Source organism: Pseudomonas sp. NFX1, assembly GCF_051123555.1.
In the GTDB taxonomy this organism is placed as follows: Bacteria; Pseudomonadota; Gammaproteobacteria; order Pseudomonadales; family Pseudomonadaceae; genus Aquipseudomonas; species Aquipseudomonas capeferrum.
In genome coordinates, this window is record NZ_CP169366.1 from 4612047 (window position 1) to 4668250 (window position 56204).

Consider the following 56204-nt stretch of genomic DNA (forward strand, 5'->3'; position numbering starts at 1 on the left):
CTGCAGTTATCGACCACACCCGCCCCCTTCAGCTTGCCCCACATGCACAGGACAGTGGCGCAAGGGTCATCGGCATGGGCGGGCAGGGCAACGGCGAAACTGGCGGCCAGCACGGCGGCTGGAAGCGTTTTTGCAAAGTTCATGAGCACTCCTTGTTCAAGTCCTGTCCTGTTTGCTCTCGCTGAAGTTCTTCACTTCGGCATCCGGTTCGAAGTCACGGCTGGACGACCGGGTGTCCAAGTTTGAACGGCGGGTGGAACCGGGTTCGAAAACTTCCATGGCAACCCGCCCGGCGAGGGAATTGTCGATGCGTGACTGCACCGCCCGCCCCATCCCCGACATGAGGTTGGCGCCCATTTGCAGGGCTATGCGACCTGCGGTGCCTGCCCTGCTGGAGGTTGAGTTGCCAGCCCCTTCGGCATTACCACCTTTGGCACCCGTGCCACCCTGCGAACCCGAACTGCCGCTGGTTGAGCCACCGCCACTGGCTGAGGTCTCGGCAGACCCCGTCTCACCACCACCTCCTGCAGAGGCACCTGAGGCACCCGAGGCACCCGCTGCACCGGATGACCCGCTGGATGAGTCAGATTGAGCGCCGCTGGGCGCTGCACCCGCAGACTCACCGCCAGAAGATGACTCAGACGAACCGCCACCCGAAGAGATCGTTAAGCGCATCGATGATGAGGGGGCCGGCATCACGCTCCAGTTTCTTTTTGGCGCGCTCTTTCAGGCTGGCAGTTTCTGCAATGTCCACACTTGATCGTCATGAAATATTAATTTGATATTTAATTGCCACTATGCTTGCCAGTATGAAATGGCGCGCAAAATTAGACATAGTTCACACTCGCACGCGACGTATTCTTACCTAAACTCCAGCAGCTAGAAGTTGGATACCCCCGTATTTCGCCCTGCCTGCGCCGACACATCACTGCACGCACTGAAGTATCACTGAGTGATGGCAATTAGATGTCATATTGATATATACCGTGCCACCTCTGCATCTTCAAAACACATTTCAGAACAATGCCAACTGGCCACCAGGCGGGCAGAACCTGGAGCAATCGAGCGCCTGTGCTTCACGCCCCTCAAAAGCCAGTTTGCGCGCGGCCTTGGCGAAGCGCTGAGCCAGCAGCTCGGCAAAAATGCCCTCGCCACGCATCCGTTTACCAAAGCGGCTGTCATACAGCTCACCGCCGCGGCTCTGGCGAATCAGGCTCAACACATGGGCCGCACGCTGGGGGTAATGGTCCTGCAACCATTGCTCGAACAGCGGCGCCACTTCCAGCGGCAGGCGCAACATCATGTAGGCTGCGCTCTGGGCACCCGCTTCCTTGGCGGCCTCGAGCAAGCGCTCCAGTTCGCTGTCGTTGATCATCGGAATCATCGGCGAACACAAGACCCCCACCGGCACCCCCGCCTCGCGCAGCACCCGGATCGCCCGCAACCGCGCCTTGGGCGAAGCCGCCCGCGGTTCCAGCACCCGCTTCAAGTCGTCATCCAGTGTCGTCAGGCTGATCATCACCCGCGCCAGGCGCTGGCTGGCCATCTCGGCCAACAAGTCCAGATCACGCAGTACCAGCGAACCCTTGGTGACGATGGTCACCGGGTGCCGGAAGCGCAGGAGTACCTCCAGCAAGCGACGGGTCAGCAGGTGATCACGCTCGATGGGCTGGTAGGGGTCGGTATTGGAGCCCAGGTTGATGGGCGCGCAGACGTAACCCGGCTTGCTCAGCTGTTGTTCGAGCACTTCGGCCGCGTTGGTCTTGGCGATCAGCTTGGTTTCGAAATCCAGCCCTGGGGAAAGGTCCCAATACGCGTGTGAGGGGCGGGCGTAGCAGTAGATGCAGCCATGCTCGCAACCTCGGTAGGGGTTGATGGAGCGGTCGAATGGCAGATCGGGCGAGGTGTTGCGGCTGATGACCGTCTTTGCCGTCTCGATTCGCACCTCGGTGCCTTGGCTGATCGGCACCTCCTGGTACCAGCCGTCATCCTCCACCACCGAGCGGTTGGGGGCGAAGCGGTTGTGCGGATTGTGCGCCGTACCACGGCCTTTTTGCGGTGCTGGAGGTAACATGGCGCGCCCCTGTACTGTGTTTATACACAGTACAAAGAAGCGGGCATCCATGCCAGCACCTCTGGTCAGTACAGGCTCAAATCAGGCCATGCCAGCGCAGGAAAGGTTCGTGACTCACCGCGCGGCCCAAAAATGCGTGCATACCTTCAAGCAATGGTCGGGAAGCGCCAGGCTCAAGCAACGCCATTTGCAAATCACGCCCCGTTGCCCGGTCTAGCAGGCCGCTGGCTTGAAAACGCGAGAACAGATCGAATGCGAGCACATCAGACCACAGGTAGGCGTAGTAGCCAGCGTCGTAGTAATCCAGCAGGTAATCGAATGCATGGGCCGGATGCTCGTATGCTTCCAGCGGCCAGTACCCACACTGCGCCCGGGCATCCTCCAGGCGCTGCCGCACGCGCCTGCCGTCATTCGGCGTGGCATGCAAATCCAGATCGAACAGCGCCATCGCCAGGGTCTCGGCAGTGTCCGTGACAGCCCCTTGGCGAAGGCCATCCAGGCAGGCGGCCAACTGCTGCGCGTCCAGCTGTCCAGCCTCTGCGTTCGCAGAAATGCCAGCCAGGTAGCCAGCATCCCACGCCCAGCGCTCGAACAGCTTGCCGAACACCTCGACACCATCGGCGCCAAGCGCGCTGACATTGGAAAGCACCTGATTGTTGGTGCGCACCAGCAGATGGTGCAAGGCATGCCCGAACTCATGGAACAGCTTGCGCAGCGCCATGTGGTCCAGCAAGGGCGGGGTACCATCAATGGTCGAGGGAATATCGCTGAAGACCGCCACGGTGGCCGGGTGGAAACGCCCTTCGGCATCGACCCGACGGTTACGGATGTAACGGGTTTCGACCTGGCCCGGCTGCTTGCCTGGGTATTGCACGACATCCAAGTAAAGGAAGCCAGTCAGTGCATTGTCCAGCCAGACTTCGTACGCCTGGACGCTGGCATGCCATGTCGCCAGTGACTTGCGGACCAAGACCAGGCCAAACAGCCGTTGCGCAAGCGTCAGCAACGCCTCGATCACGTTGTCCAGGGCAAAGTACGCTCGCAAGCTGTCCATGGAGAGCGCCTGCCCAGCCGGGTTTTCGAGCCGATGCAGGTAGCGCCTGTCCCATGGCTGCGCCGTGTCCAGGCCGTGCTTGTCAGCAAGCGCTTGCACGTGCACACGGTGCTTTTCCATGACCGGTTTGACGCGCGCTGCCAGGCCGTGCAGAAAGCGCAGAACCTGGGCAAGGCCGCCGGCACTTTTCGAGTGCAGGCTTAGTGACGGGTAGTCGGCATAGCCCAGCAGATGTGCCTTCTGTTCACGCGCCTGGGCCAACTGCAGCAAGAGCTGACCATTGTCATGCTGCACCTCGGCGCTGACCCCACGGCTGTGCTGGTGGCGGTAGATCTGCTCCCGAAGGCTACGGTTCGCGGCATGTTCAAGGACCGTGTTGGTCACGTATTGGTCTGCGGGTATCAACCAGCCGGCTTGCCCAACCTGCAGCGCTTGGGCTTGCAGCTCGCCCAACAACCGTGGAGCAAGGCCTTGCAATTGCCCGGCGTCGAGGATGAGCGTGCCCGGGCGCGCCATGTTCTGGGCAAACCGCCCGGCAAGCTCGCGTACCTGGGCATTGATGGCCGCAAGTTGCATGCGGCCTGGGGCATCGAGCAAGGCACCGTGCAAGGCGAAGTTGTGACGGTACCAGCGCAGGGTCGCTTGCTTGTGCGCGTCCAAATGCTTGCCAATGGCGCTGTTGGCCAGGCGCTCATACAACGCTTGCAAGGTAGGGTCGGCCATCTTCTGCTCGAAGCGCTCAAGCATGGCGCCGTACAACTCTTCAACCAGTTCGACCCATGGCGCACCCTTGTACATCAGCGGTGAAGCCGCATACAGCACCGCCAGCAGTTGTGCATCCAGGTCATCGATCGCCATGACCAGGTCATCCCAGGTCGGCATGGACTGCTGAGCCAGGAGGGCTTGGGCGATACCTTGTTGATGAGCCGATAGCGCGTAGTCGAACGCTGCACGCAGGTTATCCAGCGTCACCGCGTCGTAATCGACAGGTACGTTGCTGGGTTGCAGAAGGGGGTTGCGGGTGTCCATCGCTGTTTACCTTGCTCTGATTGGAGCAAGCGAGCATGCGCCACCAGCGGGCAGGCGCTGGCCTGACTATCTAACACCCAGGGTCGAGCTGGAACCTGCCACCCAGGCCAAGGCCCGGGTGGCAAGACGGCTTCACTCAGACGGTTTCTTCAATTTGGGGTTGGGGAAGAACTGCACCGTCTGCACCTTGGCCGGCGCCGCCTTGGGCGCCAGGTGGTTGACCCGGGTACCGAGCTCCGACGGTACCGACAGGCCTTGTTCATTCAAGGTATCGGTGAAACCACAGGCCACGCACTCACGGTGCGGTACACCGTCCTCGTTCCACATCATCAACTTGTCCGGCTCGCTGCACGCCGGGCACACGGCCCCGGCGATGAAGCGTTTCTTGGTCTTGTTCACAGCTACCTCACTCATGCCGCTGCGTCCTCGCTCAGCCCGCAATGGCGCAGCAATGCATCGATGGAAGGTTCACGGCCACGGAAGTCGACGAACAGCACCATCGGCTCACGCGACCCGCCGCGGGCCAGGATCGCCTCGCGGAAGGCACGGCCAGTGTCGGCATTGAGCACGCCTTCTTCTTCGAAGCGGGAGAAGGCGTCAGCCGACAATACCTCGGCCCATTTGTAGCTGTAGTAGCCCGCCGCGTAACCGCCCGCGAAGATGTGCGCGAAGCTGTTGGGGAAGCGGTTGTACGCCGGTGGGCGCATGACCGTCACCTCGTCGCGCACGCCTTCGAGTACCTGCAGCACGCTGCGGCCATCGCCATGGGTGGCGTGCAGCTCGAAGTCGAACAGCGAGAACTCCAGCTGGCGCACCATCATCATGCCGGACTGGAAGTTCTTGGCGGCCAGCATCTTGTCCAGCAGGTCCTGGGGCAGGGCAGCGCCGCTTTCGTAATGGCCGGAGATCAGCGCCAGGCCTTCCGGCTCCCAGCACCAGTTTTCCATGAACTGGCTCGGCAGCTCGACCGCATCCCAGGCTACGCCATTGATGCCAGACACACCCGCGTGTTCGATGCGGGTCAGCAGGTGGTGCAGGCCGTGGCCGAACTCGTGGAACAGGGTGGTGACTTCATCGTGGGTCAACAGCGCAGGCTTGCCTGGCGCGGCCGGGTTGAAGTTGCACACCAGGTTGGCCACCGGGCTCTGCAGCACGCCATCGACGGTGCGGCGACGGTCGCGGGCGCCGTCCATCCAGGCGCCGCCACGCTTGTTGGCGCGGGCATAGAGGTCGAAGAAGAAACGGCCGACGTGCTGGCCGTTTTCCTTGATTTCGAACAGGCGTACGTCCGGGTGCCAGCTGTCGAAACCTTTCAGTTCGGCGATTTCGATGCCATACAGGCGTTGGACGATGCTGAACAGGCCAGACAACACCTTGTCGATCGGGAAGTAGGCACGCAGGGTTTCCTGCGACACGCTGTAGCGTTGCTCGCGCAGCTTCTCGCCGAAGTAACCGGCATCCCAGCTGGCCAATTGCGGGCAGCCCTGCTCGGCGGCATAGGCCTTGAGCTGCTCCAGGTCCTGGGCAGCGAACGGCTTGGAACGCTTGGCCAGGTCACGCAGGAAGCTCAGCACCTGGTCGCTGGACTCGGCCATCTTGGTGGCCAGGCTCAACTCGGCGTAGTTCGGGTAGCCCAGCAGCGTGGCCAGCTCCTGGCGCAGGTCGAGGATTTCCTGCATTACCGGGCCATTGTCGAACTGGCCGGCATTGGGGCCTTGGTCCGAAGCGCGGGTGCAGTAGGCGGCATACAGCTCTTCGCGCAGGGCGCGATCGGTGGCGTAGGTCATCACCGCGTAGTAGCTGGGGAACTCCAGGGTGATCAGCCAGCCGTCGAGCGCTTTTGCCTGGGCGGCGGCGGCCATCTGCGCCTTGGCCGAGTCGGTCAGGCCGTCCAGGGCGGCTTCGTCGGTGACGTGCTTGGTCCAGGCCTGGGTGGCATCGAGCAGTTGGTTGGAGAAGCGGCTGCCCAGCTCGCTGAGCTTGCTCTGCACTTCGGCGTAGCGCTGCTGCTTATCGGCAGGCAGGTCGATGCCCGAAAGGCGGAAATCACGCAGGGCATGTTCGAGGATGGTCTTTTGCGCCACATCGAAGCCAGCCGCCTCCGGGCTGTTGGCCAGGGCCTGGTAGGCGTCGAACAGCGCACGGTTCTGGCCCAGTTCGGTAGAGTAGGCGCTCAGAGCCGGCAGGCAAGACTCGTAGGCCTCGCGCAGTTCCTTGCTGTTGCACACGGCATTGAGGTGGCTGACCGGGCTCCAGGCAGCGCCCAGGCGGTCATTGAGTTCGTCCATGGCCAGCACCAGGCCTGCCCAGGAAGGGGTCTTGCCTTGCTGTTCGAGAATCTCGGCAATGGCTTTGCGGTTGTCGGCCAGGATCTCTTCGATGGCCGGCAGCACGTGTTCGGCACGGATCGCCGAGAAGGGCGGCAGATCGTAGGGCTGCAGAAGCGGGTTGTTCGCACTCACGGTTTGGATACCTTGGCAGAAGAAACACTGGACCATCTTAATTACAATCGACGCCGACCGCAGCAGGCAGCCTGCCTATCGGCACAGATGAGAGACCCTATCATGGCCATCCGAAGCTTCCAGCAACACACTCCGAAAGTTGGACCACGGGCCTTCATCGACCGCTCGGCGGTGGTGCTGGGCGATGTGGAGATCGGCGAAGACAGCTCGGTCTGGCCTTTGACTGTAGTACGCGGCGACATGCACCGCATCCGCATCGGCGCCCGCACCAGCGTGCAGGACGGTAGCGTGCTGCACATCACCCATGCCGGCCCTTTCAACCCCGACGGCTTCCCGCTGATCATCGGCGATGAAGTGACCATCGGCCACAAGGTGATGCTGCATGGCTGTACCCTGGGCGATCGCATCCTGGTCGGCATGGGCAGCACAATCATGGATGGCGCCATCGTCGAGGACGAGGTGATCATCGGCGCCGGCAGCCTGGTACCGCCCGGCAAGCGCCTGCTCAGCGGCTTCCTGTATGTTGGCAGCCCGGTGAAACAGGCCCGGCCGCTGACCGACAAGGAGCGCGCGTTCTTCCCGTACAGCGCCGGCAACTACGTCAAGCTCAAGGACCAGCACTTGGCCGAAGGCTACGACCAACCCGAATGACTTGAGTGGAACCGCTTACATGCACCAGCAGAACATCCTCTTCGACCTCGACGGCACCCTGACCGACCCACGGCTGGGCATCACCCGCTCCATCCAGTATGCGTTGGCCAAACTGGGTATCGACGAGCCGGACCTGGCCCGCCTCGAACACTTCATCGGCCCGCCCTTGCTGCAGGCGTTCATGCAGTTTTACAGCTTTGACGAAGCCAAGGCGTGGGAAGCGGTGAATTTCTATCGCGAGCGCTTCCGCGTCACCGGCCTTTATGAAAACCAGGTGTTCGAAGGGGTACCGGCGCTGCTCGAAGCCCTCAATGGCCAGGGGCGCACCCTGTATGTGGCAACGTCCAAGCCTTGGGAGTTCGCCCGCGAGATTGCCCGGCATTTCGCCTTCGATCACCACTTCAAGGTGATTTATGGCAGCGAGCTGGATGGCACCCGCACCAACAAGGTCGAGCTGATTCGCCACTTGCTGGACGAGGAAGGGCTGGAACCGGCGCAGACGCTGATGATCGGCGATCGCAAGCATGACCTGATCGGCGCGCGCAGCAATGGGCTGCAGGCGGTGGCGGTGGGGTACGGGTTTGGTAGCGAGGAAGAGTTGAAGGCCGAGACGCCAGCCTTCCATTTCGCCACCCTGGCCGAGATGCATCAGGCCTTCATCAAGGCCTGAAATGGAATGGGGCCGCGCAGCGGCCCGAAAATCTCATTGGCTAACGACAAGCCGCTCCAACGCGGCTTTGCGCGCCTCACCCGGCAACCGCCCCAGCGCCTCCACCCGCTGATAAAACCGCGTCCAATTCCCGTCAACCTCCCGGAACAGCGCCGCAAACGCCGGCACCCACTGGTCATACAGCCCAAACGGCAGCAGCTTGGCATTGTTCATCGGCCCATACATCCAGGCGTCATAACGCGTGTCCCCACCCCACTGGCCATCACGCACTTGCCGGTACTCGCGCCGCAACCGCTCGAACTCGGCCTGCTTCGCCGCCCGCTTGTGCGCATCATCCAAGGGGCCGGCGTAGATCCCCTGAAGCCGTTCGCGGCTGGCCAGCACCAGCCGAATGAACTGGTCACGCTGCCCGGCCTGATCATCCTCGATCGCTGCAAGCCCGCGTGCCGCGCGCCATTGCCGCGCGCCTTGCTGCTCGACGAAGGTGGCAAACGACTCGTTGAACGCCGTGTCGTCCTGCACATAGAAGCGCTGATGGGCCAACTCATGGAAGATCAGCGAGGCCAACCGTTCGTCCCCCCAGCCGACCATAGAAGACAACAGTGGGTCGTCGAACCAACCCAGGGTCGAGTAAGCCTCGACACCGCCCACATACACATCCATGCCTGCCTGGCGCATCAACGCCGCCGCGCCACGCGCCGCACCTTGGCGGTAGTAACCACGGTAGGCCACGCAGCCCGCGATCGGGAAACAATGCGTCACCGGCTGCAACGACAACTCCGGCGTGGCAAACACGTTCCACACCACGTAGGGGCGGCCAAGGTCAGCGTAAACCCGGTAGCTGCGGTTGTCCGGCAGTTTCAGCTGCTGGCTGGCGAACACCCGGGCCTGTTCGGCATGCTGCAAGCGCGCACGCAGTTGCGGGCTGCTGGCCGGGTCTGCCATTACCTGTTCCACCGGCTGGCGCGCGCGCAGCAGCTGCCATTGGCCCTGCGCCAACTGGCCGTAATAGCCAACACTGCTACAACCGTTCAGCAGAACAGCCGCCAGCAGGGGAACAAAGCGGGTGAAAACGCGGTCGAGTGGCCCAGGGCCTGAGCGCTGAAAAAGAAATAGTCGAAGCATCTGGGACTGTCTGACTCGCTCACGGCCAATTCGCTCCAAGACTATCTCGCCAGGGGGGAGTTTCGCCATGCGTCCATTGTTTGCCGCCAGCACACTCATGCTGTTGTCCGCTTGCTCGACCCTGCCGGACCCCGATCCGAACCAGGCGTGGGTCGACCTCACCCCCCTGGACGAAACGTCCCTGCACGCCGTGCAGGTAGACGAACGCGATTGGGCCGACACGCGCTACTTCGAGGTGGCCCCCGGCAGCCACGAACTGACGGTGCGCTACCAGTTTCCGGTCACCCCGAGCAATATCGGCCCGGTAAACGAGCCGCTGTGGCGCGATTGCCAGCTCAACCTGACCTTCAAGGACTTCAGCGCCGGGCAGCGCTACCAGCTGCAGGCCGGCAGCATTGGCTTCCGGCCCTGGGTCAAACTCTACGATCACCAGCAAAAACTGGTTGGCCAAGGCTTGCCCGCAGGCTGTCAACGCACCTGAGCCGCGCAATCGGCGCTATGCTTGTTACGTGTATATCGCAAGTGGGAGTTTTGCCATGCGCCAGCCCATGATGCTGATCGCCCTCAGTGCACTGGGGGCTTGCGCCAGCCCCTTGCCGCCCGTCGACCCCAAGCAGGCCTGGGTCGAGCTTTCCACCATCACCCCCGGCAGAGTCATCATGGCTGATCGCCTTGACGGCAAGCGCCTGGAGGATGGCCGCTATTTCCAGGTGACACCTGGCAAGCATGAGCTCGTAGTGCGTTTCGATTATGAGATCTATGGCGGCGGCATGATGTCCCAGCCAAGGGACCGTACCTGCTACCTGACCGTGCGCTATGACAATTTCAAAGCGGGCGAGCGCTATCGCCTGGAGGCGCGGGCGCCGGTGATGGAGCCGCAGGTGCTGCTGTACGACGCCAGCCGCACGGTGGTGGTTAACGAGCCCAGTAACGTATTTTGTATTCCATGACAGTTGGGGGCGCTTTGCGCCCCCAACCCACCCAAACCCTAGCGATCATTCTTCTGGTAGATGATCTTCTTGGTACCACCCTCGCAGCTGCCTACGACCATGTTCTGGTCCTTGACCTCGCTGTTGGGCACGATCTCCAGGGTATAAGACGTCACGCCCTGTGCCTGGATCTTGGCCTCGATCTCGGTTTTCAATTCTTCGCACGGCTTCACTGCCGCCAGGGCGGACGTGGCGAGCAGCGAGGCCAGCACGGCGATTGCTACGCGGATCATGGAATGGCTCCTGAAAGGGCAGTCGTGCTGCCGTTGCTGTTTAGACTACAGCAAACCGCCCCCGTTGCGCCGCCTAGCCCACCAGTGAGGCATCCAGGCTGATGGTGGCGTTGAGCACCTTCGACACCGGGCACCCGGCCTTGGCCTTGTTGGCAATCTCGAGGAACTGCGCCTCGCTGGCCCCAGGCACCTTGGCCTTCAGAATCAGGTGCACGGCGGTGATGGCGAAACCATCGGGCTGCTTGTCCAGGGTCACCTCGGCAATGGTATCGATGCGCTCTGGGGTCAGGCCCGCCTCGCCGAGCATCATCGACAGCGCCATGGAGAAGCAGCCGGCATGGGCGGCGCCGATCAGTTCTTCCGGGTTGGTCCCAGGTGAGCCTTCGAAACGGGTGTTGAAACCGTAGGGGTTCTGCTTGAGCGCGCCACTTTCAGTGGAAAGCAGGCCCTTGCCATCCTTCAGGCCACCTTGCCAGATCGCCGATGCTGTCTTTTTCATGATGCCTCCTGGTCGCTGCATTTACATATCTTGGGGTGACATGCTTATGGGTTCAGAGGCCGGCCACCCACGGCAAGTTCAGATCAATCTGACCGCAAGCATTGAATCCACCGAATGTGCCCATACAGAGTTTAAAAGGCCTCTGGCCAACCACGTTCAAGGAGGCTCCGATGACGCAGCTGCGTGACCTGAAAATTTCAACCCTCGACCTGGTGCCCGTGCGCGCCGACGGCGGGCCGGCCCAGTCGCTGCATAACTCGCTGGACCTGGCCCAGCACGTGGAACGCTTCGGCTACAACCGCTTCTGGGTCGCCGAGCATCACAACATGGATGGCATCGCCAGTTCCGCGACTTCCGTGCTGATCGGCTACCTGGCGGGTGGCACCTCGAGCATCCGCGTTGGCTCCGGCGGCGTGATGCTGCCCAACCACGCACCGCTGGTGATCGCCGAGCAGTTCGGCACCTTGGCCAGCCTCTACCCCGGCCGTATCGACCTGGGCCTGGGCCGCGCGCCCGGCTCCGACCAGATGACCGCCCGCGCCCTGCGCCGCGAGCGCTCTGGCAGCGCTGACGACTTCCCCGACGATGTCGAGGAGCTGTCACGCTACCTTGGCCCACGCACCGATGATCAAAAAGTGATCGCCGTGCCTGGGCATGACACCGAGGTGCCGATGTGGCTGCTCGGCTCAAGCCTGTTCAGCGCCCAACTGGCCGGCATGCGCGGCATGCCCTACGCGTTCGCCTCGCATTTCGCGCCGCGCTTCATGCACGAAGCAATCCGCGTCTACCGCAACCACTTCAAGCCCTCCACCACGCTCGACAAACCCTATGTGATGCTCGGCATTCCGATGGTGGTGGCTGAAACCGACGAAAAGGCCGAATACCTGGCTACTTCGGTGTACCAGCGCATCCTTGCCCTGATTCGCGGGCAGAGCCTGATGCAGCGCCCGCCCGTTGAGAGCATGGAGGGGCTGTGGCTACCTCACGAACGCGACGCGGTGATGAGCTTCCTGGGCCTGGCGATGATTGGCAGCCCGCAGAAGGTACGGGCCAAGGTGGAGGTGCTGCTGGAGCAGACCGGGGCGGATGAACTGATCTTTACCTGTGACCTGTATGAGCATGCGGACCGGGTCAGGTCCTATGAGCTGCTGGCGCAGGCTTTGAAGGCCGAGTAACCCTCTTCGCGGGCAACCCCGCGAAGAGGCCGTCACTCAACCACGCCGGTAGACAATTTCCTTGGTGCCAGCTTCGCAGCTGCCAACTACCTTGCCCGCCGGCTCGCCTTTCTTGACGATCTCCAGCGTGTAGCCATTTACGCCCTTGGCATCCAGCTTGGCGGCAATCTCTGCCTTGAGCTCTTCACACGGCTTGCCCGCCGCCAGCGCACCACCCGCCAACGCCATAAGGCCTGCCGCCAGAATCAGTTTCTTCATCGTTCGCTTTCCTTGTACAGATGAAAATCAAAGAGGGCGCCGGCTAAGGCGCCCCCTCTGTATTACCCCATCTTGCCAGCGCCAGCTACCCCGGCACTGTTTCAGCTGTTGGCAATACGGAAGCCGACTTTGAGCGTGACCTGAAAATGCTCGACCTTGTTGTCACGCAGGTGGCCCCGGGTATCGATCACTTCGAACCACTCCAGGTGCTTGATGCTCTTGGCCGCTTCGGCCAGGGCATTGTTGATCGCGTCCTCGATGCTGGTGGGCGACGACCCTACCAGTTCGATCTTCTTGTACGTGTGATGATCGGACATGTGCACTCTCCTTGGATGACAGTCTGCTTGAGCCTAGCAGCGCAGGCCTGGTTTACCTGCGAGCCGTCGCCTTGGGCAAAAGTTCGATCGCACTTTCGCAGCCCTGCGCAGTCGCAATCCTTACAGCCCACCCCCGAAGGAGATTCAACATGCATCGCAACTCGCTGCGTAAAACATCCCTGGAAAGCATGGAAGCCGAGATCGAAAGCCTTCTGAAGTCGCTGGAAAACCTCAAGCACGATGCATCGGAGGAGTCCCAGAAGTCTGTCAAGGCCATCCGCAGCAATGCCGAAAGCGCTCTCAAACATTCGCGCAGCCTGCTGAGCGACGCCTACGAGGAAGTGAAGACCCGCACCCGCCAGACCGGCATCGCCACCCGTGACTATGCCCAGGAGCACCCCATCACCACGGCCGGGGTAGCCGTTGGGGCGCTGGGCCTGCTGGCGGCCTGGCTGCTGTACAAGCGCAACTAAGCGATTTGCAGCTGCAGTTCCTGGCGCAGCCATTGCGCCAGTTGCTCGGCGCGCCCATCTGCGGCGCGTCGGGGCACCCACAGCGCCAGCGCGGCGCGCGTGGGTGAAAACCCCCAAGGTGCCGCCAGCCTTCCAGCACGTAGATCGTCCGCCACCAGCTGTTGCGGCGCGATCGCCACACCCAGCCCGGCCACTGCGGCCTCCAGCAGGTAGTACAGGTGTTCGAATGCCTGGCCGAACGGCAACGCTCCCGCGTCGAGCCCGTGCTGCCCCGCCCATGCCGGCCACGCCTGCGGACGGGACGTGGTATGCAGCAACGCCTCGCCCAGCAAGGCGTCGGGCGCTGCCCCGCGCAAGCGCTCGAACCCGGCAAAGTGCGGGCTTAGCACAGGCCCGATGCGCTCTTCGGCCAGCACGTGTACCTGCATGTCCGCCGGCCACGGCGGTTCGGCAAACACCAGCAAGGCATCCAGCCCCGGGCGCCTGGGGTCCAGGTCGCCTTCCCCGGCGGACAGGTGCAGGCGCAGCTCCGGCAAGTCGGCCTTGAGCCGCCCGAGCCGAGGGATAAACCAACGCGCCAGCAGGCTGCCGGAGCACCCGAGCACGAATGGCACCTCGCGGTTATCCCGGCTCAGCTCGGCACACACCCCCCGCAACCTGTCGAACGCCTCGCCACTGGCATCGCGCAGGCGCACGCCGGCATCTGTGAGTTTGATGCCACGCCCGTCCTTGACGAACAGGGCAACGCCCAAGTGTTCTTCAAGTACCTTGATCTGCCGGCTGACAGCCCCGTGCGTCACGTGCAGCGCCTCGGCAGCCTGGCTGACACTGTTCAGCCGGGCAGTGGCCTCAAAGGCCCGAAGGGCATTGAGAGGGGGGAGGTCCTGGGCCATTGTCTTGTGAGTTTTCCTGACATGTTTGCGCAATCTTATCGGTTTTCAGACGGGCGTTGCGTGGTTAGAGTAAAGCCCATCACTCATTCAGTACGCCTTGGAGCGCCCCATGACCCAGACTCAATACCGCCCTGGCCCAGACGCCAACGGCCTGTTCGGCTCGTTCGGCGGCCGCTACGTGGCAGAAACCCTGATGCCGCTGGTGCTGGACCTGGCCCGCGAATACGAAGCGGCCAAGGCCGACCCCGCGTTTCTCGAAGAACTGGCCTACTTCCAGCGTGACTATATCGGCCGCCCGAACCCGCTGTACTTCGCCGAGCGCCTGACCGAGCACTGCGGCGGCGCAAAAATCTTCTTCAAGCGTGAAGAACTCAACCACACCGGCGCCCACAAGGTGAACAACTGCATCGGCCAGGTGCTGCTGGCCAAGCGCATGGGCAAAAAACGCCTGATCGCCGAAACCGGCGCCGGCATGCACGGCGTGGCCACCGCCACCGTTGCCGCCCGCTTCGGCCTGCCTTGCGTGATCTACATGGGTGCCACCGACATCGAGCGCCAGCAGGCCAACGTGTTCCGCATGCGCTTGCTGGGCGCCGAAATCGTCCCGGTCACCGCTGGCACCGGCACCCTGAAAGACGCCATGAACGAGGCCCTGCGCGACTGGGTCACCAACGTCGAAGACACCTTCTACCTGATCGGCACCGTGGCCGGCCCGCACCCGTACCCGGCCATGGTCCGCGACTTCCAGTCGATCATCGGCAAGGAAACCCGCGTCCAGCTGCAAGAGAAGGAAGGGCGCCTGCCCGACAGCCTGGTCGCCTGCGTCGGCGGCGGCTCCAACGCCATGGGCCTGTTCCACGCATTCCTTGAAGAGCCAAGCGTGCAGATCATCGGCGTCGAAGCCGGCGGCCACGGCGTGCATACCGACAAGCACGCTGCCAGCCTGAACGGTGGCGTACCGGGTGTCCTGCACGGCAACCGCACCTACCTGCTGCAAGACGCTGACGGCCAGATCACCGACGCCCACTCGATTTCCGCCGGCCTGGACTACCCAGGTATCGGCCCAGAGCACGCCTACCTGCACGAAGTGAAGCGCGTCGAGTACGTCAGCATCACCGACGACGAAGCCTTGGATGCGTTCCACGCCACCTGCCGCCTGGAAGGCATCATCCCGGCCCTGGAAAGCGCCCACGCACTGGCCGAGGCGATCAAGCGCGCGCCAAACCTGCCCAAGGACCACCTGATGGTCGTGTGCCTGTCCGGGCGCGGCGACAAAGACATGCAAACCGTGATGAACCACATGGCCGCCCAGGAGAAACAGGCATGAGCCGTCTTGAACAACGCTTCGCCGAACTTGCGGCCGAAGGCCGTGCGGCACTGGTCACCTTCGTAACTGCGGGTGACCCCGGCTACGACGCCTCGCTGCAGATTCTCAAGGGCCTGCCAGCGGCTGGCGCCGACGTGATCGAACTGGGCATGCCGTTCACCGACCCGATGGCCGATGGCGTCGCCATCCAGCTGGCCACCCTGCGTGCGCTGGAAGCCGGCCAGACCTTGGCCAAGACCCTGCAGATGGTTCGCGAATTCCGCGTGGGCAACCAGGCTACGCCGATCGTACTGATGGGTTACTACAACCCGATCCACCGCTTTGGCGTGGAAAAGTTCGTGGCCGAGGCCAAGGATGCGGGCGTCGATGGCCTGATCATCGTCGACCTGCCGCCTGAGCACGACGCCGAGCTGGCGACCCCGGCCCAGGCTTCGGGCATCGACTTCATCCGCCTGACCACTCCGACCACCGACGATGCGCGCCTGCCGCGTGTGCTGGAGCGCAGCTCCGGGTTTGTCTATTACGTGTCGGTGGCTGGTGTGACCGGTGCAGGGTCTGCGACTACCGAGCACGTGAGCGAGGCGATTGCCCGCCTGCGTCGGCATACGGCCCTGCCGATCAGCGTAGGGTTTGGCATTCGCACGCCAGAGCAGGCGGCGGCGATTGCGCGCCTGGCCGATGGTGTGGTGGTGGGCTCGGCACTGGTCGACAAGATCGCCCAGGCCAAAGATGCGGATCAGGCTGTTAACGATGTATTGAGCTTGTGCTCGGCGCTGGCTGAAGGTGTGCGTGGCGCGCGACGCTGATTGGCGTTGCATGCTTCGCGGGGCAAGCCCGCTCCCACAGGTTCACTGCAATCTGTCAGAAAGCACTCGACCTGTGGGAGCGGGCTCGCCCCGCGAATGGGCCGCATAGCGGCCCCAATCTAGCCGCCAAAAATCGACAGCTTCAAAGGCCGCACAGCCCCCATCCAGATCGCATGATCGCGGTGATCGGCCAGCTCATCCCCGGTCAGCGGGTGCAGAAACACCACCAACCCCTTGCGATACAACGCCAGCCACGGCAACACCACCCCCACCACCTCCGGCCCGAACGCCAACTGGCAGCTCCAGTCCGGGTGCGGCCCCACCGGTTGCTGGTGCATGCGCCCCATGGTCACGGGGAACAGCCGCGCCGCCTCTTCGCACAATGCCCGCGCCTGCTCGATGGTCGATGCGTCGTAGTACACGTGGGCGTGATAGCCCTTGATCCTCTGCACGATAACTCCTGATTGCGGTCCAACCATCACCACCGCAAAGGAGGTGATGCAGTGAAAAATGCCGAAACCCCTGTGTTCAAGCTGGTGCTGTTCGGGGCCGAGTCTAGCCTTGGCAGTGCGCTGATTGCCGAGCTGCTGGCGCGCCAGCACGAGGTTACCGCCGTGGTCGATGACCTCAACCGCCATGCGCCACGCCCTGGCCTGCATTTCAAGATAGGCGGGCTGGGCGCTACCGACCAGGCAGAGCAGGGCGCTGCGGGGGGCTCGGCGGTGGTTGCGCTGGTGTCAGCGCTGGCACCCGCTGACCTGCCCGCGCAATGGCGGATGAGCGAGGCGCTGATCGCTGGGCTTGCGCGTACGACTATACGCCGGCTGTTGCTGGTGGGCGATTTCGATGTGCTGGACAGGCCAGCCCATTACACCGATGAACAGCGCGAGGGCGTGGACCATGTGGTCGATGCGCTACAGCGCAGTGCGCTGCACTGGACGCTGATCAATGCGCCGCAGCAGTTGGCGGATTTGGAGAACGTTGCGGCAGGGATGGTGGATATGCTCGACCTGGGTTTGCATCGGGGCGAGCATTTGAACTTCGTATCCTGAGGCCTCTTCGCGGGTCAAGCCCGCTCCCACGGAGATTGGTGTGCAGTACCTGTGGGAGCGGGCTTGCCCCGCGAAGAGCCCCTCAAGCATTGCGCTCATCTTCCAGCCAACCCACAAACCGCTCGATCAACGCCCCGCGCCGCTTGCGTGGCGGCAACACCACGTAATACCCCCGCGCCGAACGCAAACTGCCCTCCAGTGGCCGACACAGCAGGCCCTGCTCCACCAGCCCATCGACCAGGTGCCCCCAGCCAATCGCCACCCCTTGGCCGGCAATCGCCGCCTGGATCAACAGGGTGTAGTTATCGAAACGCAGCTGCCCCGGCGGTGGCGGGCTGTCCACGCCAAACCCTCGAAACACCCCCGCCCAGTCGAACCAGCGGCTGGCTTGTTCGCCGCGCAGGTGAAGCAAGGGCAAACGCTGCAAAGCCACGGCTGACAAGGGTTTGCCATGAGTCAGACGGGGGCTGCAGACCGGAAATACCTCTTCATCGAACAACCACCGGCTCTCGCCCTGATGAAAACGCCCATCGCCAAACAGCACGGCCACATCAATGTCCGGCCGCAACATCGCCTGGCTGCGCTCACCCGTCACCAGGCTGACATCCACCTGTGGATAAGCTTCGTGAAAACGTTGCAGTCTGGGCATCAGCCAGAACGCAGCGAAGGCAAAGTCGGTGGCCACTTGAAGCACCTCACGCTGGCCCCGGCCACTGGCCAGGGCAAGGCCGTCGTCCATGGCCTGCAGCCCTTGGTGCACCTGCTCGAACAGCACCTGGCCGGCATCGGTCAGCGCGATACCCCGGTAGATCCGGTCGAACAGCCGGGTACCCAACTGAGCCTCCAGGCGCTTCACCTGCTGGCTCACCGCCGGCTGCGTGGTGCCCAGCTCCAGCGCGGCGGCGGTAAAACCACGCAAGCGTGCCGCAGCCTCGAACACGCGCAGGGTATCGAGCGACAGCTCGGCAAGGCGCTCAAACATAAGCTCAGCTAATCCCAGTCATTGCCCGCCATGGGCTTTACCCATGTTATCCACAGTCGCATCTTGATAGGCAAGCGGTTCGCATAACCTTCAACGATGGAAGCCCACCATGACGCGCCCGAATATCCTGTTCATCATGGCCGACCAGATGGCCGCGCCCCTGCTGCCGATCTACGCCCCTTCGCCCGTCCAGATGCCACACCTCGCCCGCCTCGCCGCGCAGGCGGTGGTGTTCGACGCGGCCTACTGCAACAGCCCGCTGTGCGCACCCTCGCGCTTCACCCTGGTCAGCGGCCAGTTGCCCAGCCGCATCGGCGCCTACGACAACGCCGCCGACTTCCCTGCCGATGTGCCGACCTACGCCCACTACTTGCGCCGTCTGGGCTACCGCACCGCGTTGTCCGGCAAGATGCACTTCTGCGGCCCGGACCAGTTGCATGGCTATGAAGAACGGTTGACCAGCGATATCTACCCGGCCGACTACGGCTGGGCGGTGAACTGGGATGCACCCGACGAGCGCCCGAGCTGGTACCACAACATGTCTTCAGTACTGCAGGCCGGCCCCTGCGTGCGTACCAACCAACTGGATTTCGACGAAGAGGTGGTGTTCAAGGCCCGCCAGTACCTCTACGACCATGTGCGCGAAAACGATGGCCGGCCGTTCTGCCTGACCGTGTCCATGACCCACCCCCACGACCCCTACACCATCCCCAAGCGCTACTGGGACCGCTACGAGGGTGTGGATATCCCCATGCCCCGCGCCGAGTTCGCCCAGCACGAGCAGGACCCGCATTCACAACGCCTGCTCAAGGTCTACGACCTGTGGGACAAGCCGCTGCCTGTGGACAAGATCCGCGATGCCCGGCGTGCCTACTTCGGCGCCTGCAGCTACATCGACGACAACATTGGCCAATTGCTGCAAACCCTTGAGGAATGCGGCCTGGCAGAGGATACGTTGATCGTGTTCTCCGGCGACCACGGCGACATGCTTGGCGAACGCGGCCTCTGGTACAAGATGCACTGGTTCGAAATGTCGGCGCGGGTGCCACTGCTGATTCACGCGCCCAAGCGCTTTGCAGCGGCACGGGTAAGCGCCTCGGTCTCGACCTGCGACCTGCTGCCCACCCTGGTCGAACTGGCCGGCGGCACTGTGGACAACTCGCTGCACATGGACGGACGCTCGCTGCTTGGCCACCTGCAAGGGCAGGGCGGCCACGACGAAGTGATCGGTGAATACATGGCCGAGGGCACGGTCGGCCCGCTGATGATGATCCGCCGCGGCCCGTACAAGTTCGTGTACAGCGAAGACGACCCATGGCTACTCTATGACCTGAGCCGCGACCCGTACGAGCGGGAGAACCTCACCGGCAGCCCGGACCATCAGGTGCTGCTGCAGGCATTTGTCGATGAAGCCCGGCAACGCTGGGATATCCCCACCCTGCGCCAGCAGGTGCTGGCCAGCCAGCGCCGCCGCCGCCTGGTGGCCGAGGCCCTGGCCATCGGCAAGCTGAAGAGCTGGGACCACCAACCGCTGGTGGACGCCAGCCAACAGTACATGCGCAACCACATCGATCTCGACGACCTCGAGCGCAAGGCCCGTTATCCACAGCCCGCACCTATGGATTGAGAAGAGAGTCCGCCATGCAAAAGTTCTCTACCGCCGTGCTCGCCCTGGCCTTGAGCCTGGGCGCTGCCTCGACGCACGCCGAAGACGCGCAATGCAACACCGTGAAGCTGGCCGACCCCGGCTGGAGCGACATCGCCACCACCAACGCCATCACCCGCCTGCTGCTGGAAAGCCTCGGCTACCAGGTGAAGATCGACAGCCTGGCCGTGCCGATCATCTACGGTGGCCTCAAGGATGGGCGAGTCGATGCCTTCCTTGGCAACTGGATGCCGGCGCACCAGGGGTTTCATGACAAGTTCATCGCCACCAATGATGTGCAGCAGCTGGCCCGCAACCTCGAAGGCACCGAGTTCACCCTCGCGGTGCCCGACTATGTATGGAATGCCGGGGTGAAGGATTTCGCCGACCTGCAAACGCATGCCGAACAGTTCGACAAGAAGCTCTACGGAATCGGCTCGGGAGCCCCGGCCAACCTGTCGCTCAAGGAGATCATCGACAAGAATGCGTTCAACCTCGGCCAGTGGAAGCTGGTGGAGTCGAGTGAACAGGCGATGCTCGCGCAGGTGGACCGCGCCGTGAAGAAACAGCAGTTCATCACCTTCCTCGGCTGGACACCGCACCCGATGAACGTGAAGCTGAAGATGCACTACCTCACGGGCGGCGAGCAGTGGTTTGGCAGCAAGGGCGAGGTCTATACCCTGACCCGCAAAGGTTATGCACAGGCGTGCCCGAATACCGCGAAGCTGCTAGGTAACCTGAGATTTACCCTGGACATGGAAAACAGCATCATGGCCGAGGCTGTGGATAAGAAAATCAGCTTCGACGAGGCGGCCAAGGCGTGGGTCAAGGCGCATCCCGATGTACTGGAAGGGTGGCTGGCCGGGGTAACCAGCAAGGCCGGTGGCGATGCGAACGAGGCCGTCAAAGCCAAATTGTAATCAGACAACCACACTCACCCGCTCCGAAAGGGCGGGTACAACCCGGGGATTTGAATAAGTCATGCACCGTCTTCACCGCCTGCTGCCCTTCCTCACCTGGCTGCCCCGCCAATCGGGCCGCAGCCTGCGTCAGGACCTGCTGGTGGGCCTGAGCGGTGCCATCCTTGCCTTGCCACAGTCCATCGCCTACGCCCTGATTGCCGGCCTGCCTGCCGAATACGGCCTGTTCGCCGCCATCGTCCCGGTGCTCATCGCCTGCCTGTGGGGCTCTTCCTGGCACCTGATCTGCGGCCCGACTGCGGCCATCTCCATTGTCTTGTATGCCAGTGTCAGCCCCTTGGCGGTGCCCGGCAGTGCCGACTACGTCACGCTGGTCCTGCTGCTGACCTTCATTGCTGGCATCTTCCAGCTTTTGCTCGGCCTGCTACGGTTCGGCGCGCTGGTCAATTTCGTCTCCCACTCGGTGGTGCTCGGCTTCACCTTGGGCGCCGCCATCGTCATCGCCCTCGGCCAGTTGCCCAACCTGCTGGGCATGGACCTGCCGAGCCAGGCCACGGCCTTGAAAACAGTCCAGGACCTGGCCAGCCACGCCGGTGAGGTTGACCTGCCATCGCTGATGCTGGGCCTGGCCACGGTGCTCATCGGCGTGGGCTTCAAGCTGTGGCGGCCGCGCTGGCCGAGTCTGTTGATCAGTCTGATCCTGGTCAGCCTGCTGGCCTGGTTGCTGCCTGGCTTCTTTGGCCATGTGCCGAGGGTGCCGGCCTTCACCGGCCAGTTACCGCCCTTGAGCCCGCTGCCGTTGCTGGACCTTGAGCTGATGCTGCGGCTGCTGCCGACCGCAGTGGCCGTGGGTATGCTCGGCCTGGTCACCAGCCTGTCGATCGCCAGGTCGCTGTCTTCGCGCTCCGAACAGCTGATCGACGCCGACCAGGAGATCCGCGCCCAAGGCCTGTCGAACATCGTCGGTGCGTGGTTCTCCGGCTACCTTTCGTCAGGCTCTTTCACCCGCTCGGGCCTGAGCTACGACGCAGGTGCCAGGTCGCCTATGGCGGGGGTGTTCTCGGCGCTGTGGGTCGCGGTGTTTGCCGTCGCAGGCGCGGGGTTGATCGCCCATCTGCCGATCCCGGCCATGGCGGGCAGCATTCTGCTGATCTGTTGGGGGTTGGTGGATCACCGGGGTATTCGCGCGCTGTTCCGGGTCAGCCGTTCGGAATTCCTGGTCATGGCCCTGACCGCCGCCGCCACCTTGCTGCTGGAACTGCAGACGGCGATCTACGCCGGGGTGCTGGCTTCGCTGTTCTTCTACCTCAAGCGCACTTCACGGCCACGGGTGCAGCAGAGCCGGGAAGGGCAGGCCGATGTGCTGCGGGTGGGCGGGTCGATCTTCTTCGGCGCGGCGCATTACCTGCAGGTGCGCCTGCAACGCTGCCAGGGGCCGCATGTGGTGATCGATGCACGGCAGGTGAACTTCATCGATTACTCGGGTGTGGATATGTTGCACCGCGAGGCCCGGCGATTGCGGCGCGCGGGGGGCAGTTTGACCTTGCAGCGGGCGCGGCCGCAGGTGGTCGAGGAATTGCAGAAGCTGGAAGGGGTGAAGTTGTGTCCGATCAGGTTTGAAGAGTGAGGTTGGGTTGAGATCTTGGGGCTGCTTTGCAGCCCATCGCAGGCAAGCCAGCTCCTACAGGAATATCACAAAGCCCGAGGTCGGCGCTGTACTTGTAGGCGCTGGCTTGCCTGCGATGGGCCGCGAAGCGGCCCCGACGGCGTTAACCCCGAGCAAGCTGCCGGCGCAGTTCAGCCAACACCGGCGCCGTATCCGGCCTCACGCCACGCCAGATAAAGAACGCTTCCGCCGCCTGTTCAGCCAGCATCCCCAGCCCGTCCAGCACCTTGGCCGCACCCAGGTCGGTGGCCCATTGGCAAAACGGCGTAGGCTCCTTGCCATACATCATGTCGTAGCAAACCGTACGCCCCGCCTCGACCAGGCTCGCGGCAATCGGCGGCATCTCGCCCGCCAGGCTCGCCGAGGTGGCATTGATGATCACGTCCACCGGTTCCTGCAGCCAGGCAAACCCGCTGGCCACCACCGGCCCGAGTTCATCGAACTCGTGGGCCAGCAGCTCGGCCTTTTCCACCGTGCGGTTGGCAATCACCAGCGACTGGGGGCCGTGCGCCAGGATCGGCTCCAGCACGCCACGCACCGCGCCACCTGCGCCAAGGATGAGAATCCGCTTGCCCGCCAGCTGCACCCCCGCATTCACCGTCAGGTCGCGTACCAGGCCAGCACCGTCGGTGTTGTCACCCTGCAGCGTGCCGTCAGCCAGCTTGCTCAGGGTATTCACCGCCCCCGCCCGCTGGGCACGTGGAGTCAGGCTGTCGCACAGGCGGTAGGCTTCTTCCTTGAACGGCACGGTGACGTTGCCGCCTCTGCCTTGTTTGAAGAAGCCGTAGGCACAATCGCTGAACTCGTCCAGCGGCGCCAGCAGGGTGGCGTACTCGAGGTCCTGGCCGGTCTGTTCGGCGAACAGGCGGTGGATCAGCGGCGACTTGCTGTGGCCGATGGGGTTACCGAAAACGACGTACTGGTCCATGGTGGGTTCCTCGGTTATCCACAGGCTTACTGGGCGAGCCAGTCGCGATCTTGCAGGAAGTACTCGGTCAGGCGCGCTTCTTCGCTACCGGGCGCGGCCTTCCAGTCGTAGCCCCAGCGTACCTGCGGTGGCAGCGACATGAGGATCGACTCGGTACGCCCACCCGATTGCAGGCCGAACAAGGTGCCCCGGTCATAGACCAGGTTGAACTCCACGTAGCGGCCGCGACGGTACTCCTGGAACTCACGCTGCTCGGCGGTGTAGGGCGTGTCCTTGCGGCGCTGGACGATCGGCAGGTAGGCCTCGACATAGGCGTCGCCGATGGCGCGGATGAACGCGAAGCAGGTGTCGAAGCCCCACTCGTTCAGGTCATCGAAGAACAGCCCGCCGATGCCACGCGGTTCGCCACGGTGCTTGAGGTGGAAGTAGCGGTCGCACCAGGCTTTGTAGCGCGAGTACACGTCGGCGCCAAACGGCGCACAGGCCTGCTCGGCCACGCGGTGCCAGTGGATGCAGTCTTCTTCATTGCCATAGTACGGGGTCAGGTCGAAGCCGCCGCCGAACCACCACACGGCCTCTTCACCCTCTTTTTCGGCGATGAAGAACCGCACATTGGCGTGAGAGGTGGGCACGTGCGGGTTGTGCGGGTGGATCACCAGCGACACGCCCAGGGCCTCGAAGCCACGGCCAGCCAGTTCCGGGCGGTGGGCACTGGCCGAAGGCGGCAGGCCGCTGCCGAACACGTGGGAGAAGTTGACCCCGCCTTTCTCGATCAACTTGCCGTCACCGATCACCCGCGTACGGCCCCCGCCACCGGCTTCGCGCGTCCAGGCGTCCTCGACGAAGCGGGCGCCGCCGTCCTCGGTTTCGAGGGCGGAGCAGATGCGGTCTTGCAGGTCGAGCAGGTAGGCTTTCACGGCCTCGGTGCGGCTGGTCATCGGGTCACCTGGAGCGGGCAGAGAAGAATTCGCCGCGTAGCATACCACCGGCGGCCGACGCGCCGCAGTTGACGGCGATCAAGCAAAGGCGTCCGATAGAGGGCTGTTACCAATCCCGACAACAGGAGTGCGAGATGGCCAAGCGTATCCAGTTCAGCCAGCATGGCGGCCCGGAAGTTCTGCAGCTTGTAGAGTTCGAACCCGCCCCGCCCGGGCCACAACAGGTCCGCGTGCGTAACCATGCGATCGGCTTGAACTTCATCGATACCTATTTCCGCAACGGGCTGTACGCGCCGCCTGCACTGCCCTCAGGCCTGGGCACCGAGGGTGCAGGCGTGGTCGAGGCGGTGGGCGAGGGCGTTACCCGCCTGAAAGTGGGTGACCGCGTAGCCTATGGCGGCGGGCCGCTGGGTGCCTACAGCGAGGTGCATACGCTGCCGGAGGCCAACCTGGTCAAGCTGCCGGACAACATCAGTTTCGAGCAGGCGGCGGCGGTGATGCTCAAGGGGCTGACCGTGCAATACCTGCTCAAGCAGACCTATGCCGTGCAGCCGGGCGACGTGATCCTGTTCCATGCCGCTGCGGGTGGCGTGGGTTCCCTGGCTTGCCAGTGGGCCAACGCGCTCGGGGCCAAGCTGATCGGTACCGTCAGCTCTGCCGAAAAAGCCGAGCGGGCCAAGGCGCTGGGGGCATGGGCAACCATCGACTACAGCCGTGAAGACGTGGCCAAGCGGGTGCTGGAGCTGACCGACGGCAAGAAATGCCCGGTGGTGTATGACGGTGTGGGTGCCGACACCTGGCTGACCTCGCTCGATTGCCTGCAACCGCGCGGGTTGATGGTGAGCTTTGGCAATGCCTCCGGCGCGGTGAGTGGAGTGAACCTGGGGATTCTGTCGCAGAAGGGTTCGCTGTATGTCACCCGGCCGACCTTGGCCAGTTATGCCAACAATGCCGCGAACACCCAGGCCATGGCCGATGACCTGTTTGCGGTGATCGCGAGTGGCAAGGTGGTTGTGGATATCCAGCAACGGTATCCGTTGGGTGAGGCGGCCAAGGCGCAGGCGGAGTTGTCGGCGCGGCGGACTGTGGGGTCGACTGTTTTGTTGCCATGATTGACAGAAGGCCGCGTTGAGGCGACCAAGTGCCTGCCTTGGTTTTTGTGGTGTTGCGAATATCGAGCGCCGCCCACGCGGCGCATCGCGAGCTGCGCTCGCTCCTACGTTTGTTTCGGGCCAATTATTCCTGTGCCATTTGCGCGCGTACGCCTTGGCGCATGGCGCTACATTGTGTCGTACAAACAAAGCGGTCGCGCCCGCCTGTCACCGGCATGACTGGCCCGAAACAAACGTAGGAGCGAGCGCAGCTCGCGATGCGCCGCGCGGGCGGCGCTCGATCTCACAGGCGAAGAAAGCATCAAAGCGAGCACCTATCAGCCCCCACACGATCGCGCGCCAGCCCTTCGAGACAAAATCAGAAAATCTACCGTGGACCTGGCTCTAACCTGTGGGAGCCCAAGTCACCCGCCAGTCCTGTGGATATGTATCAGCCCGGGCGCACAACCTCGCCAGTCGCCAGATTCCGAATAACACTCGGGTTCTTCCTTCCCCCCAGCGCCCCGCCCAGTACCAGATCCAACTGCCCATGGAAGTACTGCTCCACCCGCAACCGGGTTTTCGCCGCCGGGCGACCGCCGGGGTTGCACGAGGTGGAAATCAACGGCCCAACCAATGCACACAATTCACGCACTTGCGGATGGTCGCTGACCCGCAGCGCCACCGTGTCGTGCTCACCCGTCACCCACTCGGGCAACAGGTCCTGGTGCGGCACCAGCCAGGTATTAGGGCCAGGCCAGGTACTGCCCATGCGGTCGATCCAGTCCTCGGGGAAATCCTCGAACAGGAAGTCGAACTGGCGGATGTTGTCAGCGACCAGGATCAGGCCTTTATCCACAGGCCGCGACTTGAGCGCCAGCAGGCGGTACACCGCGTCCTCGTTCCACGGGTCGCAGCCCAGGCCCCAGACCGCTTCGGTCGGGTAGGCAATCACCGCGCCCGCCCGGATCTCACGTGCGGCTTGTTGCACACGAAAACTGCTCACCATTTCTCTCTCTCCGCCTATGAACCTTGCTTGCGCGCAGTGTACTTAGCCCGCACGGGCAAACCAACGCCCGGCTTCATTGCTGACCTGCCCTTGCAGCTCCAGTTCGGTCAGTTGCGCCAGCACGTCGGCCAGCGGCTGCTCGCTGCACCGGGCCAGGCTTTCGGTAGTCTGTGGCGCAGCATGCAGCAGAGCAAGCAGGGGGTGGTCGTATTCGTCCACTATCGCAGGGGGCAGGTTCTGCCAGCCTCGCAGGCTTTCCAGAATCTGTTCCACGCTCTCCACCAAGAGCGCGCCGTCACGGATCAACTGGTGGCAGCCTTTGGCCCCGGGGTGGTGGATCGAGCCGGGGATGGCGTAAACCTCACGGCCCTGCTCGGCCGCCAGCCGCGCGGTTATCAACGAACCACTGGCCAGGCTCGCCTCCACCACCAGCACGCCCAGCGACAAACCGCTGATGATGCGATTGCGCCGTGGAAAATTCCCCGGCAGCGGCCCAGCATCCAGCGGGTACTCGGAAACCAGTGCGCTACCGCTGTCGATGATCGCCTGGGCAAGCTCGCGATGGCGCTGTGGATAAAGTTTTTGCAAGCCCGTGCCGAGCACACCGATTGTCCCCCCGCCAGCCTGCAGCGCAGCCCGATGAGCGGAACCGTCGATGCCCAACGCCAGCCCACTGGTAATAGTGAAACCGGCCTGCGACAGGTAACGGGAAAACGCCCTGGCAGTGTCGAGCGCGGGGGGTGAAGCACGCCTGCTGCCCACAATTGCCAACTGTGGCCGGTCAAGCAAAGCAGGGTCACCGGCGACGAAAAGCAGCGGCGGTGGATCATCGATTTCACCCAGCAACGCAGGGTAGCCAGGGCTGTCCCACATCAGCAAATGCTGGCCGGGATGCTCTAGCCAGGCCATCGCAGCCAGTGCGCCGTCGCGTACTTCGGCGCTGCGCCGCGCATCGATGGTGGCCTGCGCCATGCCCAGCGCTCGCCAGGCGCCGGCCGGCGCACTCAGCGCTGAAGAGGCGCTGCCAAAGGCTTGCAGCAAGGTGTTAAAACGACGCAGCCCTGTCTCGGGAAGGCGGTGCAGGCGCAATCGCGCTTCCAGTTCGGCAGGCGGGCAAGGCGACGAGTGGGGGGTCGGCATCGGGATCATCCTTGATCGAAACAGGGCCATTTACGTGGCACAACCTGTGGATAAGTTTGTGGGTAACACTTTGAAAAGCTGTCCATTAATCGGAGGCTATCAAGCCCATAGACACCCTAGACGAGCTTGCCAGGTGCCGAAATCGCCGATTACCTTTATTATGTGTGTTCAGTTTTCAACCGAACGCACAGTGACTGCCCGACCTTATGGCCATCTTGAACATTCTCGAATTCCCGGACCCGCGCCTGCGCACCATCGCCAAACCGGTGACGGTGTTCGACGACGCCCTGAGCCAGCTGATCGACGACATGTTTGAAACCATGTACGAGGCGCCTGGCATCGGCCTGGCGGCGACCCAGGTCAACGTCCACAAACAGCTTGTGGTGATGGACCTGAGCGAAGACCGCAGCGAGCCACGGGTTTTCATCAACCCGGTGGTCGAAGAGCTGACCCACGACATGGGCCAATACCAGGAAGGCTGCCTGTCGGTGCCTGGCTTCTACGAGAACGTCGACCGCCCTCTGCGGGTGCGCGTCAAAGCCCTGGACCGCGATGGCAAGCCCTTTGAGCTCGAAGCCGAAGGCCTGCTGGCCGTGTGCGTGCAGCACGAGTTCGATCACCTCAACGGCAAGCTGTTCGTCGACTACCTGTCCACGCTCAAACGCGACCGAATCAAGAAGAAGCTGGAAAAGCAGCACCGCCAGAACGCCTGATCCCCACCTTCCAGAAGGCTTGCTCCGGCAAGCCTTCTTCTTTTTTGCAGCGAGAACTCCATGCGCATCGTCTTCGCAGGCACTCCAGAGTTTGCCGCCGAACACCTCAAGGCACTGCTCGACAGCCCCTATGAGATCGTGGCCGTCTACACCCAGCCAGACCGCCCCGCCGGCCGTGGCCAGAAGCTCATGCCGAGCGCGGTCAAGGCCCTGGCCGTGGCCCACGACATCCCGGTGCTGCAACCGCCGACCCTGCGCAATGCCGATGCCCAGGCAGAACTCGCCGCGCTCAAGCCCGACCTGATGGTGGTGGTCGCCTACGGCCTGATCCTGCCCCAGGCCGTGCTGGATATTCCCCGCCTGGGCTGCATCAACAGCCACGCCTCGCTGCTGCCACGTTGGCGCGGTGCAGCGCCGATCCAGCGCGCCGTGCAAGCCGGTGACGCCGAGAGCGGCGTAACCGTGATGCGCATGGAAGCCGGCCTGGACACCGGGCCGATGCTGCTCAAGGTGGTCACCCCGATCAGCGCCGAAGACACCGGCGGTACCCTGCATGATCGCCTCGCCGAAATGGGCCCACCGGCCGTCCTACAGGCCATCGCTGGCCTCGCCGACGGCACGCTGCAAGGCGAAGCCCAGGACGACACCCTGGCCACCTACGCACACAAGCTGAACAAAGACGAAGCGCGCATCGACTGGAGCCGCCCGGCCGTGGAGCTGGAGCGCCTGATCCGTGCCTTCAACCCGTGGCCGGTGTGCCATAGCACCCTGGACGGCGAAAGCGTGAAGGTGCTGGCGGCCAGGTTGTCCACAGGCAAGGGCGCCCCCGGTGAGATCCTGTCTGCCAGCAAGGATGGCCTGGAGGTCGCTTGTGGTGATCAAGCCTTGAGCCTGACCCGCCTGCAACTGCCCGGCGGCAAGGCGCTGAACTTCAGCGACCTGTTCAACAGCCGCCGCGAGAAGTTCGCCAACGGCAAGGTGCTCGGCCAATGAACCCACGCCTGGCTGCTGCCCGTGCCCTTGCCGCTGTGCTCAGCGGCAAGGCCTCGCTGAACAGTTCGTTGCCGGCGCAACTGGACAAGGTCGATGAACGCGACCGTGGCCTGACCCAGGACCTGGCGTTCGGCACCGCCCGCTGGCAGCCGCGCCTCGACCTGTTGGCCGCGCAGTTGCTGCAAAAGCCGTTCAAGGCTGCCGATGCCGATGTGCAGGCACTGCTGCTGGTCGGCTTGTACCAGCTGTTCTACACGCGCATTCCGGCACACGCCGCCATCGGCGAGACCGTTGGCTGCGCCGACAAGCTGAAAAAACCGTGGGCCAAGGCCCTGCTCAATGCAGTGCTGCGCCGCGCCCAGCGTGAAGGCGAAGCGCTGCTCGCCGGTATGGAGCGCGACCCGGTGGTACGCACTGCACACCCTCGGTGGCTGCAGAAAGCGCTGAAGGCCTTCTGGCCAGAGCAATGGGAAGCCATCTGCGCCGCCAACAACGCCCACCCGCCGATGATCCTGCGGGTCAACCGCCGCCACCACAGCCGCGATGCCTACCTGGCCCTGCTGGCAGAGGCCGGCGTCGGCGCCAGCGCCTGCCAGTTCAGCCGCGACGGTATCGTGCTGAATGAGCCCTGTGATGTGCGCAGCCTGCCGGGCTTCGCCGAAGGCTGGGTGAGCGTGCAGGACGAGGCCGCGCAATTGTCTGCCGACCTGCTCGAACTGGCCCCCGGCCAACGCGTGCTCGACGCCTGCTGCGCCCCGGGCGGCAAGACCTGCCACTTGCTCGAAGCCGAGGCCGGCCTTGCACACCTGGTGGCCATCGACCTGGAGGCCAAGCGCCTGACCCGCGTGCGCGAGAACCTCGAGCGCCTGCAACTGGACGCCGAACTGATCGCCTGTGATGCCCGCGACACCGCCAGCTGGTGGGACGGCAAACCCTTCCAGCGCATCCTGCTCGACGCCCCGTGCTCGGCCACCGGCGTGATCCGCCGCCACCCGGACATCAAGCTGACCCGTCAGGCCGATGACATTCCGGCCCTGGCCACGCTGCAAGGCGAGCTGCTCGATGCCCTGTGGCCAACCCTGGAAGTGGGCGGCATGCTGCTCTACGCCACCTGCTCGAGCCTGCCGACCGAAAACACCGAGGTGATCGAGGCGTTCCTCGCCCGCACCCCAGGCGCCCGTGAGCTGGACCTGGCCACCGAGGCCGGCCTGCGCCAGCCCCACGGCCGCCAGTTGCTGGCCCAGGAAGGCGGCCACGACGGTTTTTATTATGCCAAGCTGATCAAGATCGCCGCTTCTCGCGGATAAGCACAACGGTTCAGGGAGTAGCGGATGAAGATCATCATCCTCGGCGCAGGGCAGGTGGGCGGTACGCTGGCAGAGCACCTGGCCAGCGAGGCCAACGACATCACCGTGGTCGACACCGACGGCGAGCGCCTGCGCGACCTCGGCGACCGCCTGGACATCCGCACGGTGCAGGGCCGCGGCTCGCTGCCGACGGTGCTGCGCCAGGCCGGCGCCGACGACGCCGACATGCTGGTGGCGGTGACCAACAGCGACGAGACCAACATGGTGGCCTGCCAGGTCGCCTATTCGCTGTTCCATACCCCGACCAAGATCGCCCGGGTACGCGAATCGGCCTACCTCACCCGCGAAGAGCTGTTCCACAACGACCACATCCCGGTGGACGTGCTGATCAGCCCCGAGCAGGTGGTGACCAACTACATCAAGCGCCTGATCGAGCACCCGGGCTCCTTGCAGGTGATCGACTTCGCCGAAGGCAAGGCGCAACTGGTGGCGGTCAAGGCGTACTACGGCGGCCCACTGGTGGGCCAGCAGCTGCGCCAGATCCGCGCGCACATGCCCAATGTAGACACCCGCGTGGCGGCAATCTTCCGCCGTGACCGGCCGATCACCCCACGCGGTGACACCGTGATAGAGGCCGATGACGAAGTGTTCTTCATCGCCGCGAAAAAAGACATTCGCGCGGTGATGGGCGAGCTGCGGCGCATCGACGAGACCAACAAGCGTGTGGTCATCGCCGGTGGCGGGCAGATCGGCGAGCGCCTGGCCGAGGCCATCGAAAGCCGCTACCAGGTGAAAATCATCGAGATGAACCCGGCCCGCTGCCGCCACCTCTCCGACACCCTGGAAAGCACCGTGGTGCTGCAGGGCAGTGCGTCAGACAAAGACCTGATGCTCGAAGAGAACATCGCCGACGCCGACATCTTCCTGGCCCTGACCAACGACGACGAGGCCAACATCATGTCGTCGCTGCTGGCCAAGCGCCTGGGTGCGCGCAAGGTGATGACCATCATCAACAACCCGGCCTACGTGGACTTGGTGCAGGGCGGTGAAATCGATATCGCCATCAGCCCGCAGTTGGCCACCATCGGCACCTTGCTGGCGCACGTGCGGCGTGGCGACATCGTCAGCGTGCACTCCCTGCGCCGCGGCGCAGCCGAGGCCATCGAGGCCGTGGCACACGGCGATTCGAAATCGAGCAAGGTGGTGGGCAAGGCCATTGAAGACATCGCCCTGCCACCGGGTACCACGATCGGCGCGATCATCCGCGACGAAGAGGTGATGATTGCCCACGACGACACGATGATCGCATCGGGTGACCACGTGATTTTGTTCGTTGTGGATAAAAAACACATTCGGGATGTGGAGAAGCTGTTCCACGTCGGCTTGAGTTTCTTCTAGGAGAAGTGGGCATGCGCGAGTCGCTGGAGAAAATGCTGGCCAAGGGTGTGGATAACCCACTGCTGAGGTTTGGCCTGGGCAAAGCCTGGCTGGATGAGGGCAACGGGGCTGAGGCGGCGGTGCACCTGGCACGCTGCGTCGAGCAGGACCCTAAGTATTCGGCGGCGTGGAAGCTGCTGGGCAAGGCGTATCAGTTGCAGGGTGATTTGGCGGCGGCGCGCAAGGCCTGGGAGGACGGGATCGTGGCGGCGCAGGCCCATGGGGATAAGCAGGCCGAGAAAGAGATGGCGGTGTTCCTCAAGAAGCTGAATAAAGTCTGAAATTGCCGGGGCGCAAAGCGCCCCCAAAAAATCTCAATACCAGCGCGGCTCACCGGCCGGGCGCTTCTTGAAGCGCTTCATGCTCCACATGTACTGGCTCGGGTACTCGCGCACATACCGCTCGACCACCTTGCTCATGGCCGCCGCCGACTCGGTCACATCCGTGCTGTACATCGCTTCAGGCGCCGCTTCCAGAATCACCCGGAACCCAGAGCCATCCGGCAGCCGCAGTGCATGCAGGAACACCCCTACCGCCTTGCCACCGGCCAGCATGTTCGGCACGAACTTGCTGGTCAGCGCCTGGGTACCGAGAAACGGCACGAACACCCCGGCCGATTCCGCCGGCTCCGGGTCGGCTGGGATCCCCACCTGCCCACCGCGGCGCACTTCCTTGATCACACTGAGGATGCCTTCCTTGGTCGAAGGCGCGACGCGGTTACCCATCTGCACCCGCTGTTCGCGCAGCAGGTCATCCACGGCCTTCAGTTTCGGCGGGCGGTAGAAGATGATCGGTTTGCACTGGTTGCAGTAGAAGTGGTTCAACACTTCCCAGTTACCCAGGTGGCTGGTGATGCCGACCACGCCCTTGCCCGAGGCCAGGGCCTGCTCAAGCACTTCCAGGCCTTGCACTTCCTTGACCAGCTCCAGCGAACGCTGCGGTGGCCAGATCCAGGCGCATGCGCTCTCGACGAAGGACTTGCCGATGTCTCTGAGCGCATGGCCAACCAGCTGCTCACGCGCGACCGGGTCCATCTCGGGGAAACACTTGGCCAGGTTGATACGCACCACGTTGCGCGACCCGTTCGGGACCTTCCACATCAGCCAGCCGATACCGGCGCCGACGCGCTGTACCGCGCCCCAGGGCAACTTGGCGAACAGTCGAAGCACCCCGACCATCAGGGCGCCCTTGAACTTTTCCACAGGCGAATTCCTTATTTCAGCAAGGCGCGCATTGTACCCCTTCAGCGCGCCAAGGCGGCGTAGCGATCACAATCGGTGGTGTGGTCCATGACCATGCCGGTGGCCTGCATGAAGGCGTAGCAGATGGTCGGGCCAACAAAAGTGAAGCCAGCTTTTTGCAAGGCCTTGCTCATCGCCTTGGCTTCGTCGGTGACTGCCGGCACGTCGCTGCGGCCCACGAAATGATTGACCTTGGGCTTGCCGCCGACAAATGACCAGAGCCACTCGGCGGGGTTATCCACAGCCAGCCAGGCCTGGGCGTTGCGCCGGGCGGCCTTGAGCTTGAGGCGGTTGCGGATGATGCCGGCGTCGAGCATCAGCGCTTCGATGCGTTCATCGCTCATCTGCGACAACTTCAACGGGTCGAAGCCGTGCAGCACCTCGCGATAGCGCTCGCGTTTACGCAAAACCGTGATCCATGACAGCCCAGCCTGGAACCCTTCGAGCAAAAGCATCTCGAACAGCAACGCCGGATCACGCTGCGGTGTTCCCCATTCCTGGTCGTGGTAGGCCTGGTACAACGGATCGTCGGTACACCAAAAGCAGCGTGGCATAAGGCTCCAATGAGTAGAGGGCGAGGCGAATCAGGTTATACTCCCGCTCTTTACATCCGCATCCCCAGATACAGGTGAATTTCGTGAGCCAGCCTACGCCAGCCGTGCGTACCTTCCAAGACCTGATCCTCGCCCTGCAGAACTACTGGGCAGCTCAAGGTTGTGTGGTGCTTCAGCCCTACGATATGGAAGTAGGCGCCGGCACTTTCCATACCGCCACGTTCCTGCGCGCCGTTGGCCCAGAGACCTGGAACGCCGCCTACGTGCAGCCTAGCCGTCGCCCTGCCGACGGGCGGTATGGCGAAAACCCAAACCGCCTGCAGCACTACTACCAGTTTCAGGTGGTGCTCAAGCCGAACCCGGCCAACTTCCAGGAGCTGTACCTCGGCTCGCTGAAAGCCATCGGCCTGGATCCGCTGGTCCACGACATCCGTTTCGTCGAAGACAACTGGGAATCGCCGACCCTCGGCGCCTGGGGCCTGGGCTGGGAAATCTGGCTGAACGGCATGGAGGTGACCCAGTTCACCTACTTCCAGCAGGTCGGCGGCATCGAGTGCTACCCGGTCACCGGTGAAATCACCTATGGCCTGGAACGCCTGGCCATGTACATCCAGGGCGTCGACTCGGTCTACGACCTGGTCTGGGCCGATGGCCCGTTCGGCAAGGTCACCTACGGCGACGTGTTCCACCAGAACGAAGTGGAGCAGTCGACCTACAACTTCGAACACGCCAACGTCGAGAAGCTGTTCGAGCTGTTCGACTTCTACGAAAGCGAAGCCAACCGCCTGATCAAGCTGGAGCTGCCGCTGCCGACCTACGAAATGGTCCTGAAGGCCTCGCACACCTTCAACCTGCTCGACGCCCGCCGCGCCATCTCGGTGACCGAGCGCCAGCGTTACATCCTGCGTGTACGTACCCTGGCCCGGGACGTGGCGCAAAGCTATTTGCAAGCCCGCGCACGCATGGGCTTCCCGATGGCGACCCCTGAACTGCGTGACGAAGTGTTGGCTAAGCTGGAGGCTGCACAATGAGTGCTCAAGATTTCCTGGTAGAACTGGGCACCGAAGAGCTGCCACCCAAAGCCCTGGCCACCCTCGGCGACGCCTTCCTGGCCGGTATCGAGAAAGGCCTGCAGGCCGCAGGCCTGAACTACGCCGCCAAGTCGGTATACGCCGCGCCGCGCCGCCTGGCGGTGCTGATCCGCCAGCTCGACGTGCAGCAGCCTGACCGCAGCATCAATATCGACGGCCCGCCCCGCCAGGCGGCCTTCGACGCCGAAGGCAACCCGACTCAGGCAGCCCTGGGCTTCGCCAAGAAGTGCGGCGTCGAGCTGGCCGAGATCGACCAGAGCGGCGCCAAGCTGCGCTTCTCCCAGCACATCCCGGGCAAGGCCACCCTCGGCCTGCTGCCGACCATCGTCGAAGACTCGCTCAACGACCTGCCGATCCCCAAGCGCATGCGCTGGGGCGCCAGCCGCGAAGAGTTCGTGCGCCCGACCCAGTGGCTGGTGATGCTGCTCGGTGACCAGGTCGTCGACTGCACCATCCTTGCCCAGCAAGCCGGCCGTGAGTCCCGCGGGCACCGTTTCCATCACCCGGAAAACGTGGTCATCACCACCCCGGCCAACTACGTTGAAGACCTGCGCAAAGCCTACGTGCTGGCCGACTTCTCCGAGCGCCGCGAGCTGATCGCCAAACGCACTGCGGAACTGGCCATGCAGCAGGAAGGCAGCGCCATCGTGCCGCCCGCGCTGCTGGACGAAGTGACCGCCCTGGTCGAGTGGCCAGTGCCGCTGGTGTGCTCGTTCGAGGAGCGTTTCCTCGACGTGCCGCAAGAAGCCCTGATCACCACCATGCAGGACAACCAGAAGTACTTCTGCCTGCTGGACAGCGAAGGCAAGCTGCTGCCGCGCTTCATTACCGTGGCCAACGTCGAAAGCCGCGACCCGAAGCAGATCGTCGAAGGCAACGAGAAGGTCGTGCGCCCACGCCTGACCGACGCCGAGTTCTTCTTCAAGCAAGACAAGAAGCAGCCGCTGGAAACCTTCAACGAGCGCCTCAAGAACGTGGTGTTCCAGGCTCAGTTGGGCACCGTCTACGACAAGGCCGAACGCGTTTCCAAGCTGGCCGCCTTCATCGCACCACTGATTGGCGGCGATGCCCAGCGCGCCGGCCGCGCCGGCCTGCTGTCCAAGTGCGACCTGGCCACCGAGATGGTCGGCGAATTCCCTGAAATGCAGGGTGTTGCCGGTTACTACTACGCGCTCAACGATGGCGAGCCGCAAGACGTCGCCATGGCCCTGAACGAGCAGTACATGCCGCGTGGCGCTGGCGCTGAACTGCCGCAGACCCTGACCGGTGCTGCCGTGGCCATCGCCGACAAGCTCGACACCCTGGTCGGCATCTTCGGCATCGGCATGCTGCCTACCGGCAGCAAAGACCCTTACGCCCTGCGCCGCGCCGCACTGGGTGTACTGCGCATCCTGATCGAGAAGCAGCTGGACCTGGACCTGACCGGTGCCGCCGAATTCGCGGTCAAGCAGTTCGGCGCCAAGGTCAAGGCCGCCGGCCTGGCCGAGCAAGTGCTGGAGTTCATCTTCGACCGCCTGCGTGCGCGCTACGAAGACGAAGGCATCGACGTTGCCACCTACCTGTCGGTACGTGCCCTGAAGCCGGGCTCTGCCCTGGACTTCGACCAGCGCGTGCAGGCCGTGCAGGCTTTCCGCAAACTGCCGGAAGCCGAAGCCCTGGCGGCGGTGAACAAGCGCGTATCGAACCTGCTGAGCAAGGCCGAGGGCGCCATCGCCGAACAGGTCGAGCCGAAGTACTTCGACAACGCCAACGAGTTCTCCCTGTACTCGGCCATCCAGCAGGCCGACCAGGCCGTGCAACCGATGGCTGCCGCACGCCAGTACAGCGAGTCGCTGGCCCGCCTGGCTGCCCTGCGTGACCCGGTCGACGCCTTCTTCGAGGCGGTGATGGTCAATGCCGAGGACGCCAAGGTCCGCGCCAACCGTTATGCCCTGCTCAGCCGCCTGCGCGGTCTGTTCCTGGGTGTAGCCGACATCTCGCTGCTGGGGTAAGCCTTGAAACTGCTGATTCTCGATCGTGACGGGGTGATCAACTACGACTCCGACGCCTACATCAAGTCGCTGGAAGAGTGGGTCCCCATCCCCGGCTCGGTCGAGGCCATCGCGCAGTTGAGCAAGGCGGGCTGGACGGTGGCCGTGGCCACCAACCAGTCCGGCATTGCCCGTGGCTACTACTCGCTGGATACCCTCGAGGCCATGCACACGCGCCTGCGTGCGTTGGTGGCCGAGCAGGGCGGTGAAGTGGGCCATATCGTGTATTGCCCGCATGGGCCGGACGAGGGCTGCGCTTGCCGCAAGCCCAAGCCGGGCATGCTGCTGGCAATTGCCGAGCATTACCAGGCCGCCCTTGGCGGCGTGTGGTTTGTCGGCGACAGCCAAGGTGACCTTCAGGCTGCCGTGGCCGTCGGTGCACAACCTGTGCTGGTGAAAACCGGCAAGGGTGAGCGGACCCTGGAAAAAGGCGTCTCCGAAACTACACTGATTTTCGACGATCTGGCAGCTATCGCCAGAGAACTAATTTAAACAGTGCGCCTTCGGGCGCATTTTTCTCAGGCGGGCACGCCCGCAATGGTACAAGCCACTATGTCGATCCTGCAGGCGATCAGAATCTTTCTTTTTTACCTGCTGCTGGGCACCAGCTCGTTGCTGTGGTGCACCCTGAGCTTTTTTGTCGCGCCATTCTTGTCATTCCCCAGGCGTTACAAGTTCATCAACGTGTACTGGTGCCGTTGCGCGTTATTTCTGAGCCGCACCATCCTTGGCATCGATTACAAGATCACCGGCGCCGAAAACGTGCCCAGTGAGCCGTGTGTGATCCTGTCCAACCATCAGAGCACCTGGGAAACCTTCTTCCTTTCCCAGTACTTCTCGCCCCTCAGCCAAGTGCTCAAGCGCGAGCTGCTGTACGTGCCGTTCTTCGGCTGGGCCATGGCCATGCTGCGGCCGATCGCAATCAACCGCGACAACCCCAAGGAAGCCCTGCGCCAGGTCGCCAGCCAAGGTGACGAGCTGCTCAAGCAGGGTGTATGGGTGCTGATTTTCCCGGAAGGTACTCGCGTGCCGTTCGGCACCGTCGGCAAGTTCTCCCGCGGCGGTACCGCGCTGGCAGTCAATGCTGGCCTGCCGGTGCTGCCCATTGCGCACAACGCCGGCAAGTTCTGGCCGAAGGCTGGCTGGGGCAAGCGTGCGGGCACCATCGAGGTGGTGATCGGTGAGCCGATGTATGCCAACGGCACCGGCCCGCGTGCCATCGCCGAGCTCAACGACCGCGCCGCCGCCTGGAACGAGGCCACGCAAAGGGCCCTGGGTTCGCTGCCACCGGTGGATGAAAAACCGCACGAGCAGATGGCCTGACGTTCTGTGGATAACTTGTGAGCAGTTTTTTAATGAGCGGTTGCAAGTACGCGTTAAGTGATTGAATTAGCTGTTTATTTCTTCACGTTACAGATTTGCGAAAAACGTGCATAAGTTTTTCGGAGGCATAAAAAAACCGGCGCTTAAGCCGGTTTTTTTATGGGCGTTTTACCCCCTCAGACCTTGTCGATATCCACGTCCTTGGTTTCCTTCAGGCAGAAGATCCCTACCACCAGGCTGATGCCGGTCACCAGCACCGGGTACCACAGCCCGTAGAAGATATCCCCGGTATACACCACCAGCGCGAACGACACCGTCGGCAGGAAGCCACCGAACCAGCCGTTGCCGATGTGATAGGGCAGGGACATCGAGGTATAACGGATACGGGTCGGGAACAGCTCGACCATCACCGCCGCCAGTGGGCCGTAGGTCATGGTCGCGATCAGGATCATCGCCACGATCAGTACTACCACCATCACCTGGTTCACTTGCCCTGGGTCAGCCTTGGCCGGGTACCCCGCCTGCTCGATCGCCGAACGCATGGCGGTTTCGTCGAAACCGTTGATGGTCTTGTCGCCAATGTTGACCACCACCTCGCTGCCGGCCACGCTCACCGAGCTGTACGGCAGCCCCTGCTTGACCAGGAACGTCTTGACCTTGTCGCACGGGCTGTCGAAACGCGCCTTGCCGACCGGGTCGAACTGGAAGGTGCAGCCCTGCGGGTCGGCGGTGACCACAATCGGCGCCTGACGGCTGGCGGCGTCGATCTGTGGGTTGGCGTAATGGCTGAGCGCCTTGAACAGGGGGAAGTACAGCACGGTCGCCAGCAACAGACCCAGCATCAGAATCGGCTTACGCCCGATGCGGTCCGACAGCCACCCGAAGAACACGAAGAACGGCGCCCCGATCACCACACTGATGATCAGCAGCGTGTTGGCCTGGGCGGGGTCCATCTTGAGCATCTGGGTCATGAAGAACAGCACGTAGAATTGCGCCGTGTAGAAGGTCACCGCCTGGCCAGCGTTGATGCTGAACAGGGCAGTGAGTACCACCTTGAGGTTCGGCCAGGAGGTGAACGATTCACGGATGGGCGACTTGCTGATCTTGCCCTGGGCCTTCATTTTCACGAAGGCCGGCGACTCGTGCATGCTCATGCGGATCCAGGTGGAGATCGCCAGCAGGAAGATCGACAGCAGGAACGGCAGGCGCCAGCCCCAGGTTTCGAACTGGTCGCCGCTGATGTAGCGGCTGCCCAAAACCACCAGCAGCGACAGCAGCAAGCCAAGGGTGGCGGTGGACTGGATGAAACCGGTATGGAAGCCGCGCTTGCCTTGCGGCGCATGCTCGGCCACGTAGGTTGCCGCACCACCGTACTCACCGCCCAGCGCCAGCCCCTGCAGCATGCGCAGGATCACCAGGATGATCGGTGCCGCGATGCCGATGCTGGCATAGGTTGGCAGCAGGCCGACGGCAAAGGTCGACAGGCCCATCAGCACGATGGTCACCAGGAAGGTGTACTTGCGCCCGATCATGTCGCCCAGCCGGCCGAACACCAGCGCACCGAAGGGGCGAACCAGGAAGCCGGCGGCGAAGGCCATGAGGGCAAAGATGAAGGCCGTGGTGTCGTTGACCCCAGCAAAGAACTGCTTGCTGATGACCGCTGCCAGCGCGCCATAGAGAAAAAAGTCATACCACTCGAAAACTGTCCCGAGGGATGACGCGAAAATGATCTTTCGTTCTTCGCGACGGCTGGTGCCGCTGGCCGTCGCACCCTGCTCTTGGATGTAATCCGACATCGTTGCTGTCCTCGGCCCACAGGCCACAGTGATTATTCTTTTTGTTCCACTGTCGGCAGCTTCCGACCGCAAGCTGCCGGTGTTGCACGCACCCGGGTCAGGGCGTCGGTATTGCGTCTTCGTTTAGGTAGGTCTGGGTTGCGGCTCCTTTGAGGATAAGTTGCGCCGCCTTCTCGGCGATCATCAGCGTGGGTGAACAGGTATTGCCGGAGGTGATCTGCGGCATGATCGAGGCATCCGCCACGCGCAGGCCGGGTATGCCGTGTACCCGCAACTGGTTATCCACAACATCCAGTGGGCCGCTGCCCATGCGGCAGGTGCCCACAGGGTGGAAGATGGTGGTACCGATCTTGCCGGCAGCCTCGAACAGGTCTTCTTCACTTTGCAGGGCTGAGCCCGGCAGGTATTCCTGTGGCGCGAACGCGGCGAGGGCAGGGGCCTGGACTATGCGCCGGGTGATCCGGATGGCGTCGGCGGCAACCCGCAAATCTTCAGGGTCACTGAGGTAGTTGGGGTCGATCAATGGCGCGCTGTGCATATCTGCAGCACCGATGTCGATGCGCCCGCGGCTGAGCGGCCGCAGGTTGCACACCGAGGCGGTGAATGCCGGGAAGCGGTGCAACGGCTCGCCGAAGCGCTCCAGCGACAAGGGCTGCACGTGGTACTGCAAGTTGGCGGTGGCGTGCTCGGGGCTGGAACGCACGAACGCGCCCAACTGGCTGGGGGCCATGGCCAATGGGCCGCTGCGGTCGTACAGGTAACGCAGGCCCATGCCCATCTTGCCCCACAGGCTGTTGGCCATCTGGTTGAGGGTACGGGTGTTGCGGACTTGGTAGATCAGGCGCAATTGCAGGTGGTCCTGCAGGTTGCCACCGACACCGGGCATGTCATGGCGCACGCCGATCCCCAAGTCTTCCAGCAATTTGCGCGGGCCGATGCCGGAGCGCTGGAGGATGCCCGGCGAGCCCACGGCCCCGGCGCACAGAATGATCTCGCGCCGCGCAGCGAATTCGTGCCAGGCATTCTGCCAGCGGGCTTTTACCGCACGCGCACGGGTGTTGTTGAGCAGCACCTGGTCGACTTCCACGCCGGTCAGCACCGTCAGGTTCGGCCGGCTCATCACTGGCCGCAGAAACGCCTTGGATGCATTCCAGCGCACACCGCTGCGCTGGTTGACCTGAAAGTATCCACAGCCCTGGTTATCACCCGTGTTGAAGTCGTCGACGTTGGCGATGCCGCTTTGCTCGGCCGCATCGCGGAAGGCGTCGAGGATCGGCCAGCTGTAGCGCTGGCGCTCGACCCGCCATTCACCGGCAGCGCCATGGTGCTCGCTGTCACCGGCAAAGTGGTTTTCGCTGGCCTTGAACAGGGGCAGTACGTCCTGCCAGGCCCAGCCTGAGTTGCCTTGCTCGGCCCAGCGGTCATAGTCGGCCGCCTGGCCGCGCATGTAGATCATGCCGTTGATCGAGGAACAACCGCCAAGCACCTTGCCCCGTGGGTAACCCAGGCTGCGGCCGCCCAGGCCGTTCTGCGCCTCGGTCTTGAAGCACCAGTCGGTGCGGGGGTTACCGATGCAGTAGAGGTAGCCGACGGGGATGTGGATCCAGGGATAGTTGTCACGGCCACCCGCTTCAAGCAGCAGCACGCGGCAGGAAGGGTCGGCGGACAAGCGATTGGCCAGCAGGCACCCGGCAGGACCGGCGCCCACGACCACGTAGTCGAAGACAGAATCGGCTGATGGCATGTGCAACCTCGCGCCTGATTATTGTTCTTGTCCCGAACCATCTTATTGATTAATTTCGCTGTGGAAACACGAGATTTCGCGCAGCCGCTGTGCGTTTTAGCACAGCGGCAACCATTGGACGCACACGGTCATTGTGGGAACGACCGCGTAATCGGGATGCAGGGATCAGCATGTTCGACTGGAACGATTTGCGGTTTTTCCTCGAGTTGCAGCGCAGCGGCCGGCTGCTCACCGCTGCCAAACGCCTCAACACCACCCACAGCACAGTAGCCCGGCATATCGAGAGCATCGAGAAAAGCCTGGGCACGCCCCTGTTCGTGCAGCACGCCCAGGGCTACGACCTGACTCCCTCCGGCCAGGCCCTGCTCAAGCACGCCGAAGCCATGGAAAACGTGGCTTTGCTGGCGCAGGAAGAAATCACCCAGGCCATCACCCCGCTGGGCAAGATCCGCCTGGGGGTGACCGAAGGCATCGGCATCATGTTCTTCACCCCGCGCATGAACGCGCTGTTCGAGCGCTACCCAGGCCTTGAGGTGGAGCTGGTGGCCGTACCGCGCTTCGTCAGCATCCTCAACCGCGAGGCGGAAATCAGCATCCACCTGGAGCGGCCCAATGCCGACCTGCTGATCACCCGCAAGCTCACCGACTATCGACTGGCCTTGTATGCGAGCCAGGCCTACCTCGACCGCGCGCCGCCGCTGCGCACCCGCGAAGACCTGGCCCGGCACAGTTGGATCGGCTACGTCGATGACCTGCTGTTCAGCCAGGAGCTGCTGTTTCTCAACAGCTTCTGCCGGTCGCCCAGCGTGGCATTTCGCAGCACCAGCGTGATCGCCCAGCAACAAGCCGCACGCGCAGGCCTTGGCATTGCCGTGTTGCCCAACTTCATGGCGCGCCACGACCCGACGCTGGTCCGTGTGCTGCCCAGCGAAACCATCCAGCGCAGTTACTGGATCTGCACGCGGCGTGAGCTGCACAAGTCAGTGCGCCTGCGGGTCGTGTGGGACTACCTGCTGGCGCTGTGCGCCGCCGAACAAGGCGAGCTGTTAGCTCAATAGAACCTTGCCAGCCAGCAGCAGGGCGGCCAACCAACCGGCCACGGCAAACATCTGTTGCAACCGTGGCCCAGCCAGCCTGGCCGCCAGCGGCCGCGCCAACAGCAAGCCGGTCACCGCGCCGAGCGCAAAGGGGGCACCAACCTGCCAGTGCATTACCCCCGCCAGGCTGGCGCTGACCACGCTACCGGTGGACACCAGCGCAATCACCGCCAGCGAGGTAGAGACGATGCTGGCCATGCGCAGGTTGGTGTAGCGGTTCAAGGCCGGAATAATCACGAAGCCACCGCCCACCCCCAGCAGGCCGGACAACAACCCCGACAGCGCACCAGTCAATGCCAGGGCCCGTGCGCAGGGGAGCGTCCAACGCAAACGCCCCTGCAATGGGTTGAGCACGCAAGGCTCGATGTAGCGGTGCGCATCGTTAGCTTCGCCGCGCAGCTCCCTGGCGGCCTTGCGCCAGATGCGCAGGCAGGCGTAGACCAGCACGCAGGCGAATATCAGCACCAGCGGTGTATTGGGCACGCGGTGCGCCAGCATCAAGCCAAAGGGGGCGACCGCGATGCCGATCAGGGCAATGAACAAAGCCGCCCGGTAGCGCACCAACCCTTGGCGCAAACCCAGCACGGCGCCCACGGCGGCAGCCAGGCCCACAGCCAGCAGGCCGACGGGCGCCGCCTCGACCATCGACAGGCCCAGGCCAAACACCAGCAGTGGCACCGCCAAAATACCGCCCCCGGCGCCGGTCAATGCCAACACCGCACCAATGATCGCGCCCAGGCCCGCGCCCAACAGTTGATGTTCGATCACTTGCCGGCCTCGGCTACCAGTGGCTGCGGGCGCGCCAGCCATTCACGCCCTTTGAGCATGCCTTTCCAGTACAAGGGTGGCAGTACCCGTGCCTTCAGCAACCAGGCCAGGCGCGTCGGCTGGCGGCCATCGAGCAACCAGCGCGGGAAGCTCGGCGCCACCTTGCCGCCATAGGTGAACTCGGCCAGCACGATCTTGCCGCGCTCGACGGTCAATGGGCACGAGCCATAGCCGTCGTACTGGGCGAGGGTAGGCAGCCTGCCCAGCGCCACCAGCACATTGTTGGCCACTACCGGCGCCTGCTTGCGCGCTGCTGCGGCAGTCTTGGCATTGCTGGTGCTGGCCACGTCGCCCAAGGCATGGATGTTGATGAATTTTCGGTGGCGCAAGGTCTGCGGGTCGACATCGACCCAGCCTGCACTATCGGCCAGCGGGCTTTCGCGAATGAACTCGGGCGCCACTTGCGGCGGTACCACGTGCAACATATCGAAGGGCTCGATGCGGGTTTCATGGCTACCGTCAGGCAACGTACGCACGAACGTCGCGCGCTTGCCGGGGCCATCCACTGCCACCAGCCGGTGGGCGTAATTGAGGTCCACGGCGTACTTGTCGATATAGGCCATCAATGCAGGGACATAGTCGGCAACGCCAAACAGCACGGCACCGGCGTTGAAGAAACTGGCTTTTACATCGCCCAAATGGCCCTGACGCAGCCAATGATCGCAAGACAAATACAGCGCCTTCTGCGGCGCGCCGGCGCACTTGATCGGCATTGGCGGCTGGGTGAACAGGGCACGGCCTTGCCTGAGGTTTTGCACCAGCTGCCAGGTGTAAGGCGCCAGGTCATAGCGGTAGTTCGAGGTCACGCCGTTGCGGCCAAGGGTCTCGCTCAGCCCGTCGATGGCCTGCCAGTCGAGTTTCAGGCCAGGGCAAACTACCAACTGCTCGTAGCTGATGGCGCGGCCATCCTCAAGCACGACAAGTTGGCCCAAGGGATCGAAGCCCTGCACCCGCGCCTTGATCCATTGCACACCCCGGGGAATGGTCGAGGCCATGGTGCGCGCCGTGCTCGGCGCCTTGAACACACCGGCGCCGACCATCGTCCAGCCCGGCTGGTAGTAGTGCAAGTCGGCGGGGTCGATCAGTGCGATGTCCAATGACGGATCACGGCTGATCAGGCTGGACGCCGTGGCGATACCGGCAGCACCGGCACCGACGATGAGCACTTTGTGGTGGTCGGTAGTGGAAGCATTGGCAGGGGACAGCAAGGCAGGCATGGCGGTAGTTCCTGGAAATCTCGTTATGGGTAAAAGCGATCAAAGCGTGTTCAGTGGAATCTTCAGGTAGCTCACGCCATTGGCCTCGGGCTCGGGAAAATGGCCGCTGCGCATGTTCACCTGCACCGATGGCAGGATCAGCACGGGCATGTCGAGGGTCTTGTCACGGGCCTCGCGCATGGCCACGAAGCTGTCTTCATCAACGCCGTGATGGATGTGGATATTGCTGCCGCGCTGCTCGGCCACGGTCGTGACGTACTGCATCGCGCGCCCGCCAGGCAGGTAGTCGTGGCACAGGAACAACCGGGTCTGGTCGGGGAAGGCCAGCAGGCGGCGGATCGAGCGGTACAGAGTGCGGGCGTCGGCGCCGGGGAAGTCGCAGCGCGCCGTACCGTAGTCGGGCATGAACAGCGTGTCGCCGACGAACACCGCCGTTTCACCACCATCCACCACCACATAACTCATGCATGCCGGTGTGTGCCCCGGGGTGTGCAAGGCACGGGCGTGCAGGTTGCCGATGCGAAAACCTTCCTCGTCCTCAAGCAGTACATCGAACTGGCTGCCGTCCCGGGCAAAACCCGGCTCGGCATTGAACAGCGCGCCGAAGACTTTTTGCACCTGGGTGATGTGCGCACCGATGGCGGTGTGGCCGCCAAGTTTTTCCTTCAGGTAGGCGGCTGCCGAAAGGTGATCGGCGTGAACATGGGTTTCCAGAATCCACTGCACCTGGCCACTCAGCGCCCCAACTTGGGCGATCAACCGGTCTGCCGAAGCGGTGCAGGTACGCCCGGACTTGGGGTCGTAGTCCAGCACACTGTCGATCAACGCGCACTTGCGCGTCTCGCTGTCCATGAGCAGGTAGCTGATGGTCGAGGTCGCCTCGTCGAAGAAGGCTTCCACGTGAAGGTTGTTACCGATGATCATCACGTTCTCCAAAGTTTCCTGCACCCTTTGTAGAGGCGTAGGCAGTGACCGGAGGTTTATCAAGATGCATGCCAGGGTTTTTCATGGGCATGGGCCAATGAATGCGGCCCTGCCTGGCACGCGCCAGGCAACATGGCAGCCACATTGGCAGTCGACTGTCAGCCAATGGCAGTGTTTGGCAGTCCTTGCTACCCTCCGCCGGGTTATCACATCGGTGCCCCCATGCCTGAAGCCCATCACATCATCCTAGCGCTGGTTTCCTACCTCGAACACGATGCGCTGCCCACCATCGTGCTGGATACCGACTACAACATCCTCGCCGCCAACGCCGCCTATCGCCGCCAGTTCGGCCGAGACGAGCAGGCGCCGTTGGGTGAAAAGTGCCACAAGGTCTCGCACCACTACGCGGTACCTTGCGACCAGGCAGGTGAACATTGCCCGATGCGCAAGGCGTGGCACAGCAAAGTGCCGGAGCGCGTGCTGCACATTCATCACACCCCGCGAGGCCCTGAGCATGTGGATGTCGAACTGCGGCCGATCCTGGACGAGCAGGGCAGGGTGGTCGCCTTTGTCGAGCGGCTCACCACTATCACCCTAGCCTCGGCGCAGCCTCAGCAACAGGGCCTGGTCGGGCGGGCGCCAGCGTTCAAGGCGGCACTGGCCAGCCTGCAGCGCGCCGCCCCCGCGCAAATTCCGGTGTTGCTGCAGGGTGAATCGGGTACCGGTAAAGAGCTGTTCGCCCGCGCCATCCACATGGGCAGCCCGCGCGCCAGTGGGCCGTTGGTGGTGGTCGACTGCACCGGTTTGACCGAGTCGCTGTTCGAGAGCGAATTGTTCGGCTACGAGAAGGGCGCGTTCACCGGCGCCAACCAGCGCAAGATCGGCCTGGCCGAAGCGGCCCATGGCGGCACGTTGTTCCTCGATGAAATTGGCGAGGTGCCGATGGCGATGCAGGTGAAGTTGCTGCGCCTGATCGAGTCCGGCAGCTTCCGCCCGGTGGGCAGCCTGCGGACCGTGCACGCGGATTTCCGCCTGGTGTCGGCAACACACAAACCGCTCAAGAAGATGGTCGCTGAGGGTACTTTCCGTGAGGACCTGTATTACCGCATCAGTGGCTTTCCGATCCGGCTGCCCGCACTGCGTGAACGTGTGGAAGACCTGCCATTACTTGCCGAGAGCCTCCTTCAGCGCATGGCTGGCAAGCCGACGCCGAGCCTGACCGATGGCGCGCTGAAACAGCTAGGCCTGCATCCATTCCCGGGCAACATCCGCGAGCTGCGTAACATCCTGGAAAGGGCACGGCTGTTTGCCGATGACGGGCTGATCCGCCCCGAGCATCTACCCGAAGATATCGGCCCGCAGAGCGCGCCAGGTTTCACCAAGGGCAGGGGGCATGGCGACTTGAGTGAGCTGGCGCAGGCGCTGGATCAGTTTCAGGGGCCACGCAGTGAACTGGCTCGGCATCTTGGCATGAGCGAGCGCACGCTCTATCGGCGGTTGAAGGCGCTGGGCCTGGGCACGATGTGATCGCCTGGTTCACCTTTACCCGACCTTTACCTCTGGCCAGGGAGTAGGCTGGCAGAACCGCTGTCTGAACAGTTAACCGCACCAGGCGCTCAGTGAGTTGCGCCGGGCCTTAACATGCAGAGGATCAGCATCACATGAAGAAAACCCTGACCGTGCTTTGCGCCGCGCTGATGTTCAGCGTACCGCTGGCCAGCTTCGCTCAACCTGGCCCGCCCCAGGGGCATGACAACGGTCCCTCCCATCAGGGCAACCCTCAGCATGGCGGCCCCCAACATGGAAAGCAGCCACAACAAGGGCGCCCGGGAAACGGCCACGCGCCGGCCTACAAAAATCCAAACTACCGCCCTCAAGCGGGGATGCCGGTACCGCATCAGCAATGGCAACGCGGTCATGCCGTTGACCCCCGTTACCGCGGCGACCGCTATTGGGTGACTGACTGGCGCGCACGTCACCTCTATGCACCGCCGCGTGACCACCGCTGGTTGTCCGTGAACGGCGATTACGTGCTGGTGGCCATCGCCAGCGGGGTGATTGTGAATATTCTCAGTGGGTACTGAGGTCGCCAAAATCGAGGTATAAAAAAGCCCGCTTGCGCGGGCTTTCTTATGGCAGTCGATCTGAACCCGATCAGAAGTCCAGGTTCGACACCGACAGCGCATTACTTTCGATGAACTCGCGGCGAGGCTCCACCGCGTCACCCATCAGGGTGTTGAAGATCTGATCGGCAGCGATCGCGTCTTCGATTGTGACCTTGAGCATGCGGCGCACGGTTGGGTCCATGGTGGTTTCCCACAGCTGGTCCGGGTTCATCTCACCCAGCCCTTTGTATCGCTGGATGGTGTGGCGCCTGGTGCTTTCGTTCATCAGCCAGTCCAGGCCTTCCTTGAACTCGACGATCGCCTTGCGACGCTCACCGCGCTGAACATAGGCACCTTCACCCAGCAGGCTGGACAGCTTGGCACCGATGTTGACCACGGTACGGTAGTCATTGCTGCCGAAGAAATCGCGGTTGAACGTGATGTAGCTGGCCAGACCGTGCGAGGTGATTTCCACTTCCGGCAGCCAGACATTGCGCTCTTTATCTTCGCGAAGGCTGGCATTGTAAGCCAGGCCCGACTTCTGGCTGTTGTTCAGACGCTCCTGGAACTTGGCCAGCCAGGCCTGCATCACAGCGTGGTCGCCCAACTGCTCCAGGGTGACTTCCGGCAGGTAGATGAAGTGCTCGGTCAGCTCCTGTGGGTACAGGCGCGACAAACGCTTGAGGGTCTTCATCACGCCACGGAACTCGTTCACCAGGCTTTCCAGTTGAACACCGGAAACCGCTGGCGCCGACTCGTCCAGGTGCAGGCTGGCATCTTCCAGGGCCGATTGGGTCATGTATTCTTCCATGGCCTCGTCGTCCTTGATGTATTGCTCCTGCTTGCCTTTCTTCACCTTGTACAACGGTGGCTGGGCAATATAGATGTAGCCACGCTCGACCAGCTCAGGCAGCTGACGGAAGAAGAAGGTCAGCAACAAGGTACGGATGTGCGAACCGTCAACGTCAGCATCGGTCATGATGATGATGTTGTGATAACGCAGCTTGTCGATGTTGTACTCTTCGCGACCGATACCACAGCCCAGCGCAGTGATCAGCGTGCCGACCTCCTGGGACGAGATCATCTTGTCGAAACGAGCCTTCTCGACGTTGAGGATCTTGCCCTTCAGCGGCAGGATAGCCTGGGTGCGACGGTTGCGACCTTGCTTGGCCGAACCACCTGCGGAGTCACCCTCCACCAGGTACAGTTCGGAAAGGGCAGGGTCCTTTTCCTGGCAGTCAGCCAACTTGCCTGGCAGGCCAGCGATGTCCAGTGCACCTTTGCGGCGAGTCATCTCACGCGCCTTGCGCGCCGCTTCACGCGCTCGGGCAGCGTCGATCATCTTGCCGACAACAGCTTTGGCTTCGTTCGGGTTTTCCAGCAGGAAGTCCGAGAAGTACTTGTTCATCTCCTGTTCCACGGCAGTTTTCACTTCCGAGGAGACCAGCTTGTCCTTGGTCTGGGAGCTGAACTTGGGATCCGGGACTTTGACCGAGATGATTGCGGTCAAGCCTTCACGGGCGTCGTCGCCGGTGGTTGCGACCTTGTTCTTCTTGGCCAGGCCTTCCTGCTCGATGTAGCTGTTCAGGCTACGGGTCAGCGAAGAACGGAAGCCCACAAGGTGAGTACCACCATCACGCTGCGGAATGTTGTTGGTAAAGCACAACAGGTTCTCGTTGAAGCTGTCGTTCCACTGCAGGGCGACTTCAACGCCCACGCCATCTTCACGCTGAACATTGAAGTGGAACACCTGGGTGTTAACCGGCGTCTTGTTGGTGTTCAGGTACTCGACGAAAGCCCGCAGGCCACCTTCGTACTTGAAGAACTCTTCCTTACCGCTGCGCTCATCCTTGAGTAGAATGCCGACGCCCGAGTTGAGGAACGACAGCTCACGGATCCGCTTGGCCAGGATGTCCCAGCTGAAGTGGATGTTCTTGAACGTCTCAGCCGAAGGCTTGAAATGGATGTGGGTACCGGTCGTTTCGCTGTCACCGACAATCGCCATCGGCGCCTGGGGGACACCATGAACGTAGGTCTGCTCCCAGATCTTGCCGCTGCGACGTACTGTCAGTACCAGCTTTTCGGACAGGGCGTTCACTACAGAAACACCCACGCCGTGCAGGCCGCCAGATACTTTGTACGAGTTGTCGTCGAACTTACCGCCGGCGTGCAGCACGGTCATGATGACCTCAGCTGCAGAAACGCCTTCTTCTTTGTGCACGTCGACCGGAATGCCGCGACCGTTGTCGCGCACGCTGATGGATTCATCCGTGTGGATAATGACGGTGATGTCATCGCAATGACCGGCGAGGGCTTCGTCGATCGAGTTGTCGACCACTTCGAAGACCATGTGGTGCAGGCCGCTACCATCATCGGTGTCGCCAATGTACATGCCGGGACGCTTGCGTACGGCATCCAAACCTTTCAGCACCTTGATGCTGGAGGAGTCGTACGTTTGATTTTCGCTCATGCCTTCACTCCCGATGGTCGTGGGTCTGGGTGATACAGCCTTGTTCCACGTGGAACAAAGCAACTGGCGTTTCCGTCTGCCAGCCTTCCCTCAGTAATTCGTGATCTACACAGGTGATGAACACCTGGCAGCGTAATTCTTCAAGCAAGCGGCACAATGCGCGGCGGTGTTGCTCGTCCAGTTCTGACGGCAAATCATCCACGAGATAAATACAGTGACCGCGGCGAGCCTGACTGACGAGGTGCCCTTGGGCAATGCGTAGCGCACACACCACAAGTTTCTGCTGCCCTCGCGACAGAATGTCGGCTGCGTTGTTGGCAGCCAATCGAAGTCGTAGATCAGCACGCTGCGGACCAGCCTGGGTATGGCCCATCTGCTGATCACGAAGGAGAGAGGAGGCGAGGACTTCGTTGAGTTCCCGGTCCTTGTCCCAGCCTCGGTAATAGCTCAGGGTCAACCCGTCAAGCTCGACCAGTTCGCTCAGGGTTCGCTCGAAGACGGGCTTCAAGGCCATGATGTAATTGCGACGGTATTCATCTATTTCCGCGCTAGCCAGGCACAATTCCCGGTCCCAGGCGGCTTGCGAAGCTGGGTCAAGTGTACCATGCCGCAACCACGAGTTTCGCTGCCTGAGCGCCTTCTGCAGACGCTGCCAGGCAGGCAAAAACCGAGGTTCCACGTGGAACACTCCCCAATCCAGGAACTGGCGGCGAATCTTCGGCGCGCCCTCCAGCAACCTGAAACTGTCCGGGTTGATCAGCTGCAACGGCAACAGTTCGGCCAACTGCGCAGCACTTTTGGCATTCTGCCCGTCGATGCGGATGGTGAACTCGCCTTGCCGTTCACGAGATACCCCCAGGTTGCTGGTGCCTCCCGACGTCAACTCGACCTCGCCAAACACGGTGCACGCTGGCTGCTCGTATTGGATGACGGGGTTAAGACGCGTGCTGCGGAAGGACCGCGCCAGCCCAAGCAGGTGCACAGCTTCAAGCACACTGGTCTTGCCGCTGCCATTGGCACCGTAGAGGATGTTGATGCGGGGAGAAGGTGAGAGGGTCACCGGGTGCAGGTTGCGCACCGCGGTGACCATGATACGTCGAAGGGACATTCGCTCTGCTACAGGTTACAGACGCATCGGCATGACAACGTAGGACGAATCATCATTGCCAGCCTCCTGCAGCAGCGCACTGCTGTTGGAGTCGGACAAAATCAGACGCACCTGCTCGGTTGTCATGACGCCCAGCACGTCCAGCAGGTAGCTGACGTTGAAGCCGATTTCCAGCGCGCTGCCGTTATAGTCGACGCTGATTTCTTCTTCAGCTTCTTCCTGTTCCGGGTTATTGGCCTGAATCTTCAATTGGCCAGCGGCCAGTTGCAGGCGAATACCGCGGTACTTCTCGTTGGACAGGATCGCGGTACGGCTGAAGGCCTCACGTAGTGCCTGACGATCACCCACCACCAGTTTGTCGCCGCCCTTGGGCAATACGCGCTCGTAGTCAGGGAACTTGCCGTCCACCAGCTTGGAGGTGAAGGTGAATTCGCCGGTGGTCGCGCGGATATGGTGCTGCCCCAGGACGATACTGACCATGCCTTCAGGGTCGGTCAGCAGACGCGCCAGCTCAAGGATACCTTTGCGCGGCACGATGACCTGATGGCGATCATCCTGCTCGATGGGGGCACTCATCGAGCACAGTGCCAGGCGGTGACCATCGGTAGACACCGCACGCAAGGTATTACGCGACACCTCCAGCAGCATGCCGTTGAGGTAGTAGCGAACATCTTGCTGGGCCATGGCGAAGCTGGTGCGTTCGATCAGGCGGCGCAGCTTGCTCTGCTCCAGGTTGCAGGTCAGCGAGCCCGGGCCTTCTTCCACAGTCGGGAAGTCATTGGCAGGCAGGGTCGACAGGGTAAAGCGGCTGCGGCCGGCCTTGACCAACAGTTTTTGCTCGTCGACCTTGATATCGATCAGGACGTCGTTCGGCAGGCTTTTGCAGATGTCCATCAGCTTGCGCGCCGGGACAGTGATTTCGCCAGGCTCGGCTGGCTCTTCGAGTTGCACGCGGCCTACCAGTTCGACTTCCAGGTCGGTACCGGTCAACGACAACTGCTGGCCTTGCACAACCAGCAATACGTTAGACAGGACCGGCAAGGTCTGACGGCGCTCGACGACACCGGCGACCAGTTGCAGGGGTTTCAACAGGGCTTCGCGTTGAATGGTGAAATGCATGGTCTAGTCCCTTGCCTTCAATTAGCTGCGCAGACGGCCATCAGGTCGTCAGCGTCCGCAGCAGGTTCTTGTAGTCCTCGCGGATGTCCGCGTCGGATTCCTTCAGTTCGTTGATCTTGCGGCAGGCGTGCAGCACGGTCGTGTGGTCGCGACCACCAAACATGTCGCCGATCTCCGGCAGACTGTGGTTGGTCAGCTCCTTCGACAGGGCCATGGCCACCTGGCGCGGGCGCGCGACAGAGCGCGAGCGCCGTTTGGACAACAGATCGGAGATCTTGATCTTGTAGTACTCGGCCACGGTGCGCTGGATGTTATCCACACTGACCAATTTGTCCTGCAGCGCCAACAGATCCTTCAGCGATTCGCGAATCAGTTCGATGGTGATGTCGCGGCCCATGAAGTGCGAGTGAGCGATCACCCGCTTCAGTGCACCTTCCAGTTCACGGACGTTGGAACGGATGCGCTGGGCAATGAAGAAGGCTGCGTCATGGGGCAGCTCGACTTTGGCCTGGTCGGCCTTCTTCATCAGGATCGCCACACGGGTTTCCAGCTCTGGCGGCTCGACTGCAACGGTCAGGCCCCAGCCGAAGCGGGACTTCAGGCGTTCTTCCAGGCCTTCGATTTCTTTCGGGTAGCGGTCGGAGGTGAGGATCACCTGCTGGCCGCCCTCGAGCAGGGCGTTGAAGGTGTGGAAAAACTCTTCCTGCGAGCGCTCCTTGCGGGCGAAGAACTGGATATCGTCGATCAGCAGCGCATCGACCGAGCGATAGAAGCGCTTGAATTCGTTGATGGCATTGAGCTGCAGCGCCTTGACCATGTCGGCGACGAAACGCTCCGAGTGCAGGTAGACCACCTTGGCATTCGGGTTTTTCTTCAGCAGGTGGTTACCCACAGCATGCATCAAGTGGGTTTTGCCCAGGCCGACGCCGCCATAAAGGAAGAGCGGGTTGTAGCCATGCTTGGGGTTGTCGGCGACCTGCCAGGCAGCCGCACGCGCCAGCTGGTTCGACTTACCTTCGACGAACGTGTCGAAGGTGAACGTGCGGTTCAGGTAACTGGTGTGCTTGAGCGCGCCTTCAACCTGAACGGTGCGCTTTTCGGTACGGGTGCTGGTAGCCGGCACCGGCGCAGGCTCGGCCATGGCATCGAAGCTGTCGCGCGACGACGGCTCAGCCACCTCGTTGACCAGCACAGGCTCTACCGGTGCAGCGGCAGGTTCTGCCGACACAACAACGGGCGCAGCCTTGTGTACCTGGGTCTGCGCCAGCGAAGCAGCCACAGCGGCACTGACAGGCGCATTGGGGGCGGCACGCGGCGCCGAACTGCGACGGCTGCCTATTAATAAGGAAAGGGCAGGTGCAATGCCGCTGCCGTTTTCACCCAACAGCTCGAGCAGACGACCCAGGTACTTTTCATTGACCCAATCGAGAACGAAACGGTTAGGCGCATAGACGCGCAACTCGTCGCCTTCGGCTTCGACCTGTAGCGGACGGATCCAGGTGTTGAATTGCTGGGCAGGCAGTTCATCGCGCAGAAGCTCCACGCACTGCTGCCAAAGTTCCACTGACACGGATATCCCCTGAGTTTGAAAGCCGGATGAGGCAAAAGCAAACCGCCATTGTACCGGTCGAGCGATCAGTTATCCACATGTGGATACGTTAGGAGTCATGGCAAAACAGCCATTTATCGACCAAAACGTCTTTATGCACCTGTGCATAAACCCTGTGGATAACAGCACCTGAGGGCTATGCACAACCCTGGGTCGAAATCTGTGGATAATTCGACTGTGGATAAAGCACCTTTTTATACACAGATTCTACGCAGGCGCAGCACAAGCGCAGCACCGGATACCGACAGGGTTTCAAAACTCTGTACAGTCCGATTTTTCTGGGCTGTAGAAGGTTATCCACAGAAAGTTATCCACTTAAGATTTATAAGTTCTATAAGAAAGCTTTTTAAATGTCTCTTCTTTTTTATCATGTTATCCACGGTGGGGGGATCCCGAATGGCTCGTGTCTGGGCAACCGCTGGCCGAGCAAACGCATCACGCCGTCTATAAGGAATGACTGGTTGGAAATTGACCTATTGCCTTGCTTTCTCTAGAATCGCCGGTCTCTTAAAAAGGGGGCCATCCCGGCCGTCGTCGACAAACCCAGGTAACACGCCATGAAACGTACTTTCCAACCAAGCACCATCAAGCGCGCGCGCACTCACGGTTTCCGTGCTCGTATGGCTACCAAGAACGGCCGCGCTGTTCTGTCGCGTCGTCGTGCCAAAGGCCGTAAGCGTCTGGCCATTTGATTTTTCGGCACAGGTGGTGAGTCAGGACTTCAGTCGGGAAAAGCGACTGCTTACACCCCGACATTTCAAAGCGGTCTTCGACTCCCCAACCGGCAAGGTTCCAGGGAAAAACCTGCTGATCCTTGCTCGCGAGAACGGCCTCGATCATCCACGCCTTGGCCTGGTGATTGGCAAGAAGAGCGTCAAGCTCGCCGTTCAACGCAATCGCCTCAAGCGCTTGATGCGCGATTCCTTTCGTCTGAACCAGCAGATACTCGCTGGCCTGGACATCGTGATCGTCGCGCGCAAGGGATTGGGTGAGGTAGAAAACCCGGAATTGCATCAACACTTTGGCAAGCTCTGGAAACGCCTGGCGCGCAGCCGGCCATCTCCAGCGGTTAGCGCCGATTCCGCAGGGGTAGACAGCCAAGATGCGTAAACTGGCACTCGTTCCGATCCAGTTTTACCGTTATGCCATCAGTCCTCTGATGGCCAATCACTGTCGTTTCTTCCCCAGCTGCTCCTGTTACGCTTACGAAGCCATCGAAAACCATGGCCTCTGGCGTGGTGGGTGGCTGGCCGTTCGTCGCCTGGGGCGTTGTCATCCGTGGAACGACGGCGGTTTCGACCCCGTTCCACCCGCTCCTTCCTCCCGAACTTCTTCGATAGCCGAGTAATCATGGATATTAAACGCACGATCCTGATCGCCGCGCTGGCAGTCGTGTCCTACGTCATGGTCCTGAAGTGGAACGATGACTACGGCCAAGCTGCCCTGCCGACTCAGAATACTGCTGCCAGCACTGTTGCTCCGGGCTTGCCCGATGGCGTGCCGGCCGGTAACAACGGTGCCAGCGCCGATGTACCGAGCGCCAACGCCGAATCGAGCCCTGCCGAACTGGCACCGGTCGCACTCAGCAAGGATCTGGTCCGGGTCAAGACCGATGTTCTGGAACTGGCTATCGACCCGGTCGGTGGTGACATCGTCCAGCTGAACCTGCCGAAGTACCCACGCCGTCAGGACCACCCGAACATTCCGTTCCAGCTGTTCGACAATGGCGGCGAGCGTGTGTACCTGGCCCAGAGCGGCCTGACCGGCGCCAACGGCCCGGACGCCCGTTCCACTGGTCGCCCGCTGTACGCGGCCGAGCAGCGCAGCTACCAGCTGGCCGATGGCCAGGAACAACTGGTGGTCGACCTGAAGTTCAGCGACAACGGTGTGAACTACATCAAGCGCTTCAGCTTCAAGCGCGGTGAGTACGACCTGACTGTCAGCTACCTGATCGACAACCAGAGCGCACAGCCCTGGAGCGGCAACATGTTTGCCCAGCTCAAGCGTGACGCCAGTGGCGATCCGTCTTCGAGCACGGCAACCGGCACCGCTACCTACCTGGGCGCTGCCCTGTGGACAGCTGCCGAGCCGT

Annotated in this window: 57 protein-coding genes (2 of these 57 cut by a window edge); 29 read left to right on the plus strand and 28 right to left on the minus strand. The window is 62.6% G+C overall.

Annotated features, from left to right (window positions below; genetic code table 11):
• The 5 genes from DJ563_RS20725 to prlC form a co-directional block, all read right to left on the minus strand.
• Positions 1–143, minus strand: the 5' portion of a protein-coding gene (locus DJ563_RS20725; RefSeq protein ID WP_434518262.1) for a hypothetical protein. Its footprint begins 58 nt before the window's first position; the window shows 143 of its 201 coding nt (coding positions 1–143); its start codon is at positions 141–143; its stop codon lies off the left edge, out of view.
• Between the two features lie 872 nt (positions 144–1015).
• The gene (locus tag DJ563_RS20730) at positions 1016–2074 is read right to left on the minus strand and encodes a PA0069 family radical SAM protein (protein ID WP_227696627.1); all 1059 of its coding nucleotides are present in this window, start codon (positions 2072–2074) and stop codon (positions 1016–1018) included.
• A 76-nt stretch (positions 2075–2150) separates the two neighbouring features.
• Complete coding sequence (locus DJ563_RS20735) at positions 2151–4157, minus strand: M3 family metallopeptidase (RefSeq protein WP_033702492.1); 2007 nt, start codon at positions 4155–4157, stop codon at positions 2151–2153.
• A gap of 132 nt (positions 4158–4289) precedes the next feature.
• Positions 4290–4571 (minus strand): YheV family putative zinc ribbon protein, encoded by a 282-nt coding sequence (locus tag DJ563_RS20740; protein WP_033702491.1) that lies wholly within the window; start codon positions 4569–4571, stop codon positions 4290–4292.
• The gene (prlC, locus tag DJ563_RS20745) at positions 4568–6619 is read right to left on the minus strand and encodes an oligopeptidase A (RefSeq protein ID WP_434518263.1); all 2052 of its coding nucleotides are present in this window, start codon (positions 6617–6619) and stop codon (positions 4568–4570) included. Before prlC ends, DJ563_RS20740 begins: the two co-directional genes overlap by 4 nt.
• A gap of 102 nt (positions 6620–6721) precedes the next feature.
• On the opposite strand from prlC, the gene DJ563_RS20750 reads away from it, so the two are divergent.
• A complete protein-coding gene (locus DJ563_RS20750; protein ID WP_274099190.1) occupies positions 6722–7270 on the plus strand; it encodes a gamma carbonic anhydrase family protein in 549 nt (182 codons plus the stop codon).
• Positions 7271–7289: 19 nt separating this feature from the next.
• A complete protein-coding gene (locus DJ563_RS20755) occupies positions 7290–7940 on the plus strand; it encodes an HAD family hydrolase (protein WP_274099189.1) in 651 nt (216 codons plus the stop codon).
• A 33-nt stretch (positions 7941–7973) separates the two neighbouring features.
• Here the strand turns inward: DJ563_RS20755 and DJ563_RS20760 are convergent, their stop codons facing one another.
• Positions 7974–9065: an aminopeptidase gene (locus DJ563_RS20760; RefSeq protein ID WP_434518264.1), complete on the minus strand. Its 1092-nt coding sequence runs from the start codon at positions 9063–9065 to the stop codon at positions 7974–7976.
• A gap of 67 nt (positions 9066–9132) precedes the next feature.
• Between DJ563_RS20760 and DJ563_RS20765 the strand changes: the two genes are divergently transcribed.
• Together DJ563_RS20765 and DJ563_RS20770 are read left to right on the plus strand one after the other, a co-directional pair.
• Positions 9133–9546 carry a hypothetical protein gene (locus DJ563_RS20765; protein WP_434518265.1) on the plus strand — a complete coding sequence of 138 codons (414 nt, stop codon included), beginning with the start codon at positions 9133–9135 and terminating at the stop codon, positions 9544–9546.
• 55 nt (positions 9547–9601) lie between these two features.
• Positions 9602–10015, plus strand: a complete 414-nt coding sequence (locus DJ563_RS20770) for a hypothetical protein (protein WP_033702484.1) — start codon at positions 9602–9604, stop codon at positions 10013–10015.
• A gap of 38 nt (positions 10016–10053) precedes the next feature.
• Here the strand turns inward: DJ563_RS20770 and DJ563_RS20775 are convergent, their stop codons facing one another.
• Together DJ563_RS20775 and DJ563_RS20780 are read right to left on the minus strand one after the other, a co-directional pair.
• Positions 10054–10287 (minus strand): DUF1161 domain-containing protein, encoded by a 234-nt coding sequence (locus DJ563_RS20775; protein ID WP_033702483.1) that lies wholly within the window; start codon positions 10285–10287, stop codon positions 10054–10056.
• Positions 10288–10360: 73 nt separating this feature from the next.
• Entirely contained in the window at positions 10361–10786 is a 426-nt protein-coding gene (locus DJ563_RS20780) for an OsmC family protein (RefSeq protein WP_033702482.1), read from the minus strand.
• Positions 10787–10956: 170 nt separating this feature from the next.
• On the opposite strand from DJ563_RS20780, the gene DJ563_RS20785 reads away from it, so the two are divergent.
• A complete protein-coding gene (locus DJ563_RS20785) occupies positions 10957–11961 on the plus strand; it encodes an LLM class flavin-dependent oxidoreductase (RefSeq protein ID WP_186663683.1) in 1005 nt (334 codons plus the stop codon).
• Positions 11962–11997: 36 nt separating this feature from the next.
• On the opposite strand, the gene DJ563_RS20790 is transcribed toward DJ563_RS20785, so the two are convergent.
• Together DJ563_RS20790 and DJ563_RS20795 are read right to left on the minus strand one after the other, a co-directional pair.
• Positions 11998–12219: a DUF1161 domain-containing protein gene (locus DJ563_RS20790; protein ID WP_274099186.1), complete on the minus strand. Its 222-nt coding sequence runs from the start codon at positions 12217–12219 to the stop codon at positions 11998–12000.
• Positions 12220–12320: 101 nt separating this feature from the next.
• A complete protein-coding gene (locus DJ563_RS20795; protein ID WP_033702479.1) occupies positions 12321–12536 on the minus strand; it encodes a dodecin in 216 nt (71 codons plus the stop codon).
• 149 nt (positions 12537–12685) lie between these two features.
• Here DJ563_RS20795 and DJ563_RS20800 point away from each other — a divergent pair, with 149 nt between their 5' ends.
• Positions 12686–13009, plus strand: coding sequence for a DUF883 family protein (locus DJ563_RS20800; RefSeq protein WP_027592031.1), 324 nt, complete (start codon positions 12686–12688; stop codon positions 13007–13009).
• Here DJ563_RS20800 and DJ563_RS20805 read toward each other — a convergent pair.
• Positions 13006–13902 carry a LysR family transcriptional regulator gene (locus tag DJ563_RS20805; RefSeq protein ID WP_434518266.1) on the minus strand — a complete coding sequence of 299 codons (897 nt, stop codon included), beginning with the start codon at positions 13900–13902 and terminating at the stop codon, positions 13006–13008. The genes DJ563_RS20800 and DJ563_RS20805 overlap by 4 nt on opposite strands.
• Before the next feature lie 109 nt (positions 13903–14011).
• On the opposite strand from DJ563_RS20805, the gene trpB reads away from it, so the two are divergent.
• Complete coding sequence (gene trpB, locus DJ563_RS20810) at positions 14012–15229, plus strand: tryptophan synthase subunit beta (protein ID WP_033702476.1); 1218 nt, start codon at positions 14012–14014, stop codon at positions 15227–15229.
• Positions 15226–16035, plus strand: a complete 810-nt coding sequence (gene trpA, locus DJ563_RS20815; protein ID WP_274099184.1) for a tryptophan synthase subunit alpha — start codon at positions 15226–15228, stop codon at positions 16033–16035. The genes trpB and trpA overlap by 4 nt, the downstream gene beginning before the upstream one ends.
• 119 nt (positions 16036–16154) lie before the next feature.
• Here the strand turns inward: trpA and DJ563_RS20820 are convergent, their stop codons facing one another.
• Complete coding sequence (locus DJ563_RS20820; RefSeq protein ID WP_258714269.1) at positions 16155–16487, minus strand: DOPA 4,5-dioxygenase family protein; 333 nt, start codon at positions 16485–16487, stop codon at positions 16155–16157.
• 51 nt (positions 16488–16538) lie between these two features.
• Between DJ563_RS20820 and DJ563_RS20825 the strand changes: the two genes are divergently transcribed.
• A complete protein-coding gene (locus tag DJ563_RS20825; protein WP_274099183.1) occupies positions 16539–17087 on the plus strand; it encodes an NAD(P)H-binding protein in 549 nt (182 codons plus the stop codon).
• Positions 17088–17169: 82 nt separating this feature from the next.
• On the opposite strand, the gene DJ563_RS20830 is transcribed toward DJ563_RS20825, so the two are convergent.
• A complete protein-coding gene (locus DJ563_RS20830; protein WP_033702472.1) occupies positions 17170–18069 on the minus strand; it encodes a choline sulfate utilization transcriptional regulator in 900 nt (299 codons plus the stop codon).
• Positions 18070–18178: 109 nt separating this feature from the next.
• Between DJ563_RS20830 and betC the strand changes: the two genes are divergently transcribed.
• From betC to DJ563_RS20845, 3 genes are all read left to right on the plus strand, one after another.
• Positions 18179–19696, plus strand: a complete 1518-nt coding sequence (gene betC, locus DJ563_RS20835) for a choline-sulfatase (protein ID WP_434518267.1) — start codon at positions 18179–18181, stop codon at positions 19694–19696.
• A 14-nt stretch (positions 19697–19710) separates the two neighbouring features.
• The gene (choX, locus tag DJ563_RS20840) at positions 19711–20634 is read left to right on the plus strand and encodes a choline ABC transporter substrate-binding protein (RefSeq protein ID WP_434518268.1); all 924 of its coding nucleotides are present in this window, start codon (positions 19711–19713) and stop codon (positions 20632–20634) included.
• A gap of 61 nt (positions 20635–20695) precedes the next feature.
• Positions 20696–22261, plus strand: coding sequence for a SulP family inorganic anion transporter (locus tag DJ563_RS20845; protein ID WP_033702469.1), 1566 nt, complete (start codon positions 20696–20698; stop codon positions 22259–22261).
• Between the two features lie 142 nt (positions 22262–22403).
• On the opposite strand, the gene aroE is transcribed toward DJ563_RS20845, so the two are convergent.
• Both aroE and hemF read right to left on the minus strand, forming a co-directional pair.
• Positions 22404–23228, minus strand: coding sequence for a shikimate dehydrogenase (aroE, locus tag DJ563_RS20850; protein ID WP_274099179.1), 825 nt, complete (start codon positions 23226–23228; stop codon positions 22404–22406).
• A gap of 26 nt (positions 23229–23254) precedes the next feature.
• A complete protein-coding gene (gene hemF / locus DJ563_RS20855) occupies positions 23255–24166 on the minus strand; it encodes an oxygen-dependent coproporphyrinogen oxidase (RefSeq protein ID WP_274099178.1) in 912 nt (303 codons plus the stop codon).
• A gap of 134 nt (positions 24167–24300) precedes the next feature.
• On the opposite strand from hemF, the gene DJ563_RS20860 reads away from it, so the two are divergent.
• Positions 24301–25278, plus strand: a complete 978-nt coding sequence (locus tag DJ563_RS20860) for an NADPH:quinone reductase (protein WP_434518269.1) — start codon at positions 24301–24303, stop codon at positions 25276–25278.
• A gap of 430 nt (positions 25279–25708) precedes the next feature.
• Here the strand turns inward: DJ563_RS20860 and DJ563_RS20865 are convergent, their stop codons facing one another.
• Positions 25709–26266: an L-threonylcarbamoyladenylate synthase gene (locus DJ563_RS20865; protein ID WP_033702465.1), complete on the minus strand. Its 558-nt coding sequence runs from the start codon at positions 26264–26266 to the stop codon at positions 25709–25711.
• Positions 26267–26308: 42 nt separating this feature from the next.
• Positions 26309–27406 carry a DNA-processing protein DprA gene (gene dprA, locus DJ563_RS20870; protein WP_434518270.1) on the minus strand — a complete coding sequence of 366 codons (1098 nt, stop codon included), beginning with the start codon at positions 27404–27406 and terminating at the stop codon, positions 26309–26311.
• Positions 27407–27612: 206 nt separating this feature from the next.
• On the opposite strand from dprA, the gene def reads away from it, so the two are divergent.
• Genes def through DJ563_RS20895 form a run of 5 tightly spaced genes read left to right on the plus strand, consistent with a single transcriptional unit; the run spans position 27613 to position 32137 of the window.
• The gene (gene def, locus DJ563_RS20875; protein WP_033702463.1) at positions 27613–28119 is read left to right on the plus strand and encodes a peptide deformylase; all 507 of its coding nucleotides are present in this window, start codon (positions 27613–27615) and stop codon (positions 28117–28119) included.
• A 60-nt stretch (positions 28120–28179) separates the two neighbouring features.
• Positions 28180–29112: a methionyl-tRNA formyltransferase gene (gene fmt / locus DJ563_RS20880; RefSeq protein WP_434518271.1), complete on the plus strand. Its 933-nt coding sequence runs from the start codon at positions 28180–28182 to the stop codon at positions 29110–29112.
• Positions 29109–30419, plus strand: coding sequence for a 16S rRNA (cytosine(967)-C(5))-methyltransferase RsmB (gene rsmB / locus DJ563_RS20885; RefSeq protein WP_186655426.1), 1311 nt, complete (start codon positions 29109–29111; stop codon positions 30417–30419). The genes fmt and rsmB overlap by 4 nt, the downstream gene beginning before the upstream one ends.
• Before the next feature lie 24 nt (positions 30420–30443).
• Positions 30444–31817: a Trk system potassium transporter TrkA gene (gene trkA / locus DJ563_RS20890; protein WP_033702460.1), complete on the plus strand. Its 1374-nt coding sequence runs from the start codon at positions 30444–30446 to the stop codon at positions 31815–31817.
• Positions 31818–31828: 11 nt separating this feature from the next.
• A complete protein-coding gene (locus tag DJ563_RS20895) occupies positions 31829–32137 on the plus strand; it encodes a tetratricopeptide repeat protein (RefSeq protein ID WP_008096550.1) in 309 nt (102 codons plus the stop codon).
• 33 nt (positions 32138–32170) lie between these two features.
• Here the strand turns inward: DJ563_RS20895 and DJ563_RS20900 are convergent, their stop codons facing one another.
• Together DJ563_RS20900 and DJ563_RS20905 are read right to left on the minus strand one after the other, a co-directional pair.
• Positions 32171–33058 carry a lysophospholipid acyltransferase gene (locus DJ563_RS20900; RefSeq protein ID WP_033702458.1) on the minus strand — a complete coding sequence of 296 codons (888 nt, stop codon included), beginning with the start codon at positions 33056–33058 and terminating at the stop codon, positions 32171–32173.
• 41 nt (positions 33059–33099) lie between these two features.
• On the minus strand, positions 33100–33651 hold the full coding sequence (locus DJ563_RS20905) for a DNA-3-methyladenine glycosylase I (protein WP_033702457.1): 552 nt from the start codon (positions 33649–33651) through the stop codon (positions 33100–33102).
• An 83-nt stretch (positions 33652–33734) separates the two neighbouring features.
• On the opposite strand from DJ563_RS20905, the gene glyQ reads away from it, so the two are divergent.
• Genes glyQ through DJ563_RS20925 form a run of 4 tightly spaced genes read left to right on the plus strand, consistent with a single transcriptional unit; the run spans position 33735 to position 38095 of the window.
• A complete protein-coding gene (glyQ, locus tag DJ563_RS20910; RefSeq protein ID WP_033702456.1) occupies positions 33735–34682 on the plus strand; it encodes a glycine--tRNA ligase subunit alpha in 948 nt (315 codons plus the stop codon).
• A complete protein-coding gene (gene glyS / locus DJ563_RS20915; RefSeq protein WP_095063962.1) occupies positions 34679–36733 on the plus strand; it encodes a glycine--tRNA ligase subunit beta in 2055 nt (684 codons plus the stop codon). Before glyQ ends, glyS begins: the two co-directional genes overlap by 4 nt.
• 3 nt (positions 36734–36736) lie before the next feature.
• On the plus strand, positions 36737–37264 hold the full coding sequence (gmhB, locus tag DJ563_RS20920; RefSeq protein WP_274099396.1) for a D-glycero-beta-D-manno-heptose 1,7-bisphosphate 7-phosphatase: 528 nt from the start codon (positions 36737–36739) through the stop codon (positions 37262–37264).
• A 45-nt stretch (positions 37265–37309) separates the two neighbouring features.
• Positions 37310–38095: a lysophospholipid acyltransferase family protein gene (locus tag DJ563_RS20925; RefSeq protein ID WP_274099397.1), complete on the plus strand. Its 786-nt coding sequence runs from the start codon at positions 37310–37312 to the stop codon at positions 38093–38095.
• Positions 38096–38271: 176 nt separating this feature from the next.
• On the opposite strand, the gene DJ563_RS20930 is transcribed toward DJ563_RS20925, so the two are convergent.
• Both DJ563_RS20930 and DJ563_RS20935 read right to left on the minus strand, forming a co-directional pair.
• Positions 38272–39891, minus strand: coding sequence for an MFS transporter (locus DJ563_RS20930; RefSeq protein ID WP_033702451.1), 1620 nt, complete (start codon positions 39889–39891; stop codon positions 38272–38274).
• 97 nt (positions 39892–39988) lie between these two features.
• Positions 39989–41635: a GMC family oxidoreductase gene (locus DJ563_RS20935; RefSeq protein ID WP_434518272.1), complete on the minus strand. Its 1647-nt coding sequence runs from the start codon at positions 41633–41635 to the stop codon at positions 39989–39991.
• A gap of 170 nt (positions 41636–41805) precedes the next feature.
• Between DJ563_RS20935 and DJ563_RS20940 the strand changes: the two genes are divergently transcribed.
• The gene (locus DJ563_RS20940; protein ID WP_186655441.1) at positions 41806–42693 is read left to right on the plus strand and encodes a LysR family transcriptional regulator; all 888 of its coding nucleotides are present in this window, start codon (positions 41806–41808) and stop codon (positions 42691–42693) included.
• Here the strand turns inward: DJ563_RS20940 and DJ563_RS20945 are convergent.
• Genes DJ563_RS20945 through DJ563_RS20955 form a run of 3 tightly spaced genes read right to left on the minus strand, consistent with a single transcriptional unit; the run spans position 42682 to position 45701 of the window.
• Positions 42682–43500 (minus strand): sulfite exporter TauE/SafE family protein, encoded by an 819-nt coding sequence (locus tag DJ563_RS20945; RefSeq protein WP_434518273.1) that lies wholly within the window; start codon positions 43498–43500, stop codon positions 42682–42684. The two genes, DJ563_RS20940 and DJ563_RS20945, sit on opposite strands and share 12 nt — an antisense overlap.
• Entirely contained in the window at positions 43497–44777 is a 1281-nt protein-coding gene (locus DJ563_RS20950) for an NAD(P)/FAD-dependent oxidoreductase (RefSeq protein ID WP_434518274.1), read from the minus strand. Before DJ563_RS20950 ends, DJ563_RS20945 begins: the two co-directional genes overlap by 4 nt.
• Positions 44778–44816: 39 nt before the next feature.
• Positions 44817–45701 carry an MBL fold metallo-hydrolase gene (locus tag DJ563_RS20955; RefSeq protein WP_434518275.1) on the minus strand — a complete coding sequence of 295 codons (885 nt, stop codon included), beginning with the start codon at positions 45699–45701 and terminating at the stop codon, positions 44817–44819.
• Between the two features lie 222 nt (positions 45702–45923).
• On the opposite strand from DJ563_RS20955, the gene DJ563_RS20960 reads away from it, so the two are divergent.
• Both DJ563_RS20960 and DJ563_RS20965 read left to right on the plus strand, forming a co-directional pair.
• Positions 45924–47228 carry a sigma-54 interaction domain-containing protein gene (locus tag DJ563_RS20960; protein ID WP_186663693.1) on the plus strand — a complete coding sequence of 435 codons (1305 nt, stop codon included), beginning with the start codon at positions 45924–45926 and terminating at the stop codon, positions 47226–47228.
• Between the two features lie 134 nt (positions 47229–47362).
• Positions 47363–47785, plus strand: coding sequence for an RcnB family protein (locus tag DJ563_RS20965; RefSeq protein WP_274099402.1), 423 nt, complete (start codon positions 47363–47365; stop codon positions 47783–47785).
• 70 nt (positions 47786–47855) lie between these two features.
• Here DJ563_RS20965 and gyrB read toward each other — a convergent pair whose 3' ends face one another.
• From gyrB to dnaA, 4 genes are read right to left on the minus strand one after another with little or no spacing between them, the layout of a single operon-like run.
• A complete protein-coding gene (gene gyrB, locus DJ563_RS20970; RefSeq protein ID WP_274099403.1) occupies positions 47856–50276 on the minus strand; it encodes a DNA topoisomerase (ATP-hydrolyzing) subunit B in 2421 nt (806 codons plus the stop codon).
• Positions 50277–50280: 4 nt separating this feature from the next.
• A complete protein-coding gene (recF, locus tag DJ563_RS20975) occupies positions 50281–51384 on the minus strand; it encodes a DNA replication/repair protein RecF (protein ID WP_033702443.1) in 1104 nt (367 codons plus the stop codon).
• A 15-nt stretch (positions 51385–51399) separates the two neighbouring features.
• Complete coding sequence (gene dnaN / locus DJ563_RS20980) at positions 51400–52503, minus strand: DNA polymerase III subunit beta (protein ID WP_027592068.1); 1104 nt, start codon at positions 52501–52503, stop codon at positions 51400–51402.
• A 40-nt stretch (positions 52504–52543) separates the two neighbouring features.
• Complete coding sequence (dnaA, locus tag DJ563_RS20985; protein ID WP_434518276.1) at positions 52544–54073, minus strand: chromosomal replication initiator protein DnaA; 1530 nt, start codon at positions 54071–54073, stop codon at positions 52544–52546.
• Positions 54074–54669: 596 nt separating this feature from the next.
• Here dnaA and rpmH point away from each other — a divergent pair.
• The 4 genes in view from rpmH to yidC are tightly spaced (at most 13 nt apart) and all read left to right on the plus strand, a layout consistent with a single transcriptional unit that may run on beyond the window.
• Complete coding sequence (gene rpmH, locus DJ563_RS20990) at positions 54670–54804, plus strand: 50S ribosomal protein L34 (RefSeq protein WP_003253163.1); 135 nt, start codon at positions 54670–54672, stop codon at positions 54802–54804.
• Between the two features lie 13 nt (positions 54805–54817).
• On the plus strand, positions 54818–55222 hold the full coding sequence (rnpA, locus tag DJ563_RS20995) for a ribonuclease P protein component (protein ID WP_077068714.1): 405 nt from the start codon (positions 54818–54820) through the stop codon (positions 55220–55222).
• The gene (yidD, locus tag DJ563_RS21000; RefSeq protein ID WP_015268406.1) at positions 55215–55460 is read left to right on the plus strand and encodes a membrane protein insertion efficiency factor YidD; all 246 of its coding nucleotides are present in this window, start codon (positions 55215–55217) and stop codon (positions 55458–55460) included. Before rnpA ends, yidD begins: the two co-directional genes overlap by 8 nt.
• A gap of 2 nt (positions 55461–55462) precedes the next feature.
• On the plus strand, positions 55463–56204 hold the beginning of the coding sequence (yidC, locus tag DJ563_RS21005; protein ID WP_033702440.1) for a membrane protein insertase YidC. It continues 941 nt past the right edge of the window; only the first 742 of its 1683 coding nucleotides appear in the window; it begins with the start codon at positions 55463–55465; its stop codon lies off the right edge, out of view.

Coding starts and splice junctions, on each gene's coding strand:
- DJ563_RS20730 (WP_227696627.1), bottom strand. CDS start 2,074: ATGTTACCTCCAGCACCGCAAAAAGGCCGTGGTACGGCGCACAATCCG.
- DJ563_RS20735 (WP_033702492.1), bottom strand. CDS start 4,157: ATGGACACCCGCAACCCCCTTCTGCAACCCAGCAACGTACCTGTCGAT.
- DJ563_RS20740 (WP_033702491.1), bottom strand. CDS start 4,571: ATGAGTGAGGTAGCTGTGAACAAGACCAAGAAACGCTTCATCGCCGGG.
- DJ563_RS20750 (WP_274099190.1), top strand. CDS start 6,722: ATGGCCATCCGAAGCTTCCAGCAACACACTCCGAAAGTTGGACCACGG.
- DJ563_RS20755 (WP_274099189.1), top strand. CDS start 7,290: ATGCACCAGCAGAACATCCTCTTCGACCTCGACGGCACCCTGACCGAC.
- DJ563_RS20760 (WP_434518264.1), bottom strand. CDS start 9,065: ATGCTTCGACTATTTCTTTTTCAGCGCTCAGGCCCTGGGCCACTCGAC.
- DJ563_RS20765 (WP_434518265.1), top strand. CDS start 9,133: ATGCGTCCATTGTTTGCCGCCAGCACACTCATGCTGTTGTCCGCTTGC.
- DJ563_RS20770 (WP_033702484.1), top strand. CDS start 9,602: ATGCGCCAGCCCATGATGCTGATCGCCCTCAGTGCACTGGGGGCTTGC.
- DJ563_RS20775 (WP_033702483.1), bottom strand. CDS start 10,287: ATGATCCGCGTAGCAATCGCCGTGCTGGCCTCGCTGCTCGCCACGTCC.
- DJ563_RS20780 (WP_033702482.1), bottom strand. CDS start 10,786: ATGAAAAAGACAGCATCGGCGATCTGGCAAGGTGGCCTGAAGGATGGC.
- DJ563_RS20785 (WP_186663683.1), top strand. CDS start 10,957: ATGACGCAGCTGCGTGACCTGAAAATTTCAACCCTCGACCTGGTGCCC.
- DJ563_RS20790 (WP_274099186.1), bottom strand. CDS start 12,219: ATGAAGAAACTGATTCTGGCGGCAGGCCTTATGGCGTTGGCGGGTGGT.
- DJ563_RS20795 (WP_033702479.1), bottom strand. CDS start 12,536: ATGTCCGATCATCACACGTACAAGAAGATCGAACTGGTAGGGTCGTCG.
- DJ563_RS20800 (WP_027592031.1), top strand. CDS start 12,686: ATGCATCGCAACTCGCTGCGTAAAACATCCCTGGAAAGCATGGAAGCC.
- DJ563_RS20805 (WP_434518266.1), bottom strand. CDS start 13,902: ATGGCCCAGGACCTCCCCCCTCTCAATGCCCTTCGGGCCTTTGAGGCC.
- trpB (WP_033702476.1), top strand. CDS start 14,012: ATGACCCAGACTCAATACCGCCCTGGCCCAGACGCCAACGGCCTGTTC.
- trpA (WP_274099184.1), top strand. CDS start 15,226: ATGAGCCGTCTTGAACAACGCTTCGCCGAACTTGCGGCCGAAGGCCGT.
- DJ563_RS20830 (WP_033702472.1), bottom strand. CDS start 18,069: ATGTTTGAGCGCCTTGCCGAGCTGTCGCTCGATACCCTGCGCGTGTTC.
- betC (WP_434518267.1), top strand. CDS start 18,179: ATGACGCGCCCGAATATCCTGTTCATCATGGCCGACCAGATGGCCGCG.
- choX (WP_434518268.1), top strand. CDS start 19,711: ATGCAAAAGTTCTCTACCGCCGTGCTCGCCCTGGCCTTGAGCCTGGGC.
- DJ563_RS20845 (WP_033702469.1), top strand. CDS start 20,696: ATGCACCGTCTTCACCGCCTGCTGCCCTTCCTCACCTGGCTGCCCCGC.
- aroE (WP_274099179.1), bottom strand. CDS start 23,228: ATGGACCAGTACGTCGTTTTCGGTAACCCCATCGGCCACAGCAAGTCG.
- hemF (WP_274099178.1), bottom strand. CDS start 24,166: ATGACCAGCCGCACCGAGGCCGTGAAAGCCTACCTGCTCGACCTGCAA.
- DJ563_RS20860 (WP_434518269.1), top strand. CDS start 24,301: ATGGCCAAGCGTATCCAGTTCAGCCAGCATGGCGGCCCGGAAGTTCTG.
- DJ563_RS20865 (WP_033702465.1), bottom strand. CDS start 26,266: ATGGTGAGCAGTTTTCGTGTGCAACAAGCCGCACGTGAGATCCGGGCG.
- dprA (WP_434518270.1), bottom strand. CDS start 27,406: ATGCCGACCCCCCACTCGTCGCCTTGCCCGCCTGCCGAACTGGAAGCG.
- def (WP_033702463.1), top strand. CDS start 27,613: ATGGCCATCTTGAACATTCTCGAATTCCCGGACCCGCGCCTGCGCACC.
- fmt (WP_434518271.1), top strand. CDS start 28,180: ATGCGCATCGTCTTCGCAGGCACTCCAGAGTTTGCCGCCGAACACCTC.
- rsmB (WP_186655426.1), top strand. CDS start 29,109: ATGAACCCACGCCTGGCTGCTGCCCGTGCCCTTGCCGCTGTGCTCAGC.
- trkA (WP_033702460.1), top strand. CDS start 30,444: ATGAAGATCATCATCCTCGGCGCAGGGCAGGTGGGCGGTACGCTGGCA.
- DJ563_RS20895 (WP_008096550.1), top strand. CDS start 31,829: ATGCGCGAGTCGCTGGAGAAAATGCTGGCCAAGGGTGTGGATAACCCA.
- DJ563_RS20905 (WP_033702457.1), bottom strand. CDS start 33,651: ATGCCACGCTGCTTTTGGTGTACCGACGATCCGTTGTACCAGGCCTAC.
- glyS (WP_095063962.1), top strand. CDS start 34,679: ATGAGTGCTCAAGATTTCCTGGTAGAACTGGGCACCGAAGAGCTGCCA.
- DJ563_RS20925 (WP_274099397.1), top strand. CDS start 37,310: ATGGTACAAGCCACTATGTCGATCCTGCAGGCGATCAGAATCTTTCTT.
- DJ563_RS20930 (WP_033702451.1), bottom strand. CDS start 39,891: ATGTCGGATTACATCCAAGAGCAGGGTGCGACGGCCAGCGGCACCAGC.
- DJ563_RS20935 (WP_434518272.1), bottom strand. CDS start 41,635: ATGCCATCAGCCGATTCTGTCTTCGACTACGTGGTCGTGGGCGCCGGT.
- DJ563_RS20940 (WP_186655441.1), top strand. CDS start 41,806: ATGTTCGACTGGAACGATTTGCGGTTTTTCCTCGAGTTGCAGCGCAGC.
- DJ563_RS20950 (WP_434518274.1), bottom strand. CDS start 44,777: ATGCCTGCCTTGCTGTCCCCTGCCAATGCTTCCACTACCGACCACCAC.
- DJ563_RS20955 (WP_434518275.1), bottom strand. CDS start 45,701: ATGATCATCGGTAACAACCTTCACGTGGAAGCCTTCTTCGACGAGGCG.
- DJ563_RS20960 (WP_186663693.1), top strand. CDS start 45,924: ATGCCTGAAGCCCATCACATCATCCTAGCGCTGGTTTCCTACCTCGAA.
- DJ563_RS20965 (WP_274099402.1), top strand. CDS start 47,363: ATGAAGAAAACCCTGACCGTGCTTTGCGCCGCGCTGATGTTCAGCGTA.
- gyrB (WP_274099403.1), bottom strand. CDS start 50,276: ATGAGCGAAAATCAAACGTACGACTCCTCCAGCATCAAGGTGCTGAAA.
- recF (WP_033702443.1), bottom strand. CDS start 51,384: ATGTCCCTTCGACGTATCATGGTCACCGCGGTGCGCAACCTGCACCCG.
- dnaN (WP_027592068.1), bottom strand. CDS start 52,503: ATGCATTTCACCATTCAACGCGAAGCCCTGTTGAAACCCCTGCAACTG.
- rpmH (WP_003253163.1), top strand. CDS start 54,670: ATGAAACGTACTTTCCAACCAAGCACCATCAAGCGCGCGCGCACTCAC.
- yidD (WP_015268406.1), top strand. CDS start 55,215: ATGCGTAAACTGGCACTCGTTCCGATCCAGTTTTACCGTTATGCCATC.